General features: G+C 59.0%; 54 protein-coding genes and 1 pseudogene (1 of these 55 only partly in view). 13 read left to right on the plus strand and 42 right to left on the minus strand.

Translation table 11 applies throughout. The features are described from left to right. Positions 1 to 2,836, minus strand: partial view of an efflux RND transporter permease subunit gene (locus JQ848_RS17655; RefSeq protein WP_202210987.1) — the 5' portion only. Its footprint begins 224 nt before the window's first position; 2,836 of the gene's 3,060 nt are visible here — the first part of the coding sequence; the start codon lies at positions 2,834 to 2,836; its stop codon lies off the left edge, out of view. 5 nt (positions 2,837 to 2,841) lie between these two features. Further along, complete coding sequence (locus tag JQ848_RS17660; RefSeq protein ID WP_003440361.1) at positions 2,842 to 3,942, minus strand: efflux RND transporter periplasmic adaptor subunit; 1,101 nt, start codon at positions 3,940 to 3,942, stop codon at positions 2,842 to 2,844. A gap of 90 nt (positions 3,943 to 4,032) precedes the next feature. On the opposite strand from JQ848_RS17660, the gene JQ848_RS17665 reads away from it, so the two are divergent. Next, positions 4,033 to 4,671: a TetR/AcrR family transcriptional regulator gene (locus JQ848_RS17665; RefSeq protein WP_037001390.1), complete on the plus strand. Its 639-nt coding sequence runs from the start codon at positions 4,033 to 4,035 to the stop codon at positions 4,669 to 4,671. Between the two features lie 89 nt (positions 4,672 to 4,760). Here the strand turns inward: JQ848_RS17665 and JQ848_RS17670 are convergent, their stop codons facing one another. After that, positions 4,761 to 5,543, minus strand: coding sequence for a class I SAM-dependent methyltransferase (locus tag JQ848_RS17670; protein ID WP_003440357.1), 783 nt, complete (start codon positions 5,541 to 5,543; stop codon positions 4,761 to 4,763). Between the two features lie 93 nt (positions 5,544 to 5,636). Between JQ848_RS17670 and JQ848_RS17675 the strand changes: the two genes are divergently transcribed. Beyond that, the gene (locus JQ848_RS17675; RefSeq protein ID WP_202210988.1) at positions 5,637 to 6,257 is read left to right on the plus strand and encodes an energy transducer TonB; all 621 of its coding nucleotides are present in this window, start codon (positions 5,637 to 5,639) and stop codon (positions 6,255 to 6,257) included. Here JQ848_RS17675 and JQ848_RS17680 read toward each other — a convergent pair. From JQ848_RS17680 to ppc, 5 genes are all read right to left on the minus strand, one after another. Next, complete coding sequence (locus JQ848_RS17680) at positions 6,254 to 7,117, minus strand: DUF72 domain-containing protein (protein ID WP_003440353.1); 864 nt, start codon at positions 7,115 to 7,117, stop codon at positions 6,254 to 6,256. The genes JQ848_RS17675 and JQ848_RS17680 overlap by 4 nt on opposite strands. Positions 7,118 to 7,121: 4 nt before the next feature. Continuing rightward, entirely contained in the window at positions 7,122 to 7,418 is a 297-nt protein-coding gene (locus JQ848_RS17685) for a hypothetical protein (protein WP_003440351.1), read from the minus strand. A gap of 144 nt (positions 7,419 to 7,562) precedes the next feature. Beyond that, positions 7,563 to 8,240: a tRNA (adenosine(37)-N6)-threonylcarbamoyltransferase complex dimerization subunit type 1 TsaB gene (gene tsaB, locus JQ848_RS17690; protein ID WP_010655973.1), complete on the minus strand. Its 678-nt coding sequence runs from the start codon at positions 8,238 to 8,240 to the stop codon at positions 7,563 to 7,565. Positions 8,241 to 8,334: 94 nt separating this feature from the next. Continuing rightward, a complete protein-coding gene (gene adk / locus JQ848_RS17695) occupies positions 8,335 to 8,982 on the minus strand; it encodes an adenylate kinase (RefSeq protein WP_003440349.1) in 648 nt (215 codons plus the stop codon). A gap of 285 nt (positions 8,983 to 9,267) precedes the next feature. Further along, positions 9,268 to 11,898 (minus strand): phosphoenolpyruvate carboxylase, encoded by a 2,631-nt coding sequence (gene ppc / locus JQ848_RS17700; RefSeq protein ID WP_010655974.1) that lies wholly within the window; start codon positions 11,896 to 11,898, stop codon positions 9,268 to 9,270. Between the two features lie 271 nt (positions 11,899 to 12,169). Here ppc and JQ848_RS17705 point away from each other — a divergent pair, with 271 nt between their 5' ends. Continuing rightward, positions 12,170 to 12,583, plus strand: coding sequence for a DUF4398 domain-containing protein (locus JQ848_RS17705; protein WP_003440344.1), 414 nt, complete (start codon positions 12,170 to 12,172; stop codon positions 12,581 to 12,583). A 64-nt stretch (positions 12,584 to 12,647) separates the two neighbouring features. Then, positions 12,648 to 13,427 carry a lipotoxin F family OmpA-related protein LptF gene (locus tag JQ848_RS17710; RefSeq protein WP_003440342.1) on the plus strand — a complete coding sequence of 260 codons (780 nt, stop codon included), beginning with the start codon at positions 12,648 to 12,650 and terminating at the stop codon, positions 13,425 to 13,427. A 101-nt stretch (positions 13,428 to 13,528) separates the two neighbouring features. Here the strand turns inward: JQ848_RS17710 and JQ848_RS17715 are convergent, their stop codons facing one another. The 18 genes from JQ848_RS17715 to JQ848_RS17800 all read right to left on the minus strand — a co-directional run bounded on the left by JQ848_RS17715 (position 13,529) and on the right by JQ848_RS17800 (position 33,626). Then, positions 13,529 to 13,849, minus strand: coding sequence for a hypothetical protein (locus tag JQ848_RS17715; RefSeq protein WP_010655975.1), 321 nt, complete (start codon positions 13,847 to 13,849; stop codon positions 13,529 to 13,531). Next, positions 13,846 to 14,757, minus strand: coding sequence for an alpha/beta hydrolase (locus JQ848_RS17720; protein WP_127196019.1), 912 nt, complete (start codon positions 14,755 to 14,757; stop codon positions 13,846 to 13,848). Before JQ848_RS17720 ends, JQ848_RS17715 begins: the two co-directional genes overlap by 4 nt. Positions 14,758 to 14,883: 126 nt before the next feature. Next, the gene (locus JQ848_RS17725) at positions 14,884 to 16,161 is read right to left on the minus strand and encodes a flavohemoglobin expression-modulating QEGLA motif protein (protein ID WP_003440336.1); all 1,278 of its coding nucleotides are present in this window, start codon (positions 16,159 to 16,161) and stop codon (positions 14,884 to 14,886) included. A 31-nt stretch (positions 16,162 to 16,192) separates the two neighbouring features. After that, positions 16,193 to 16,741 carry a hypothetical protein gene (locus JQ848_RS17730; protein ID WP_003440333.1) on the minus strand — a complete coding sequence of 183 codons (549 nt, stop codon included), beginning with the start codon at positions 16,739 to 16,741 and terminating at the stop codon, positions 16,193 to 16,195. A gap of 12 nt (positions 16,742 to 16,753) precedes the next feature. After that, the gene (locus tag JQ848_RS17735) at positions 16,754 to 17,470 is read right to left on the minus strand and encodes a TetR/AcrR family transcriptional regulator (RefSeq protein ID WP_003440331.1); all 717 of its coding nucleotides are present in this window, start codon (positions 17,468 to 17,470) and stop codon (positions 16,754 to 16,756) included. Positions 17,471 to 17,664: 194 nt separating this feature from the next. Beyond that, positions 17,665 to 19,167 (minus strand): lysine--tRNA ligase, encoded by a 1,503-nt coding sequence (gene lysS, locus JQ848_RS17740; protein WP_003440329.1) that lies wholly within the window; start codon positions 19,165 to 19,167, stop codon positions 17,665 to 17,667. Positions 19,168 to 19,283: 116 nt separating this feature from the next. Then, a protein-coding gene (gene prfB / locus JQ848_RS17745) for a peptide chain release factor 2 (protein ID WP_100917176.1) occupies positions 19,284 to 20,379 on the minus strand; the annotation gives its coding sequence in 2 pieces (ribosomal slippage) (positions 19,284 to 20,306 and positions 20,308 to 20,379; 1,095 coding nt in all). 200 nt (positions 20,380 to 20,579) lie between these two features. Next, on the minus strand, positions 20,580 to 21,581 hold the full coding sequence (locus JQ848_RS17750) for a response regulator (RefSeq protein WP_127196020.1): 1,002 nt from the start codon (positions 21,579 to 21,581) through the stop codon (positions 20,580 to 20,582). Positions 21,582 to 21,633: 52 nt separating this feature from the next. Further along, a complete protein-coding gene (gene cheB, locus JQ848_RS17755) occupies positions 21,634 to 22,644 on the minus strand; it encodes a chemotaxis response regulator protein-glutamate methylesterase (protein ID WP_003440321.1) in 1,011 nt (336 codons plus the stop codon). Continuing rightward, entirely contained in the window at positions 22,641 to 24,929 is a 2,289-nt protein-coding gene (locus JQ848_RS17760) for a hybrid sensor histidine kinase/response regulator (protein WP_202210989.1), read from the minus strand. The genes cheB and JQ848_RS17760 overlap by 4 nt, the downstream gene beginning before the upstream one ends. Beyond that, positions 24,926 to 25,612 (minus strand): chemotaxis protein CheW, encoded by a 687-nt coding sequence (locus tag JQ848_RS17765; protein ID WP_003440318.1) that lies wholly within the window; start codon positions 25,610 to 25,612, stop codon positions 24,926 to 24,928. Before JQ848_RS17765 ends, JQ848_RS17760 begins: the two co-directional genes overlap by 4 nt. Further along, complete coding sequence (locus JQ848_RS17770) at positions 25,609 to 26,877, minus strand: CheR family methyltransferase (protein WP_127196022.1); 1,269 nt, start codon at positions 26,875 to 26,877, stop codon at positions 25,609 to 25,611. Before JQ848_RS17770 ends, JQ848_RS17765 begins: the two co-directional genes overlap by 4 nt. After that, on the minus strand, positions 26,874 to 27,389 hold the full coding sequence (locus JQ848_RS17775; RefSeq protein WP_003440313.1) for a chemotaxis protein CheW: 516 nt from the start codon (positions 27,387 to 27,389) through the stop codon (positions 26,874 to 26,876). The genes JQ848_RS17770 and JQ848_RS17775 overlap by 4 nt, the downstream gene beginning before the upstream one ends. Beyond that, positions 27,389 to 29,011 (minus strand): methyl-accepting chemotaxis protein, encoded by a 1,623-nt coding sequence (locus tag JQ848_RS17780; protein ID WP_202210990.1) that lies wholly within the window; start codon positions 29,009 to 29,011, stop codon positions 27,389 to 27,391. The genes JQ848_RS17775 and JQ848_RS17780 overlap by 1 nt, the downstream gene beginning before the upstream one ends. 177 nt (positions 29,012 to 29,188) lie before the next feature. Then, on the minus strand, positions 29,189 to 29,908 hold the full coding sequence (locus JQ848_RS17785; RefSeq protein ID WP_010655980.1) for a tellurite resistance TerB family protein: 720 nt from the start codon (positions 29,906 to 29,908) through the stop codon (positions 29,189 to 29,191). A 36-nt stretch (positions 29,909 to 29,944) separates the two neighbouring features. Then, positions 29,945 to 31,051 carry an NADH:flavin oxidoreductase/NADH oxidase gene (locus tag JQ848_RS17790; RefSeq protein WP_003440303.1) on the minus strand — a complete coding sequence of 369 codons (1,107 nt, stop codon included), beginning with the start codon at positions 31,049 to 31,051 and terminating at the stop codon, positions 29,945 to 29,947. A 144-nt stretch (positions 31,052 to 31,195) separates the two neighbouring features. Beyond that, the gene (gene recJ / locus JQ848_RS17795; RefSeq protein ID WP_003440300.1) at positions 31,196 to 32,905 is read right to left on the minus strand and encodes a single-stranded-DNA-specific exonuclease RecJ; all 1,710 of its coding nucleotides are present in this window, start codon (positions 32,903 to 32,905) and stop codon (positions 31,196 to 31,198) included. 178 nt (positions 32,906 to 33,083) lie between these two features. Next, positions 33,084 to 33,626, minus strand: coding sequence for a YaeQ family protein (locus JQ848_RS17800; RefSeq protein ID WP_003440298.1), 543 nt, complete (start codon positions 33,624 to 33,626; stop codon positions 33,084 to 33,086). 172 nt (positions 33,627 to 33,798) lie between these two features. Here JQ848_RS17800 and JQ848_RS17805 point away from each other — a divergent pair, with 172 nt between their 5' ends. Beyond that, positions 33,799 to 34,998: a CaiB/BaiF CoA transferase family protein gene (locus tag JQ848_RS17805; protein WP_003440296.1), complete on the plus strand. Its 1,200-nt coding sequence runs from the start codon at positions 33,799 to 33,801 to the stop codon at positions 34,996 to 34,998. Between the two features lie 38 nt (positions 34,999 to 35,036). Next, on the plus strand, positions 35,037 to 35,819 hold the full coding sequence (locus JQ848_RS17810) for a TIGR02285 family protein (RefSeq protein WP_161717984.1): 783 nt from the start codon (positions 35,037 to 35,039) through the stop codon (positions 35,817 to 35,819). Between the two features lie 262 nt (positions 35,820 to 36,081). Here JQ848_RS17810 and JQ848_RS17815 read toward each other — a convergent pair whose 3' ends face one another. The 5 genes from JQ848_RS17815 to xerD form a co-directional block, all read right to left on the minus strand. Next, entirely contained in the window at positions 36,082 to 36,504 is a 423-nt protein-coding gene (locus JQ848_RS17815) for a response regulator (protein WP_232286842.1), read from the minus strand. A 171-nt stretch (positions 36,505 to 36,675) separates the two neighbouring features. Beyond that, positions 36,676 to 38,085, minus strand: coding sequence for a threonine synthase (gene thrC, locus JQ848_RS17820; protein ID WP_202210991.1), 1,410 nt, complete (start codon positions 38,083 to 38,085; stop codon positions 36,676 to 36,678). Between the two features lie 106 nt (positions 38,086 to 38,191). Beyond that, positions 38,192 to 39,496, minus strand: coding sequence for a homoserine dehydrogenase (locus tag JQ848_RS17825; protein WP_003440289.1), 1,305 nt, complete (start codon positions 39,494 to 39,496; stop codon positions 38,192 to 38,194). Positions 39,497 to 39,632: 136 nt separating this feature from the next. Further along, positions 39,633 to 40,364 carry a thioredoxin fold domain-containing protein gene (locus tag JQ848_RS17830; RefSeq protein ID WP_003440287.1) on the minus strand — a complete coding sequence of 244 codons (732 nt, stop codon included), beginning with the start codon at positions 40,362 to 40,364 and terminating at the stop codon, positions 39,633 to 39,635. A gap of 147 nt (positions 40,365 to 40,511) precedes the next feature. Continuing rightward, positions 40,512 to 41,408 (minus strand): site-specific tyrosine recombinase XerD, encoded by an 897-nt coding sequence (gene xerD, locus JQ848_RS17835; protein WP_003440282.1) that lies wholly within the window; start codon positions 41,406 to 41,408, stop codon positions 40,512 to 40,514. A 120-nt stretch (positions 41,409 to 41,528) separates the two neighbouring features. On the opposite strand from xerD, the gene JQ848_RS17840 reads away from it, so the two are divergent. Continuing rightward, entirely contained in the window at positions 41,529 to 43,328 is a 1,800-nt protein-coding gene (locus tag JQ848_RS17840) for a cation:proton antiporter (protein ID WP_010655981.1), read from the plus strand. Between the two features lie 38 nt (positions 43,329 to 43,366). On the opposite strand, the gene JQ848_RS17845 is transcribed toward JQ848_RS17840, so the two are convergent. The 6 genes from JQ848_RS17845 to ffh all read right to left on the minus strand — a co-directional run bounded on the left by JQ848_RS17845 (position 43,367) and on the right by ffh (position 47,457). Next, on the minus strand, positions 43,367 to 43,789 hold the full coding sequence (locus JQ848_RS17845) for an acyl-CoA thioesterase (RefSeq protein ID WP_003440275.1): 423 nt from the start codon (positions 43,787 to 43,789) through the stop codon (positions 43,367 to 43,369). 94 nt (positions 43,790 to 43,883) lie between these two features. Then, a complete protein-coding gene (gene rplS / locus JQ848_RS17850) occupies positions 43,884 to 44,234 on the minus strand; it encodes a 50S ribosomal protein L19 (RefSeq protein WP_003440273.1) in 351 nt (116 codons plus the stop codon). 45 nt (positions 44,235 to 44,279) lie between these two features. Beyond that, positions 44,280 to 45,032 carry a tRNA (guanosine(37)-N1)-methyltransferase TrmD gene (gene trmD, locus JQ848_RS17855; RefSeq protein ID WP_003440270.1) on the minus strand — a complete coding sequence of 251 codons (753 nt, stop codon included), beginning with the start codon at positions 45,030 to 45,032 and terminating at the stop codon, positions 44,280 to 44,282. A gap of 2 nt (positions 45,033 to 45,034) precedes the next feature. Continuing rightward, complete coding sequence (gene rimM, locus JQ848_RS17860; RefSeq protein ID WP_003440264.1) at positions 45,035 to 45,574, minus strand: ribosome maturation factor RimM; 540 nt, start codon at positions 45,572 to 45,574, stop codon at positions 45,035 to 45,037. A 5-nt stretch (positions 45,575 to 45,579) separates the two neighbouring features. After that, positions 45,580 to 45,831, minus strand: coding sequence for a 30S ribosomal protein S16 (gene rpsP, locus JQ848_RS17865; RefSeq protein WP_003440261.1), 252 nt, complete (start codon positions 45,829 to 45,831; stop codon positions 45,580 to 45,582). A gap of 249 nt (positions 45,832 to 46,080) precedes the next feature. Then, positions 46,081 to 47,457: a signal recognition particle protein gene (ffh, locus tag JQ848_RS17870; RefSeq protein ID WP_003440242.1), complete on the minus strand. Its 1,377-nt coding sequence runs from the start codon at positions 47,455 to 47,457 to the stop codon at positions 46,081 to 46,083. 208 nt (positions 47,458 to 47,665) lie between these two features. Between ffh and JQ848_RS17875 the strand changes: the two genes are divergently transcribed. The 3 genes and pseudogenes from JQ848_RS17875 to JQ848_RS17885 all read left to right on the plus strand — a co-directional run bounded on the left by JQ848_RS17875 (position 47,666) and on the right by JQ848_RS17885 (position 50,964). After that, a complete protein-coding gene (locus tag JQ848_RS17875; protein WP_003440240.1) occupies positions 47,666 to 48,478 on the plus strand; it encodes a cytochrome C assembly family protein in 813 nt (270 codons plus the stop codon). A gap of 201 nt (positions 48,479 to 48,679) precedes the next feature. Further along, positions 48,680 to 49,369, plus strand: a pseudogene (locus JQ848_RS17880) (transporter associated domain-containing protein); the annotation flags it as partial. Between the two features lie 278 nt (positions 49,370 to 49,647). Next, positions 49,648 to 50,964: an MFS transporter gene (locus tag JQ848_RS17885; RefSeq protein WP_003440231.1), complete on the plus strand. Its 1,317-nt coding sequence runs from the start codon at positions 49,648 to 49,650 to the stop codon at positions 50,962 to 50,964. Positions 50,965 to 51,034: 70 nt separating this feature from the next. Here the strand turns inward: JQ848_RS17885 and purT are convergent, their stop codons facing one another. From purT to JQ848_RS17910, 5 genes are all read right to left on the minus strand, one after another. Next, positions 51,035 to 52,216, minus strand: a complete 1,182-nt coding sequence (gene purT / locus JQ848_RS17890; RefSeq protein ID WP_003440230.1) for a formate-dependent phosphoribosylglycinamide formyltransferase — start codon at positions 52,214 to 52,216, stop codon at positions 51,035 to 51,037. Positions 52,217 to 52,290: 74 nt separating this feature from the next. Beyond that, positions 52,291 to 52,767, minus strand: coding sequence for a 7-cyano-7-deazaguanine/7-aminomethyl-7-deazaguanine transporter (locus tag JQ848_RS17895; RefSeq protein WP_003440227.1), 477 nt, complete (start codon positions 52,765 to 52,767; stop codon positions 52,291 to 52,293). A gap of 204 nt (positions 52,768 to 52,971) precedes the next feature. After that, positions 52,972 to 53,178, minus strand: coding sequence for a DUF1289 domain-containing protein (locus JQ848_RS17900; RefSeq protein ID WP_003440224.1), 207 nt, complete (start codon positions 53,176 to 53,178; stop codon positions 52,972 to 52,974). Then, positions 53,178 to 53,699 carry a gamma carbonic anhydrase family protein gene (locus tag JQ848_RS17905; RefSeq protein ID WP_003440222.1) on the minus strand — a complete coding sequence of 174 codons (522 nt, stop codon included), beginning with the start codon at positions 53,697 to 53,699 and terminating at the stop codon, positions 53,178 to 53,180. Before JQ848_RS17905 ends, JQ848_RS17900 begins: the two co-directional genes overlap by 1 nt. A 40-nt stretch (positions 53,700 to 53,739) precedes the next feature. After that, on the minus strand, positions 53,740 to 54,342 hold the full coding sequence (locus tag JQ848_RS17910) for a CoA pyrophosphatase (protein WP_003440220.1): 603 nt from the start codon (positions 54,340 to 54,342) through the stop codon (positions 53,740 to 53,742). A gap of 144 nt (positions 54,343 to 54,486) precedes the next feature. Here JQ848_RS17910 and JQ848_RS17915 point away from each other — a divergent pair, with 144 nt between their 5' ends. The 3 genes from JQ848_RS17915 to JQ848_RS17925 all read left to right on the plus strand — a co-directional run bounded on the left by JQ848_RS17915 (position 54,487) and on the right by JQ848_RS17925 (position 56,660). Continuing rightward, the gene (locus tag JQ848_RS17915) at positions 54,487 to 55,044 is read left to right on the plus strand and encodes an NUDIX hydrolase (protein WP_003440217.1); all 558 of its coding nucleotides are present in this window, start codon (positions 54,487 to 54,489) and stop codon (positions 55,042 to 55,044) included. A 35-nt stretch (positions 55,045 to 55,079) separates the two neighbouring features. Further along, a complete protein-coding gene (locus JQ848_RS17920; RefSeq protein ID WP_003440216.1) occupies positions 55,080 to 55,646 on the plus strand; it encodes a L,D-transpeptidase family protein in 567 nt (188 codons plus the stop codon). A gap of 282 nt (positions 55,647 to 55,928) precedes the next feature. Continuing rightward, positions 55,929 to 56,660: a GntR family transcriptional regulator gene (locus JQ848_RS17925; protein ID WP_003440215.1), complete on the plus strand. Its 732-nt coding sequence runs from the start codon at positions 55,929 to 55,931 to the stop codon at positions 56,658 to 56,660. Positions 56,661 to 56,680 lie beyond the last annotated feature (20 nt).

Consider the following 56,680-nt stretch of genomic DNA (forward strand, 5'->3'; position numbering starts at 1 on the left):
CTGCGGCTTTGTCCTGTTCGATCTGGTCCACCAGGATCACTGAATTGCGCATGATCATCCCGGACAGGGCAATGGTGCCCAGCATCGCAACAAAGCCGAAAGGTTTGCCGAACACCAGCAAGAACAGGGTCACCCCGATCAACCCCAGCGGCGCGGTCAAAAACACCATCACCATGCGCGAGAAGCTGCGCAGCTGCACCATCAACAGGGTCAGCACCACCACGATAAACAACGGTACACCGGCTTTCACCGAGTCCTGCCCACGGCTGGAGTCTTCAACCGTGCCGCCAACTTCCAGCAGGTAACCGTCCGGCAGCTCTGCCCGCACATCCTGCAATGTCGGCAGAATCTGCTGCACCAGCGTGGCCGGTTGTTCCTTGCCATAAATATCGGCGCGCACGGTCACGGTCGGCAAGCGGTTGCGGTGCCAGATAATGCCTTCTTCAAAGCCATATTCCAGGGTCGCTATTTGCGACAGGGCGACACTCTGACCATTGTCGGTCGGTACCGCCAGGCTCGGCAGCAATGACAGTTCGGTGCGCTCATGGGGGGTGCCGCGCAACAGGATTTCGATCAACTCGTTGTCTTCCCGGTACTGGCTGACGGAGGAGCCCAGCAAGGTGCTCTGCAGGAAGTGCGACAGGTTCGCCGTACTCACGCCCAAAGCCCGCGCCCGGTCCTGGTCGACATTGAGGTACACCACTTTGCTCGGTTCCTCCCAGTCCAGGTGAACATTGACCACGTGGGGATTCTCCCGAACCCTGGCCGCGACCTTGCGCGCCAGGGCCCGTACCTCTTCTATATGCTCGCCAGTCACCCGAAGCTGCACCGGGTATCCAACCGGCGGGCCTGTTTCAAGGCGGGTAACCCGCGAGCGAACCCCCGGAAACTGTTGATCAAGGGTCTCGATCAACCAGGTGCGCAGGGTTTCACGCTCCTCGATGCTCTTGGCCAGCACCACGAACTGGGCGAAGCTGGCCGCCGGCAACTGCTGATCCAGGGGCAAGTAAAAACGTGGCGAACCGGTCCCCACGTAAGCCACATAGTTGGCAATCCCGGGGTGATCCTTGAGCAAGCTTTCCAGATGTTTGACTTGCTCGTTGGTGTTGCTCAGCGAGACACCTTCTGCCTGTTTCAAATCGACCATCAATTCCAGGCGGCTCGAAGCCGGAAAAAACTGCTGCGGAACGAACCGGAACAGCACCACCGACCCTAAAAAAAACAGCACCGTCAGTACAATCACGGTCTTGCGCCGACGCACACACCACTCCACCAGCCGTCGTACCCGTTGATAAAACGGGGTGCCGTAGGGGTCGGGCGTCGCGCTGCCGTGTTTGGCCCCATGGATCTTCGCCAGATCCGGCAGCAGCAATGCCCCCAGATACGGCACGAACACCACCGCGGCAATCCAGGATGCCAGCAGCGCAATGGTCACCACCTGGAAGATCGAGCGGGTGTACTCACCGGTGCTCGACTGCGCCATGGCAATCGGCAGAAAACCCGCTGCCGTAATCAGGGTGCCGGTCAACATCGGGAACGCGGTGCTGGTCCAGGCAAAACTCGCCGCCTTGAGCCGGTCGTAGCCCTGCTCCATTTTGATCGCCATCATTTCCACGGCGATGATCGCGTCATCCACCAACAGCCCCAGCGCCAGCACCAGCGCACCCAGGGAGATTTTGTGCAGGCCTATGCCCAGGTAGTACATGGCGGCAAATGTCATCGCCAACACCAGCGGGATCGTCAGCGCCACCACCAGGCCGGTGCGCACCCCAAGCGAGAAGAAGCTCACCAGCAACACGATTGCCAGTGCTTCCACCAGCACCTGGACGAATTCACCGACGCTGCTTTTCACCGCCGCCGGTTGATCCGACACCTTGCTCAGTTGCATCCCGGCGGGGAGGTTTTTCTGGAGTCGTTCGAACTCTGTTTCCAGCGCCTTGCCCAGTACCAGAATATCGCCGCCGTCTTTCATCGCCACGGCCAGGCCAATGGCATCCTGCCCCATGAAGCGCATGCGCGGTGCCGGAGGATCATTAAAGCCGCGATGTACGTCCGCCACATCACTGATCCGCAAGGTGCGCTCCCCCACCCGGATCGGGAACCCCTCGATCTGTTCAACGGTTTTGAAATTGCCGCTCACGCGCAATTGAACACGCTCGGTCGGGGTCTCGAAAAAACCGGCGGTAGAGACTGCGTTCTGCTCCTTGAGGGCTTGTTGCACAGTCGCCAGCGGCAGGCCCAGAGTGGCGAGCTTGAGGTTGGAGAGTTCGATCCAGATTTTCTCGTCCTGCAGCCCCAGCAGCTCGACCTTGCCCACATCCTTGACCCGTTGCAGCTGGATCTGGATGCGGTCGGCGTAGTCTTTAAGCACCCCGTAGTCGAAGCCTTCGCCACTCAGGCTGTAGATATTGCCGAAAGTAGTGCCGAACTCATCGTTGAAAAATGGTCCCTGAATATCCGGCGGCAGGTTCTGGCGAATGTCGCTGATTTTTTTTCGGACCTGATACCACAGCTCCGGAATCCGCGCCGAAGGCATTGAGTCACGGGCCATGAAGGTCACTTGTGACTCGCCAGGTCGCGAGAACGAAACAATCCGCTCGTAATCCCCGGTTTCCATCAGCTTCTTTTCGATGCGCTCGGTCACCTGGCGCGAGACTTCCTCGGCGCTGGCACCCGGCCACAACGTGCGAATCACCATGGCCTTGAAGGTGAACGGCGGGTCTTCACTTTGCCCTAACTTGGTGTAGGAAAGCCCACCGACGATAGCGAGTAACAACATCAGAAACAGTACGATTTGACGATTGCGCAACGCCCAGGCGGAAAGGTTGAAACCCATCGGGATTACTCCTTCACCGCAACATTGATCGTTCGGTTGGAGCGATCAACCGGCCGCACTTGCTGCCCAGGATGCAACACGTGCACCCCGGCCGAGACAATCCAGTCGTCAGCCTTGAGACCTTCAAGCACCGGCACGTTTTTCTCGCCAAAGGGCCCGGTACGCACGGGAACCTGCTCCAGCTTGTTGCCCGGGCCGACACGCCAGACATAGGTCGCGCCATTTTCAGCGCTCAATGCCGACAGCGGCACCGACAACGGACTCACGCCTTCGCTTTGAATAAAGACCCGGGCACTTTGCCCCAGCTCGGCCGGCACCTTGCCGGAAGTGAAGGCGATACGGGCGGCAAAGGTCCGCGACCGGGGATCAGCCGCAGGCGACAGTTCGCGAATGCGCCCGCTGAAGCGTTGATCGGGCTGCGACCACAGTTCAACCGAAACCGGCAGGCCAATCTTGAAACGGCCGAAGGCTTGCTCCGGCAAGCTGATCAGCACTTCACGCTCGCCGTCGGCAGCCAGGGTAAACACCGTTTGCCCTGCGGCCACGACCTGGCCGACCTCAACCTGGCGCTGGGCGATCACCCCGTCCTGGGGCGCGCGCAACACGGCGTAGCTGGCCTGATTGCTGGCCACGTCCTGCTCGGCCTTGAGCTGCTGGAGCCGGGCTTCACCCGAGCGATAGAGGTTTTCGGCATTGTCGAACTGCGAACGGCTGACCATCTGCCGGTCGAGCAGGGTTTTGTAGCGGTCACGTTCCGCTCGCACCAGATTCAGGTTGGCCTGCCCCGCTGCAACCTGGGCCCGGGTCGCCTCCAGTTGCAAGCGCACATCTTGCGGGTCCAGCTCAGCCAGCGGCTGATTGGCCTTGACCCGCTCACCTTCATCCACCAGCCGCCGGGTCACTTTGCCACCAATGCGGAACGCCAGTTGCGGATCGAACCGGGCCCGGACTTCACCCGGATAGCTTTGGCTCGCCAGCGCAGAAGGCTGTGGCTGCTCCACCATTGCCGGGCTGATGCTGATTTGAGCAGGCTCTTCATGGCCGCACGCGGATAACAAAAACACCAGACACACAGGCACAGCGCGGGGCAAGGCATGGCGCAACATGGAGATGACCTTTCGCTAATAGGGCTTGGAATATTTATACTGGGCGGCATGTTATTAATACCAAACTCACCAGTCCAGTAATAAACGAGAATGTCTGACAATCCTTTACCCCCCAATGCACTCGGGCGTCCCAAGGACATGGCAAAACGCCAGGCGATCCTTGACGCGGCGAAAACCCTGTTTCTGACCAAGGGCTATGCCAGCACCAGCATGGACGCGGTCGCAGGCCTGGCGGGCGTGTCAAAACTCACCGTCTACAGCCATTTCACCGACAAAGAGACGCTCTTTTCTTCGGCGATCATGGCCAAGTGCACAGATCAGTTGCCGGAATTGTTTTTTGAATTGCCTGGCGGCGCACCGGTCGAGGCGGTGCTGCTGAACATTGCCCGGGGTTTCCACAGCCTGATAAACAGCCAGGAGTCACTCAACCTGCATCGGCTGATGATGACCCAAGGCAGCCAGGACCCTAAGTTGTCGCAAATTTTCTTTGAGGCGGGGCCGGAGCGAGTGGTGCTGGAGATGGAGCGTCTGCTGGGAAAAATCCACCGCACCGGTGAATTGCAGATTGATCAGCCGCACTACGCAGCGGAGCACTTCTTTTGCATGCTCAAGGGCTCACCCAATTTTCGCCTGCTCTATGGCTGCGGCGAGCCGCTGGACGATGCGGGCGCCGAGGCGCACGTGCAGGAAGTGGTGGGGGTTTTCATGCGCGCGTATCGCCCGCTCTGATCACACCGCCCCTGTAGGCGCGAGCTTGTCTCGCGATCTCTTGCGCTTGAAAGATCGTGAGCAAGTTCGCTCCTGCTGGAAGATCGGGGTCAGGGCTTTAGCGCTTTCTTCGGATAAATATCGTAACGGCTCGACTTGCCGTCCAGCGCATGGCTCGGCTTGGGCCCGGCAATGCACGGTGCCTTGCGCGGGCGCTTGACCACTACCCGGTGGCTGGCCAGCGCCAACGCCGCTTCAAGCAGGGCCGGAGCATCATTGTCATCACCCACCAATGGCCGGAACAGGCGCATTTCCTTCTTCACCAAGGCTGTTTTCTCACGGTGCGGAAACATAGGGTCGAGGTAGATGACTTGCGGCGGCTCGCCTTCCCAGTTGCGCATCACCTCAATCGAGTTGCCCTTGAGCAAGTGCATGCGTGACACGATCGGCGCCACCTCAAAGTCGTCCAGGCCGCGGGCCAGGCCATCTTCAAGTAGCGCTCCGATCAGCGGCTGACGTTCGATCAGGCTCATTTCACAACCCAGGCTCGCCAGCACGAACGCGTCTTTGCCCAAACCCGCCGTGGCGTCCAGTACCCGCGGACGCACGCCCTGCTGTACGCCGACCGCCTTGGCAATCATCTGCCCCGTACCGCCACCAAACAAACGTCGATGGGCCGCCCCTCCCTCTACAAAGTCGACCCGCACCGGGCCCGGGGCGTCCGGCCCCAGTTGTTGCAGCTGCAACCCCTGCGCGCCCACTTGCAAGGCGAACTCAGCCTCGGGCTCGGCCAGAGGCAGACCCAGACGTTCAGCCCATTGCCCGGCCAGGGCCTGATAGGCCTCGCCCAATGCTTCGACTTTGATACGACAGCCTGCTGCTTGCTCACTCATCTAAAAACACGCTCAAAAATTTAATGATCGGCAAAGGCTGCCGATAAATGAAATATCCGGCATTTTGCCAGAGCCGGGCGTCGACCGAGAGCTATGTCAGACATTCATTGCACATCCATCGGCTTTATCGCCCCAATTGGCGACTTTGGCCGGCACAATTCGCAGATCACGGGTAGCGTCAACCACCTGTGGAAGGACTTTTACGCCCAGGCATTGGCCGAACAATGCGCGACGTCAGAGTTCCCTGCGATTGAAGCAACCCCGCAGGCCGTGGAGGAGCAGGTTGAGCCCCGGGGTGGCAGCGACCTGCTGGGCAATATCGTGACCCAGCGACATTGCCAGGTGCTGGACACCGAACTGCAGCCCCCTGAAGCGTTGTTTTTACCGATTGCCGAGTTCGATCCGGATTTGCTGCCACCGCCCGCCACACCCTTTGCCGCAGAACAAGTGAGTGCACAGCAGCATCAACAGGACTTCGAAACCACCTGGGTACGCCCGAGGGTTATGGCTTTCGGCCATCCGCTGCCTGATCCGGGCCCGGGGCCTGAACCACGGCCGTTGCATCTGCCGATTGCCGAGTTTGAAATGGACTTGCTCGACAAGCCTGCCGAGCCGTTCGACCCCCTGACCCTGATCGAGCAACAACGCGCCATGGACTTCGATCTTGGCTGGGCCAGACCATTGGTCATCAACAATATGCGCCTGGCGGCTTAAAGCAGTCCCAGTTGTTCTGTCGCCTGGGGTTGGTGCAACTCGGGTAATGCGGGCAACCCCGGTAACCTTTCGCTCAACTGTTGATGAAAGCGCCGCGCCAGTTCCGGAGCGCGGTGATTGTCCGGCGTATGAAGAAACACGTAAGGCGTGCGCCCTTCCTCGATCCAGCCCGCGACTTTGTCAATCCAGGGCACTAAATACGGGTCGTTGGCTTGCAGCTCCGGCCGGCCAATAAAACGCACTTGCGGGAATTGAGTGAAGGCTGCCGGACGGGGCGGCACCCTGGGCTTTTTCGCCTGGGCGTGGAGCACCGCCGGATCGGTCGAAGTGCAGCTGAACAGCGCCCGCGGATCCAGGCAAATACGCTCAACCCCGCGATCTTTGAGCAAGCGATTGAGCAAGCGTTCGCTATCCCCTTTGGCGAAGAACTCAGGGTGGCGCACTTCCACCGCTAACGGGCGCTCCAGAGCGTCCATGAAGCTCGCCAGCTCTGCCAGACGCTGAGGCCCGAAGCTGGCCGGCAGTTGTAGCCAAAGTGGCGCTACGCGCGCCCCAAGAGGTCGCAACAACTGCAGGAAATCTTCGGCCGCATGATTTTGTTCACGCAGATCACCGCCGTGGCTGATATCCCTGGGGAACTTGGCAGTAAAGCGAAAATGTCCGGGCAGGCTTTGTGCCCAGCGCTCGACAGTGGCTGGCGCGGGACGGGCATAGAAAGTGGTATTGCCTTCGACAGCGTTGAAGACCTGAGCGTACAGGCCCAGAAATTCCGCTGGCCGGGCATTCTGCGGGTACAGCCCTTCGCGCCAGGCGCTTTCGCTCCAGGACGGGCAACCCAGGTAGTAAGGAAGATCTTTCATGGGCTCAAATGTACAGGTCCAGCACCTGCTCTTCTATTTCCCAATCGACGAAGCCGGCAGTCGTCAAATAGCTGGCCAGGGCGCTGGCCGCACTTTTGCTCATGGAGCGCTGGAAGATCATGTCTTGAGAACGGACGGGGAACGAGTTGATACGCTCACCGGAGGGTGGCGTGCGAGCAGTTTGGGGGGCGCTTTCAAACGTGGTTTCGCTGTCCTCCACCGACTCATCAACCAGCGCCTGATCTTTACGCTGCTTGCGCTTGACGGGGTAGGACCGGGAGGAAAAGCCGTCTATGCGCATGGCTGCTTGCTCGGTAGCGATAAAGGCAATTTAGCGACGTTGGGCCAAGTAAGCAAATCCCCGCCGCCCTGCCTGATAAACCGCGTTGCCTGTATCGCTGGCAAGCCAGCGCCTACAGAGAATGGGCTGTGCTGCCTGTCCCGATCAACGCTCTGCTTTTGGAGTGGCTACCTTGTCACGCAGGTACACCGGCTGCGCCAGGTCGGCGGCGATGGCTTCACCGCGCTCCCAGGCAAAGCGGGCCAGGGTCAGCAGGTCTTCAGCATGGGGCAACATGCCCGCATCCATCGCGTAGGGTTTGACGTTCAAACGCTCGGCATAACCCCAGCCGGTCCCCGCGCCAAACCAGTCACCGCCGGCACCGGCAGGCAAGGCGGCCACTTCCGGTGGCAATACGGCTTCAGCACCCTCCAGACGCATTTCACCCGCCTGCTCGCGGTAGCAACCCCAATACACTTCGTCCATGCGCGCATCAATGGCCGACGCCACCTGGGTCGCGCCATGCTCGCGATGGGCACGCTGGGCCAATACCGCCAGGTTGGAGATCGGCAACACCGGGCGCTCCAGGGCAAAGGCCAGACCTTGCACCACGCCAATGGCAATCCGCACCCCGGTAAAGGCTCCCGGCCCGCGCCCGAAAGCAATGGCTTCGACGGCTGACAGTTCAACCCCGGCCTCAGCCAGCAGGTCTTTAATCATCGGCAACAACTTTTGCGCATGCAGGCGCGGGATCACCTCGTAGTGGCTCGTGACCTTGCCATCATGCAGCAAGGCAACAGAGCAAGCTTCAGTCGCGGTATCCAGGGCCAGCAAGGTGCTCATCGGTGTTCCCGTCAGAATTGAGAATTGAAAAAAGTGCAGCAGTATAAACAACAACAGCCCGCAAGCGGGCTGTTGTATCAGAGCAATTCGACGATCAGCTCAGCGCTTCAAGTACCTTGCCGGTGATGGCTTCAACCGAGCCTACACCTTCGATGTGGCTGTACTTCGGCTTGCCTTGAGTCTCAGCCAGGTTCTGGTAGAAGGCTACCAGCGGCTTGGTTTGCGAATGGTAAACCGACAGGCGATGACGAACTGTTTCTTCAGTGTCGTCCTTGCGCTGGATCAGCTCTTCGCCAGTTACGTCGTCCTTGCCTTCAACCTTTGGCGGGTTGTAGATGGTGTGGTAAACCCGGCCAGAGGCTTCGTGAACACGACGACCGGCAATGCGCTGAACGATTTCTTCATCGTCAACCGCGATTTCAATCACGTGATCCAGCTCGACGCCGTTTTTAACCAGTGCTTCGGCTTGCGGAATGGTGCGCGGGAAACCGTCGAACAGGAAACCGTTTTTGCAGTCTTGCTGGCTGATACGCTCTTTAACCAGATTGATGATCAGGTCATCAGATACCAGACCACCGCTGTCCATCACGCTTTTAGCGATCAGGCCCAGTTCGGTGCCGGCCTTTACCGCTGCACGCAACATGTCGCCGGTGGAGATTTGCGGGATGCCAAATTTTTCAGTGATGAACTTTGCCTGAGTACCTTTACCGGCCCCGGGAGCTCCCAGCAGAATTACGCGCATCGATATGCTCCTCAAATTTTTATTTAAATGACAACAGACTCGCCTCTTTGGGCCAATCTCAAAATCGGGTTATGGCCGTCAAAACGGCCAAGGGCTGATCAAGATACACAGCAGGCCCGGCCCACACAAGCAGGCCAAACCAGGAATAATCTCTAGCAAACGCGCACTTGCGGCCAGGTGTCGCAGCTCGCAACCCCGCAATAAAGTGTTGTTCGAGCCCGGGGATCCGCAGCAAATCTTCAGCGCTCCCGGGCCCGTTGCACGACAACCCGTCTTGCTTTTGGCTTAACCGGTGTTACGCAAGCCGGCAGCAATCCCGGCCACAGTTACCAGCAACGCTTGTTCCAGAGGGCTGTCCTGGGCCGCTTGCTGGCGCCTTGAACGGGCCAGAAGTTCTGCCTGCAATAGATGAAGGGGATCCAGGTAGGTGTTGCGCAAACGGATGAACTCCAGAGTGTCCGGGCTGTGCGCCATCAATTGCGATTGACCGGTCAAACCTAGCACCACCGAACACGCCTGCGACAATAAGTCGCGCAAATGCGCACCCAATGGCAGTAGTTCCTGATCTACCAGACGCTCGTCATAGAGCCGTGCGATGTCGGCATCGGCCTTGGCCAGGACCATTTCCAGCATGTCGATACGGGTCCGAAAGAACGGCCACTGCTCGCGCATTTGTGCCAGCTGTTCGCCCTCCCCCCGTTCCAGCGCCCGGCTCAATGCGGTCTCCCAACCCAGCCATGCGGGCAACATCAGACGGGTCTGGGTCCAGCCAAAAATCCACGGAATGGCACGCAGGCTTTCAATCCCCCCTGCCCGGCGCTTGGCCGGACGACTGCCCAGCGGCAAGCGGCCCAGCTCCTGCTCGGGGGTGGACTGGCGGAAGTATTCGACGAACTGCGGATTGTCCCGCACCACTGCGCGGTAAGCCTCGACCCCATCGCCAGCCAGCTCGTCCATCAGCACCCGCCAGCCCGGCTCGGGCAACGGCGGCGGCAGTAAAGTGGCTTCCAGCACTGCGGCCAGATAGAGGTTGAGATTTTGCTCGGCGATGTCCGGCAAACCGAACTTGAAGCGAATCATTTCGCCCTGCTCGGTGGTGCGGAATCGCCCCGCCACAGAGCCCGGCGGCTGCGACAGAATCGCCGCATGGGCAGGACCGCCGCCACGGCCCACGGTGCCACCGCGACCATGGAACAACAACAGTTCAACCTCTTGCTCGCGGCAGATATTGACCAGTTTTTCCTGGGCCCGATATTGCGCCCAGGCCGCTGCGGTGGTGCCCGCATCCTTGGCCGAATCGGAATAACCGATCATCACTTCCTGCGGGCCATGCAGGCGTGCGCGGTACCCCGGCAACAGCAGCAGGCGTTCGATCACCGGCCCTGCATTGTCGAGGTCGGCCAGGGTTTCGAACAACGGCACCACGCGCATCGGGCGCTCCAGCCCAGCTTCTTTAAGCAGCAGTTGCACCGCCAGCACGTCAGAGGCAGCCCCCGCCATCGAGATTACATAGGAGCCCAGCGAAGCCTGCGGTGCTGCAGCCACTTCGCGACAGGTGGCCAGCACTTCGGCAGTGTCGGCCCCGGGTTTGAAGTAACCCGGCAACAGCGGTCGACGGTTGGCCAGTTCGCGGTTGAGGAAGGTCAGACGTGCATCTTCGTCCCAGTCTTCATAGCGGCCCAGGCCCAGATAATCGGTGATTTCAGTCATAGCCGAGGCGTGGCGGGCCGCATCCTGGCGTACATCGAGGCGCACCAGAAACAAGCCAAACGTCACCGCACGACGCAGGCAATCAAGTAGCGGCCCGTCGGCAATTACCCCCATGCCGCAGGCATGCAACGACTGGTAGCACAGTTGCAACGGTGCCAGCAGATCGCGGTTGTCCTGCAACACCCCGTCCGGTGCAGGCTGGGCGCTGCTCAAGGCGTTATGCGCCCAGTTGCGGGTCGCCCGCAGCCGCTCACGCAACTGCTTGAGGACCGCGCGATACGGTTCGGCGCCATCCCCGGCTACCGCCAGCAGTTCGGCAGTGGCTTGCTGCATCGACAGATCGGCGGCCAGTTTGTCGATATCACGCAGGTACAGGTCAGCCGCCATCCAGCGCGCCAGCAACAGCACTTCGCGAGTCACACTGGCGGTGACATTGGGGTTGCCGTCACGGTCGCCGCCCATCCAGGAAGCAAAACGCACAGGCGCCGCTTCCAAAGGCAAATGCAGGCCAGTGGCCGCGTGCAGCGCCTGATCGGCGTTGCGCAGCATATGCGGCACGGCTTGCCACAAGGAGTGCTCAATGACCGCGAAGCCCCACTTGGCCTCGTCCACCGGGGTGGGTCGGGTACGGCGGATTTCTTCGGTGTGCCAGGCCTCGGCTATCAAGCGTTGCAGACGCTGCTCGATCCGGGACTTTTCGGCCTGGGTCAGGTCGCGATGGTCCTGGGCTGCGAGTTGTTCGGCAATGGCATCGTACTTCTGGATCAGGGTACGGCGCGTGACTTCAGTGGGATGGGCCGTGAGCACCAGCTCGATGTCGAGACGGCCGATTTGCCGCGCCAGGGTGTCAGGGTCATGCCCTTCGTCCAGCAGCCGGGTCAGCAAGGTGGGCAGCACCAGCGACTCGAACGGTTGCGGCTGGCCTTCTTCGCGACGGTGAATCAGCTGGTATTGCTCGGCGATGTTCGCCAGGTTCAGAAACTGGTTGAACGCCCGCGCAACGGGGAGAACTTCATCGTCACCCAGGGCATCCAGAATGGCACTCAGCTCCTCGCCCGTGGTGCCGCGCCGGTCATCCTTGGCCCCTTGGCGGATACGCTCGATCTTGGCGAGAAATGCTTCGCCGTACTGGTCACGAATGGTATTTCCCAACAGTTCACCCAGCAGGTGAACATCATCGCGCAAGCGTGCATCAATATCGGTCATCAGCAATTTCTCCAGCAGATTCCGGGGACCAGCTCCTGCCCAAGAGTGCGTTGCGAGGACTGCTTTTGACAAGAGATCCCGCGCCAAAGCCTGCAAAAAACGCCTGACCAAACGGTCAGAATTTTTTAGGCAATGCGCCACCATTTAATTTGAACTATTCAAAAATCGTTCGGGTCACAGCCAATAACCATCACCTCTTGCACCTGTGTTCCAACACTCCCGTGTGACGCCTTAGTCGTGATGGAACTTGATTTTTATAAGGAGCTTCCCAATGGAGTCGAAGACCATGATGACCCGCACTGTCAAAACCAACTCGCCTCGCCTGCGCGGGCTAAAACTGGCCGCGCTGGCACTCGGTGCCAGCTTCGTTCTGGCCGGTTGCGCTGGCAATCCTCCGTCGGAGCAGTACGCAGTGACCCAGGCAGCGGTCAACAACGCCGTAAGCGCTGGTGGCACTGAATACGCTCCGGTAGAAATGAAGTCGGCACAGGACAAGCTCAAGCAGGCCGAGATGGCCATGCATGACAAGAACTACAAAGACGCCCGTCGTCTGTCTGAACAAGCGGAATGGGATGCCCGCGTAGCAGAGCGCAAAGCCCAGGCCGCAAAAGCCGAGAAGGCCGTACAGGATGCTCAGAAAGCCGTCCAGGAACTGCGTCAGGAAGGTATGCGCAGCGTTCAATAAGCGCTGCCCCTTTTTGCCTCTGGCCCAGACACAGCATTCCTAATCGATATAAAGGACAAACATTATGCGTAATCAAGTACTGATCCCCGCCCTGCTGGCTCTAAGCGTTGGCCTGGCTGCATGCTCCCACCAGCCGAACGTCAACCTGGAAAATGCCCAGACCAATTTCTCGGCCCTGCAGGCCAACCCGCAAGCCACCAAGGTAGCCGCGCTGGAAACCAAGGATGCCAGCGAATGGCTGGACAAGGCGCAAAAGGCCTACATGGACAAAGAGGATGACAGCAAAGTGGACCAGCTGGCCTACCTGACCAACCAGCGGGTTGAAGTGGCCAAGCAGACCATCGCGTTGCGTACTGCTGAAAACCAGTTGAACAACTCCGCAGCGGCCCGTTCTCAAGCACTGCTGGACGCCCGTGATGCGCAGATCAAGCAACTGCAAGGCATGAACGCCAAGCAGACCGAACGCGGCACTCTGGTGACCTTCGGTGACGTGCTGTTTGATTTCGACAAGGCAAGCCTCAAGCCCAACAGCCGTGACAGCATTACCACACTGTCCAACTACCTGATCAAAAACCCGGACCGCAAGGTGATTGTTGAAGGTTATACCGACAGCAAGGGTTCGGCTTCGTACAACCAGAACCTGTCTGAACGTCGTGCCAACGCCGTCAAGGCGGCGCTGGTGCGTGCCGGGGTAGATCCTACGCGCATCGTCGCCCAGGGCTACGGCAAGGAATATCCGGTGGCTGACAACAACAGCAACTCGGGCCGTGCCCAGAACCGCCGGGTTGAAGTGACCATCTCCAACGACAACCAGCCGGTAGCTCCGCGCTCGTCGATGAAGTAAGTCTGTAAGCGCGCAATAAAAAGCCCCGCCTGAGCAATCAGGCGGGGCTTTTTTGTGAGCAACTGCAATCCTGCAGGCGCGGGCTGTTCCTGCGTTCGCTCTTAGGGTTGCGGGGCCTTCTGGACCAGACAGTGCACCGCTTGTTTCTTGTTGTTGACCAGCACCCCGGTCAGACCTTTTTGCTCGGTGTCGAACAGTACGACGATGCCATCGATGCACTGCGCCACCTGATTGGCCGGCGTCAGGGACACCTTGTAGTCCTCCCCGGGGATAGTCTTGAGCATGGTGAAGTCGCTGAGCAGCAGTGCGTCTTCTGGTTTGGCAAAGTGCAGGTAACCGTAGTACCACAGGGCTCCCACGGTGCCGATGATGGTGCAAATACCGGTAATGATCAGGGGGATGGCGTTGCGTTCTTCACTCATTGCGGGCTCTCTGCAGCATTAATCGAATCGGGTGAGGCGGGGTAATTGGGGATTTCGCCCAAGCGCCGTACGCCATTGAAGTGTTGCGGGTCATCCAGGTAACGCAGCATCACTTGACGCCAGGTCGGGTCGGCAAACGTCTGTACATGGCCGCCGCGCGTCAGTTGCAACACCTTGGGCGGGGGCGCAGCTTGATACAGTCGCAGACCATTGGAAAGCGGCACGATCGGGTCGTCCATGCTGTGGAAGATCAGCATCGGTACCCCGCCCATTTCCGGCATGGCATACACGGCGCTGTCTGCGTCGGGCACCAGCCATGACAAAGGGACTTGCAGGGGCCAGGTCAGCCACGAAGTGCTCAAGGCAAATTGCCCCACTTCACGATAGCTGGCCGGTACGCCATCGAGCACCATGGCCTTGATCCGGGCCCGCTGCTCAGGGTGCCGGCTCAGGTAATGCACACCCATCGCCCCGCCCAGGCTTTGCCCCAGCACGATCAGTGGCTGATCCCGGGTTTCGGGTTGTTGCTGCAACCACTCGAAAGCGGCGTCGATGTCCTGATAGATCGCAGGCAAACCGGGCTCGCCCGCGGACAGGCCGTAGCCACGATAATCGAGCATCAACACCTGATAACCCTGCTCGGGCATCCAGGCAGTGGCGCCCAGGTGATAGGCCAAGTTGCCGCCATTTCCATGCAGATGCAGCACCGTCCCCTTTAGCGGCACCCCGGCTTTGGCGGGCAGCCACCAGCCATGCAGGCGCGTGCCATCGGCGGCGGTGAGGGTTACATCACGATATTTCAAACCCGCGGCAGTTGGCGTAATCGGCTGGCCGGGTTCGGGGTAGAACAGCAATGAGCTGCATCCGCTGAGGGTCAACAGCAGGCAGAGGGCAGCCAGGATTTTCATCTAACAAGTCACCATTTGTAGTCGCTGCCCAAGGCTGCGATGAGGTCCGTGCGTATGGTTTTCAGAGTAACGGATTGCTTCGCACTCCTTCGCAGCCTGGGTCAGCGACTACCGGCTGTTCAAGGGTTACAGAATGTTGGAGTAATCCGCTTCAATCCGGTCCAGGCTCAGATGGTTGAGGAAGTTGGAGAAGCACATCCAGGCCGCCAGTGCGTTCATGTCACGGAACTGTTCGGGCAGGTACTTGGGCGCTACCACCAGGCCTTCATCCACCAGTTGGCGCAGGGTTCGCATGTCTTCCAGGGTGGTCTTGCCACAGAATAACAACGGTACTTGCTCCAGCTTGCCTTTACGCACGGCCAGCTGAATGTAGTTGTAAACCATGATGAAGCCCTTGAGGTAGGACAAGTCTTTGGTAAATGGCAGGCCATTTGGCACCGAGCCGCGAAAAACCCGACTGGCATTGCCATAGCTTTGCGACATTTCAAAGCCTTGCTCACGGAAGAACTCGTAAACCTGCATGAAGTCGGCGCCCTCTTCCACCATATGGATAGCGCGGGTGCGATTGGTCAGTTTGCGCAGGCGGCTCGGGTAGGAGGCAAAGGTGATGATTTCCATCAAGATCGCCAGGCCTTCCTGGGTCACCGTCGAGGATGGCGGGCCTTTGGCGAGGAAGGTGCATATCGGCTGGTTCTGCCCGTTGAGTGTAGTGCCCACATGCACCAGCCCCTCATGCACCTCCAGCGCCCGCACGTCGCGCTCGTTGAACATCGCGTCGGCGCGAATCTTGATGTAATCCGCCCCCGCCGCAGCGTCCGCAACAATACCGTCGGACTCAAATACCCGGATCGTTTCCTCGGCCTCGCCAAACACCTTGTTCAAGCGACTTTGCAGCAGGCCCACGGCATCTTTGGCGGTCAGGGTCTTGGCTTCGTCCTTGAGGTCGCCGCGCCCGTCGATGTTGTCCAGGTAATCGGACATCATCAGCCCCAGATCGGCCAGCGTCGGGTCGCCGGCATGGAAGGCGTCGGACGCAGCCCCGTACAGTTCCTGGGAAATCAGCCCGAAGTCTTCAGTGCCACGGGCTTCGAGCATGCGCACCACCATGCGGTACTCTTTGCACATGCGGCGCATGATCTGCCCGACCGGGTTGAATTGCCCCAGCTGGCGGGTGATATCGCGCTCGATGTTCTGGAACTCCAGCTTTACCGCCCCGGAATCAAAGGACAGCGGCCGCCCCAGGTAATAGTCGCGATTGACCGCCGGCATTTCCTTGCCCTTGGCCTTGAAGAAACCCTGACGGATGCTGTCGTCCCACTTCACCGCATCCAGTACGCGGATCGGTGTTTGCGCCAGTACGATACGGTCTGACAATGTGCGAATCGTGCGCTGGTAGTCGTCCACCCGGTGCTCCTTGAATGGGCTGAATGTTGGGTTACTTGACCACACGTTGATAGCGGGCAGCTTCCACGAATACGTCGGAGTTGGCCGGATCATCCAGGTAGGCAAAGACCTTGGCCGACGGGCTGTTGATCAATGCGCCGGGGCCCTCGGCAGTTTCGATGGCGTCACCGCTCAACGCCGACTGGCCAATGGCCTGTTTGATCTGGTCCAGATCAAGATCGTAGACCACCAGTTCATTGCTGTCGGTCAGTTCAAAACCGCTCAGTGTGTAGTGGCCACCCAGCTTTGCCGGCAGCGCGGCCGATGCGTACCAGCGGCTGCCATGACGAGCGACGATGAACCTGTAGCGTTCCTGGGCCTTGGGCTCACCCGCGGGGTAGACCACTGCCTGATAGTGTTGTTTGTCGATGGCGCTGATCAACAGGTTGCGCGCCTGCCCCCAGGCATCCTTGCTGACCCATTTTCCCAGCAGCTGCCGGGGCGCTGTCTCGGCCACCAGCGGTGCCTCGTTAAAGGTCACCAGACAACCGTTCAACATTAAAAACGACAGTGCCATAAGCATTACGCGCCAAGCTTTCATGCCTGCATCCTTCTATAGAGCGGCCAGTACCAAGTGCATGTAACGCGTGAGAGTAGCGAGTCGGCCAGCATCGGCCTCTGGCTGCGCACCGTTAAGCAGGTCCTGATATTCCATCCGACCGATTATCGCCGTCAAGACATTGGCGTCCTGCTGCGGTTGTTTCGAGCCCAGTACCTGTAATATCTGGCACGTACCCTGCCATAAAATCTGTTGATGAGCCCTGACCAGAACCGCCAGGCGCGGGTTGAGCAACGCCGCCTGGAGGAAAGCCTGTTCCGCCATGAGGTGCTCGCGACGGGTAAGCAACTGGTGCTGGATATAGTGGGCGGCCATGCGGGCGATTTCATCGGCCAGTTGCGCGCGCGATTGCGGGCTGCCATCGCCATAGGCCACCAGTTCACGCAGTTGGCCTTCAGTGCTCAGCCACAGCTTGGCCATAAAGGCTGCGCTGCGTTCGACATATTGGGCGAAGGTGTCATTAAGCAGGTCATCGATGTCTTTGAAGTAATAGGTGGTCGCCGACAACGGCACCCCTGCTTCAGCCGCAACCGCCCGGTGCCGCACGCCACGCACGCCGTCACGCACAACAATGCGCATGGCCGCATCGAGAATCTGCTGGCGGCGCTGCTCACTGCCGTGGCGACTGGCCTTGCGCCCTTGATACTGAACACTTTCGGCTACCGCCGTAGCGACATGCGCCGCCCCTTCTTGAGCCCTGGCTAGGTTCACGAAAGACTCCTTGTGTTGAAGACAATGGTGCCACTGACGAGACTGGATGGCTGTGGAGGCCGGTTTGCCGGCGATTACATCAACTAAACACCATGTTCCCTGCATCGCTGGCAAGCCAGCTCCCAGAATCGGCGCATCACCGGGTGTCAGGCAATAAAAAGCCGCCTCAGTCGGCGGCTTTTTATTTTCTAGCGTTACGCCTGTGGCCGCATGTGCGGGAACAGGATGACATCGCGAATCGACGGTGAGTTGGTCAACAGCATCACCAGACGGTCAATGCCGATACCTTCACCGGCAGTCGGCGGCATGCCGTATTCCAGTGCGCGTACGAAGTCGGCGTCGTAGTGCATGGCTTCGTCATCGCCCGCGTCCTTGTCAGCTACCTGGGCCATGAAGCGCTCGGCCTGGTCTTCTGCATCGTTGAGCTCGGAGTAAGCGTTGGCGATTTCACGGCCACCGATAAACAGTTCAAAACGGTCAGTCACGTTCGGGTTGTCGTCGTTACGACGGGCCAGCGGCGACACTTCGAACGGGTACTGGGTAATGAAGTGCGGCTGTTCCAGCTTGTGCTCGACCAGCTCTTCGAAAATCATTACCTGCAGCTTGCCCAGACCTTCAAAGCCCAGCACCTTGGCCCCGGCTTTCTTGGCAATGGCGCGAGCCTTGTCGATGTCGTTCAGGTCATCGGCGGTCAGCTCGGGGTTGTACTTGAGAATCGAGTCGAACACCGACAGACGCACGAACGGCTCGCCGAAGTGGAACACCTTGTCGCCGTACGGCACGTCGGTAGTCCCGAGAACCAGCTGAGCCAGTTCACGGAACAGCTCTTCGGTCAGGTCCATGTTGTCTTCGTAATCGGCGTAAGCCTGGTAGAACTCCAGCATGGTGAATTCTGGGTTGTGACGAGTCGAGACACCTTCGTTACGGAAGTTGCGGTTGATCTCGAACACTTTTTCAAAACCGCCAACCACCAGACGCTTGAGGAACAGTTCAGGCGCGATGCGCAGGAACATGTCCATGTCCAGAGCGTTGTGATGGGTCTCGAACGGCTTGGCCGCTGCACCACCCGGGATGGTTTGCAGCATCGGCGTTTCCACTTCAAGGAAGTCGCGCTGCATCAGGAAGCTGCGAATGTGCGCAATCACCTGGGAACGCACACGGAAGGTGTGGCGCACTTCTTCGTTGACGATCAGGTCAACGTAACGCTGGCGGTAGCGCTGCTCGGTGTCGGTCAGACCGTGGTGCTTGTCCGGCAGCGGGCGCAGGGATTTGGTCAGCAGGCGCACATTGGTCATTTCAACGTACAGGTCGCCTTTGCCGGAACGGGCCAGGGTGCCTTCGGCGGCAATGATGTCGCCCAGGTCCCAGGTCTTCACGGCGGCCAGGGTTTCTTCCGGCAGGGTCTTGCGGTTGACGTAGACCTGGATGCGCCCGGTCATGTCCTGGATCACCATGAACGAGCCACGGTTAAGCATGATGCGACCGGCAACCTTGACCGGAATACCGGCTTCAGCCAGCTCTTCCTTGGTCTTGTCGGCGTACTTCTTCTGCAGATCGGCGCAGTAGTTGTCGCGACGGAAGTCATTCGGGAAGGCATTGCCCTTGGCGCGCTCGGCTGCAAGTTTTTCCTTGCGCAGGGCGATCAGGGTATTTTCTTCCTGTTGCAGGTCTTGCGGGTCGAGTTGTTGGTCGCTCATGTCTTAAAAAATTCCATCACAGGTTCGTTGCCCCCGCCTTGCGACAGGGGGAAGCGGGCTTTGGCGCGCCTTGAAGGCATCGCACCGGCTGCGCACTTTACGTGTTGTTGCGCGACTTACAGCCCTTGTTTCAGGCTGGCAATCAGGTATTCGTCGATATCGCCGTCGAGTACCTTGTCGCAATCGCTGCGCTCGATGTTGGTACGCAAATCCTTGATCCGCGAGGCGTCGAGTACGTACGAGCGGATCTGGTGTCCCCAGCCGATATCCGACTTGGTATCTTCCAGGGCCTGGGAGGCAGCATTACGCTTCTGCACTTCCTGCTCGTAAAGACGCGCCCGCAACATTTTCATCGCGGTGTCTTTGTTCGCATGCTGGGATCGTTCGTTCTGGCAGCACACCACGGTGTTGCTCGGAACGTGGGTAATACGAACGGCCGAGTCGGTGGTGTTTACGTGCTGACCACCGGCACCGGAGGAACGATAGGTATCGATCCGCAGGTCTGACGGGTTGATGTCGATTTCGATGTTGTCGTCGATTTCCGGCGATACGAATACGGCCGAGAACGAGGTATGACGACGGTTGCCCGAATCGTAGGGGCTTTTACGGACCAGACGATGGACGCCAATCTCGGTGCGCAACCAACCAAATGCGTATTCGCCCTTGATGTGTACAGTTGCGCCTTTGATCCCGGCCACTTCACCGGCAGACAGTTCCATGATGGTGGCATCGAAGCCGCGCTTGTCGGCCCAGCGCAAATACATCCGCAACAGGATATTGGCCCAGTCTTGCGCTTCGGTACCGCCAGAGCCTGCCTGAATGTCCAGGTAAGCGTTGTTGGCGTCCATCTCACCACTGAACATGCGGCGGAATTCGAGTTTTTCAAGGGCTTCGCGCAGACGCTCGACTTCTGCGGCAACGTCATCGACAGCGGCCTGATCTTCTTCCTCGGCGGACATCAGCAGCAAGTCTTTGGCATCGGCCAGACCTGTGTGCATCTCATCGAGGGTTTCAACGATCTGCGCCAGCAGGGAGCGCTCGCGCCCCAGCTCCTGGGCGTACGAAGGGTTGTTCCAGACACTCGGATCTTCAAGCTCGCGATTGACTTCGGTCAGACGCTCATGCTTTTGATCGTAGTCAAAGATACCCCCGAATAGTTTCGGAGCGCTCTGACAGGTCCTTGATGCTGTTAAGGATCGGGTTGATTTCCATGGCTGGCGGCACTCGTAGGCGATTTTTACAAAGCCGGGGAGTATACCGGAAACAGCCCGTATCAGCAGCCCGTCTGGCGGGGTTAAGGCTCGATGAATTCAGCTCTGGATCATCTGTAGTCGCTGTCGGGCTGCGACGAGGCCGCGGGGGGCCTCAAGGAAACGGGTTGCTACGCAACCCTTGGCAGCCTGCGGCAGCGGCTACGAGATTCCTACCTGGTTACGACCGTTGTTCTTGGCCAGGTACAGCCCTTTGTCCGCTGCGGAAATCAGCTCACGGCAGGTGCCGCCCTGCTGCGGGGTAAGGGTCGCCAGACCAATGCTGATGGTCAGGCTGCTGCCGGGAGCAGGCGATATATGCGGGATTTTTAGCCCCTGCACCGCCTGGCGCAGTTTTTCCGCCACCAGCCGGGCACCGCCCTGGGAGGTGTTGGGCAACACAATGGCAAACTCTTCACCCCCATAGCGGGCCGGCAAGTCGGAAGGACGGCTACTGGCATCGCGAATGGCCGCGGCCACTTTGCGCAATGCTTCGTCGCCATCCAGATGACCGAAGCTATCGTTATAGGACTTGAAATAGTCGACGTCGATCATCAACAAGGACAGCTGGGTCTGCTCACGCAAGGCGCGGCGCCACTCCAGCTCCAGGTATTCATCGAAATGCCGGCGATTGGACAGCCCGGTCAGGCCGTCGGAGTTCATCAGCCGCTGCAATACCAGATTGGTATCCAGCAATTGCTGCTGACTGACCCGCAACGCCCGGTATGCAGCATCACGTTGCAACAACGTCATGTAAGAGCGCGAGTGGTAGCGAATACGGGCCACCAGCTCAATGTTATCGGGCAGTTTCACCAGATAGTCATTGGCCCCGGCCGCGAAGGCCGCACTTTTGATCAACGGGTCTTCTTTGGTGGAAAGCACGATAATCGGGATATTCTGCGTGGCCGGGTGGTTGCGGTATTCGCGCACCAGGGTCAAGCCATCAAGCCCCGGCATGACCAGATCCTGCAGGATCACCGTCGGCTTGATGCGGATCGCCTGGGCAATGGCCTGATGGGGATCGGCACAGAAATGGAAATCTATGTTCTGCTCCAGCGCCAGCCCGCGACGTACGGCTTCGCCGATCATCGCCTGATCGTCTACCAACAACACCATGGCTGAGTTTTCGTCAGTTTTAACGTCGTCCAACTGCAAGTCACTCATGCGCGTTCACCTGAATTACCACCTTCAAGCCAGTCCAGCGGGGTTTTACCAGTCATTTGGCAAATATCTCCAGCAAGCGTGGCGCAATCATGTCCAAGGGGCGAATTTCAACCGCGGCATCGATGGCGGCTGCCGCTTTGGGCATGCCATACACCGAACTGCTCAGTTGATCCTGGGCGATGGTGAGAAAACCTTGCTGGCGCATGAGTTTGAGCCCTTGAGCCCCGTCACGCCCCATGCCGGTCAACAAAACACCCACCGCATCACCATGCCAGTGCCTGGCAACACTTTCAAAAAATACATCGATCGAGGGCCGATAAATCTCGTTTACCGGCTCGGCGGTATAGGCCAGGGTGCCGTTCTTCAACAACCGGATGTGGTGGTTGGTCCCGGCCAGCAGAGCCGTCCCCGCCTGTGGCGTCTCACCGTGTCGCGCCAGGCGCACGTCCAGACCGCACGAGCTGCTCAACCACTCGGCCATCCCGGCCGCAAAGACTTGATCAACATGCTGGACCAGCACAATGGCCGCCGCAAAGTTCCTCGGTAGCCCCTTGAGCAGGCTTTCGAGGGCGGCCGGGCCGCCTGCCGACGAACCGATAGCCACCAGCCCGCCCCGAAAACCCGAGATCCGGGGCTGGGCAGAAACCGGGGTGACGCTTTTTTCACTTTGCCCGATCAACCAGCCAATATTGAGGATCTTGCGCAGCAAGGGCGCGGCCGCTTCCCTGGGGTTACTTCCTCCCAGCACGGGAGTGTCCACTACATCCATCGCGCCAAAGCCCATGGCCTCGAACACGCGATGGACATTCTGTTCACGGTCAACCGTCACTATGACGATGGCGCACGGGGTTTCAGCCATGATCCGCCGCGTAGCCTCGACGCCGTCCATCACCGGCATGATCAGGTCCATCAGGATCAGGTCCGGGGTGTTCTCGGCACAGCGTTGCACGGCTTCCAGGCCGTTGGCGGCCACCCAGAGCACTTGATGGGCAGGCTCGTAAGCCAGCGCCCGGCGCAAGGCTTCAACTGCCATGGGCATGTCGTTAACGATGGCAATTTTCATGGTTGAGCTCCTCCAATGAGCTCAACCACTGCATCAAGCAGAGCATCGTCATGGAAACTGGCTTTCGCTAGATAATAGTCGGCCCCGGCATCCAGTCCGCGCCGGCGGTCCTCTTCCCGATCTTTATACGAAACCACCATCACCGGCATTGATTGCAAACGGTTGTCACGTCGTAACAGCGTGACCAGTTCGATGCCATCCATGCGCGGCATATCGATGTCGGTGATCAATAAATCGAAGTGCTCGGCCCGCAAGGCGTTCCAGCCGTCCATGCCATCAACGGCCACGGCCACTTCGTAGCCCCGGTTGATCAGCAGTTTGCGCTGCAACTCGCGTACCGTCAGCGAGTCATCCACCACCAGAATGCGTTTGCGGGTCAGTTGCGCGGCGTGGCGGTTACGCCGGTCAATTCGCTCCAGACGCCCGGTATTGAGCAGTTTGTCCACAGATCGCAGCATGTCTTCGACATCCACAATCAGTACCGCAGACCCGTCGTCGAGCAAGGCTCCGGCCGAAATATCCTGCACCTTGCCCAGGCGCGGATCGAGGGGCAGTACCACCAGCGTGCGCTCACCGATAAAACGCTCGACGGCCACGCCATACACCACATCACGCTCGCGAATGACCACCACCTTGAGGGTTTCATCCTCGCTCTGGCTTGGAGGGCGCTGCAACAGCTGGCTGGCAGCCACCAGCCCCACGTGCTGCCCTTCGTGCCAGAAATGCTGGCGACCTTCGAGCTGCACGATTTCATCGGGCATCAAGTCGCGCATGCGCTCGATGTGCGCCAGTGGAAAGGCATAGGCTTCGTCGGCCACTTCAACCACCAGGCTGCGTACCACGGACAGGGTCAGCGGCACTTCCAGACTGAAACGACTGCCCTGCCCCGAAGTCTGCTCCAGGACGATTGCGCCCCGCAGCAGGCGCACCATGTGTTGCACCGCATCCAGCCCGACGCCGCGTCCGGAGACTTCGGTCACGGTGTCGCGCAGGCTGAAGCCCGGCAGAAAGAGAAAGGCCAGCAGTTCCTCTTCGCTCAGCTGTGCCACGGTGGAAGCCGTCGACAACTGGCGCTCGACGATGGTCTGGCGTAAACGTTCAAGATCAACACCCGCGCCGTCATCACTCAACTGCAGCGCCAGCAAACCCGCCTGATGGGAGATGCGCAAACGAATCAGGCCTTCGGCAGGTTTGCCGGCCAGCAGCCGCTGTTCCGGCGTTTCAATCCCGTGATCGACGGCATTGCGCAGCAAATGGATGAGCGGCGCTTCGAGTTTTTCCAGTACATCACGGTCGACCTGGGTTTTCTCGCCATCGATTTCAAGGCGGATCTGTTTGCCCAGGGCGCGCCCCAAATCACGGACCATGCGCTCCTGACCGACCAGCACATCGGCAAATGGCCGCATGCGGCACGCCAGCGCGGTGTCGTACAGCGATTGCGCGCGCTGGCCGGCCTGCCAGCCAAATTCGTCGAGTTCGGCAGTCTGTTCACTCAGCAAATGCTGGGACTCAGCCAGTATCCGCCGCGCATCAGTCAAGGCCTCTTGCGCTTCATGGCTCAGATCCAGCACTTTGAGCTGGTCGCGCAGGTAGTCCAATGCTTTCAGACCGCTGTTTTGCATGCGTTTGAGGCGCTGCAACGTCACCAGATAGGGCTTGAGCCGCTGGGTTTCGACCAATGACTTGCTGGACAGATCGAGCAAACTGTTGAGCCGCTCGGCGGTGACCCGCAACACCCGTTCGCCAGTATCAGTACGGCGCCGGGACCGAAGACCAGGCTCCGGAGCGGTGTCAGCCTCCAGCGCCAGCTCAACCACAGGCACGGCCGGCTCCGGGGGCAGCAACAGCTGCGACACGTCGAACGCCGGGGGCGCCACCGAGACATGGCTGTCGCCGCCATCAAGCAAGCGGTTCATCAGCCCGACATAGGCATCAATGTCGGCCGGGCCGACATTGGCACTGCCTGGTGTGGCAATACGCATCAACAAGTCAGTGCCCTGCAACAAGGCATCAATATGCTCGGGCTGCAGGTACAGACGGCCTTCCTGGGCACTGACCAGGCAATCCTCCATGACATGGGAAACGCTGACCCCGGCATCCACGCCGACAATTCTCGCCGCCCCCTTGAGGGAGTGGGCCGCGCGCATGCAGGCTTCGAGCTGGTCGGCCTGAGTCGGGTTACGCTCCAGCGCCAACAGGCCGGCATTCAGGACCTGGGTCTGGGCCTCGGCCTCAAGACTGAACAACTCAAGCAACGAGGCGTCACGCATTTGCTCGGGGGTCATGTCAGGCTCCGGGCGATCGCGCCCAGTAATTGCTCTTCGTCCAGCAAGCGCAGGCTGCGGGTTTTCCATAGCAATACGCCACGGGTGTACTTGGCACTGGCCTGCTCGCCCGAGAGTGACGCGCCATTCAAAACAGACTCTTCAATGTTGTGGATGCCATCCACTTCATCCACTGGCAATACCACTGCCCCGCCTTGTGCGGCCAGGATCAGCATGCGCGGCATGATCCGCAGCGATGCCGGCCCCGCCAATGTCGGGTCCAGGCCCAGTAGCTCGACCAGGGACAAACAGGGCACCAGGGCGCCGCGCACATTGGCGACCCCCAACAGCGCACGTGAACGCTGGTGCGGCAGTGAATGGATCGACTGCAGCGGGGCCACTTCATCCAGATAGCGCGTCGCCAGTCCCAGCCATTCATCCCCCAGACGAAAGATCATCAGCGAGCGGGTCGCCACTTTTCGCTCAAGCTCCCGGGGGGAGTATTGGGCCACATGTTCCTGCTCAAACGAGTAGCGGTCCAGCAAGCGGGTGGCCGCAGCCGAATACACCGAGCAGTTACGACAATGGATATGTTCAGCCAGCAGCGCACAGGATTTATCGCCGAAGATGCCGATACGGTTCCAGCAGTCATCAATGTCCTGCGCTTCGGAGTGGATCAAGTTCTGGGCTGTTAAACCGCTCATTGTTTACGCTCACTGTGAACGGATCGCTCATTACGGGCCGCGCGCTCCTGCAAGCGTTGAGCGCCTGTTACATCACCCTGTGAGGCCAGCAAGGCCGCCAGGTGTGCCAGGGCTTCTGCATGCTGGGGCTCCAGGTACAACGCCTTGCGATAAAACCCCTGGGCCTGGGCCGTCTGGCCCTGGACGTCACTGAGCAAACCCAGCCAGTAATAGCCCTGGGCCTGCGGGCCATGCAATTGCAGTAATTGCTCGCAGGCAGCACGGGCCTCGCTGCTCTTGCCGGCATTGGCCAGCAGCGCAATTTGTTCAAGCAGGGCCTTGGGCTCAGCAGCCTGCGAGTCCGTTTGGCGCGGGGCCAAGGACTGGGGGCGCGGGGCAAATGGCCGGATGACCGGTGGCGCCGCTGGCGGTTGCGGACGGACCAGCGGCTTGAATTCGGCCAGCACCGGGCGGGCCGCGGGTAATGGCTCGTGGCTATGGCAAAAAGCAAACGACTGCGGCGCACCGATCGAGCGCATGCCCATCCGGCCCAGCAGGCTGCCCTCGGCCGGACCGATAAACAGCACGCCATCGGTACGGGTCAATTGCTTGAGCACATCCAGTGCCTGCTGCTGGGTTTTAAGGTCGAAATAGATCAGCAGGTTGCGACAAAACACAAAATCATAGGGTGGGTAACTGGCCAGCAGGGCCGGGTCCAGCAAGTTACCGACGTGAAAACTGACCTGCTCGCAGACCCTGCTCGACAGTTGATAAGCGTCGTCCACAAGGCTGAAATAGCGCTCACGGAAATCCGTTTGCTGCCCGCGAAATGAGTTTTTTCCGTACCGCGCAGACTGAGCCCGCTGCACCGAAAGCGGGCTGACATCCAGCGCGTCCACCTTGAATTGATACGCGGCAAAACCGGCATCAAACAGCGCCATTGCAATCGAATAGGGCTCTTCACCGGTTGAACAGGGCAGGCTCAAGATACGCAGGGTCCGGCGACTGCCGATTTCGGCCAGGCGCTTTCTGGCCAGGCGCCCCAGGGTGGAAAATGATTCGGGGTAACGGAAGAACCAGGTTTCGGGCACGATCACCGATTCGATCAGGGCTTGCTGTTCATCCTGGGAGCTGATCAAACGCTGCCAGTAATCATCATGGTCAAGCATGTTCAACGCCATGCAGCGCTGACGAACAGCACGTTCGATGATGGCCGGACCTACTGAAGCCACATCCAGACCGATGCATTTCTTCAAAAAATCGAAAAACCGCTGATCGGCATTCATGGGTACACCTGTGGGCCGGTGTCATCCGGGTGCGCGGCGAAGATCAGCGCAGAAACCGCCGGGCTCAGCAGTTCATCGATACTGATCCATTGCACAAGCCCATGCTGGTCACTGCGCACGGGGCCCAGATACGGCGCATCGCGGTTATCCAGGCCATAGGGCTGAAAGTCCGCGGGGTTGCAGCGCAACGTGTCGCTGGCCTGCTCAAGCATCAAACCCAGTACTTGCCCGCGATAGTTGACCAGCACCAGCCGGGTGCTGGTGCGGGCCACAGCGGCCTGGCCGAACGTCATGGCGCTGATATCGATCACCGGCACCACCTGCCCGCGATGGGTAAACACGCCAGCCACCCATGCCGGGGCATGGGCAATAGGTTTTAGCGGGAGAAGCGGCAGCACTTCGACCACATCGGTGGCCGGCAAGGCATAACGTTCATCGCCGATATGAAACACCAGGAACAGGCGATTGTTCGGCGCTCCCCCACCGCTGGATTTGGCCCGAGGATCGCTCATCAGACTTTAAAACGCGAAACGCCGCTGCGCAGCCCGACGGCAACCTGGCTGAGCTCATCGATCGCAAAGCTGGCCTGACGCAGAGACTCGACGGTCTGGCTGCTGGCATCCCCCAGTTGTACCAGTGCAAGGTTGATCTGCTCCGCGCCTGTGGCCTGGGCCTGCATGCCCTCATTGACCATCAGCACCCGCGGGGCCAACGCTTGAACCTGATGGATGATCTGCGATAGCTGCTCACCCACCTGGGTCACTTCGAACATGCCGCGGCGGACTTCTTCCGAAAATTTGTCCATGCCCATTACGCCAGCCGAGACCGCTGACTGAATCTCGCGCACCATCTGTTCGATATCGTAAGTGGCCACGGCGGTCTGATCGGCCAAGCGGCGGACTTCAGTGGCGACCACGGCGAAGCCACGGCCATACTCACCGGCCTTCTCTGCTTCGATGGCAGCGTTCAGAGACAACAGGTTGGTCTGGTCGGCCACTTTAACGATGGTCACTACCACCTGGTTAATGTTGCCGGCCTTCTCGTTAAGGATCGCCAGTTTGGCGTTGACCAGATCGGCGGCGCCCATGACCTGATGCATGGTTTCTTCCATGCGCGCCAGACCCTGCTGCCCGGAGCCGGCCAGGATCGACGCCTGATCGGCAGCCGAGGTGACTTCGGTCATGGTGCGTACCAGATCACGGGAAGTGGCTGCGATTTCGCGGGAAGTCGCGCCAATTTCCGTGGTGGTGGCCGCAGTTTCAGTCGCGGTGGCTTGTTGCTGCTTGGAGGTCGCGGCAATTTCGGTGACCGAGGTGGTGACCTGTACCGAGGAGCGCTGGGCTTGTGACACCAAAGAGGTCAGCTCGGTCATCATGTCGTTGAAGCCGGTTTCTACCGCGCCGAACTCGTCTTTACGCTCCAGGTTCAGGCGCGAACTCAGGTCACCGGAACGCATCACTTCCAGAATCGAAACAATACGTTTCATGGGCGACATGATCGCTTGTAGCAACAGATAGCCGCAGAGGGCGGCGGCGAGTACGGCAATCAGCAGCGAGACCAGCATGCTGACTTTGGCGGTCATGACTGAATGAGCAATGTTTTCGGTGGCTTCGGAAGCCGAGGAGCGATTGGCGTCAATTACGCTGTTGAGCTGTTTGCGTCCAGCCATCCAGGCCGGCGCCAATTGCTCGGTGACCATGGTATGGGCCTGGGCGAATTGCTTGGCCTGGTACAGCTCAAGCACGTTCGCCAGAATCTGCGCGTATTGCTGATGCAGCCGCTCAAACTCATCGAACGCGGCGCGATCGTTTTTATCGAAAATGGTGCCGCGATAGTTCTCCAGCTCAAGCTTCAGGCGTTCTTCGTAGCTGGCGTACAGTTTGCGGTCTTCATTGTTCAGGTCGCGCTGGTCGGACGAGCCCACCAGTTGCAGGGTCAAGACGTAACTGTCCACCCAGGCACTGCGAATCATCGAGCTGTAATAGACCCCGGGAATCGAGTCGGCCCGGACTGTCTCTTCGCTGCTTTCGATTGAAAGCAGGCGAGAATAAGCCGCGACGACCATCAACAACATGATGGCGATGATTACCGCAAAGCTCGCCAAAATGCGTTGGCGCAACGTCCAGTTCTTCACAGTCAATCCTCGGGGAGCCATTCAAATGATGGGGAGTATAGCCGAGGGTACGCGAGGATTCGTATGGGCGCTGAGACTGATCTCACAGCAATCTGCAAAAATATTCATAAAGCTGCAGGAGCGAGCTTGATCGCGAGCTGTCCGGCATTTGAAAATGCCCGCTCCTGCAGTAAAGGGTTACTCCGCCGCCTGTTTAACCTGGGACTCCAGCTCAGCCTTCAGGCCCGGATCGAGCTTGAGTTGCTTGGCCAGTTCTTGCAGATAGGCCTTTTCCATAAAGCTCTCTTCATCCACCAGCAGCAGGCTGGCGATGTACATTTCGGCAGCGATTTCCGGGGTGCTGGCAGCACTCGCCACTTCAGCCGGGTCCAGTGGCTTGTCAATTTCGGTTTTCAGCCATTGCTGCAGGGCCGGGTCACCGTCCAGCTTGCTGAACTCGCCATCAATCAGCTGGCGCTCACGTTCGTCGATATGACCATCAGCTTTGGCCGCTGCAACCAGCGCCTTGAGAATCGCCTGGCTGTGTTGCTCTACCTGCTGGGGCGCTACCCGGTCGATCGTCTGCGGTTCTGTTTGCGGCGCTGTACCCTGGTTGGCCTGCCAGTTGCCGTAGGCTTTGTAGGCCAGTACCCCCAACGCGGCCAGACCGCCATAGCTCAGGGCCTGCCCGCCATATTTGCGGGCACTCTTGTTGCCCAGCAACATCCCCAGCACGCCTGCCGCCAGCGCACCGCCACCGGCACCTGAAAGCAACCCGCCCAACCCGCCGGAGCCTCCCAGCAGGCCGCCCAGTCCACCTTTGTCTGAGCCGGAGGGGGTGCTTTGCCCCGCGGTTTTATTCTGCAACATCTGTTGACCGGACTTGAGCAACTGATCGAGCAATCCACGCGTATTCATTAAACACCTCTCGTAAATGGGTGGCAGGGGAGAATCTCAGTCGCGCAGATCCGACTCGTGTATCGGTTGGTCGCGGTGAGTGGCACGCTGGTACTGGGCTGGCCAAATCGCCTTCTGGCCGCCCAGATCATCGTCGGCGTGCAGCGGCCAGTAGGGGTCACGCAATAGCTCGCGGGCCAGCAGGATCAAATCGGCCTGACCGGTACGCAGAATATGTTCTGCCTGAGCCGGCTCGGTAATCATGCCTACAGTGCCGGTGGCGATGCCTGCCTCTTTGCGTACACGCTCGGCAAAACGGGTTTGATACCCCGGCCCGACCGGAATCTCGGCATTGGCGGCGGTGCCCCCCGAAGACACATCCACCAGATCGACCCCCAGCGCTTTGAGGCGCAGCGCCAGCTCCACGGTTTCGTCCGGGTTCCAGCCATCTTCCACCCAGTCGGTCGCCGATACCCGGACAAACAGCGGCAGCTCTTCAGGCCAGATGTCACGTACGGCCTTGGTGACTTGCAGCACCAGGCGAATACGGTTGTCGAAGGAGCCACCGTACTGGTCGCGCCGTTGATTGCTCAGCGGGGACAGGAATTGATGCAGCAGGTAGCCATGGGCAGCGTGAATTTCAACCACCGAGAAACCAGCCACAAGTGCCCGCCTGGCGGCATCGACAAAGGCTTGAATCAGGTCGTTGATCTGGGCTTCGTCGAGCTGGGTCGGGGCAGTGTGCCGCGGGTCAAAGGCTATGGGCGAAGGACCGACCGGCACCCAGCCGCCCTCTTCCACTTTGACGCTGCCCTGCTTGCCCAGCCAGGGACGATAGGTGCTGGCCTTGCGCCCGGCATGGGCCAGCTGAATACCGGCCACGGCACCCTGGGCCCGGATAAAGCGGGTAATGCGCTGCAGGGGCTCGATCTGTTCGTCGTTCCACAAGCCAAGGTCCTGCGCGGTGATACGCCCGTCAGGGGTTACCGCCACAGCTTCAGTAAAAACCAGACCGGCGCCGCCAACAGCACGGCTGCCCAGATGCACCAGATGCCAGTCATTGGCCAGCCCGTCAACGCTGGAGTATTGACACATTGGCGAGACCGCAATGCGGTTGAGAAGGGTCAGTTGACGCAGGGTATAGGGCTCTAGCAGCAGACTCATGGGTCACCTCTAATGACAGTGGGCAGGCTCCAGGGAACAAGCGTACCTAGAGCCTAGTCGACAACCCTGCAAGAGGTGGGGTTCATCTTTTGTACAGATTGCGGGAGCTGGCTTGCCAGCTCCCGCAAGGGTTGAGCGCCGGGGTTAACGCGGTTCGATGTGGGCAATCATCAGTTGTACGGTTTCGTTGCCGCGAAATTCGTTGAGGTCGAGTTTATAGGCCAGTTCAACCCAGCGAATGGTCGGATTCGGCCACACTTCGCGGTCAACTCCGAAGGCAATGCCGTCCAGCTTGACGCTGCCGCACTCGGTTTTGAGCACCACTTTCAAGTGGCGCTCCCCGACAATTCGCTGCTCCACCAACTGAAACACCCCATGAAACAGCGGCTCGGGGAAGTGCTGCCCCCATGGCCCGGCATTGCGCAGGGCCCGCGCCAGTTCCAGATGGAACTCTTCTACCGCCAGACTGCCGTCCGACATCAATCGCCCCGTCAGGTCTTCTTCACGCAGTTGACGCCGCACTTCGGCATCGAACGCACGGGAAAACACCGCGAAGTTCGCTTCGGGCAGGGTCAGGCCTGCGGCCATAGCGTGGCCGCCGTATTTACTGATCAGGTCCGGGTGCTGGGCAGCCACCACGCTGAGCGCATCGCGGATATGAAAGCCCGCCACCGAACGACCGGAGCCCTTGAGCATGCCGTCACCCGCATCGGCAAACGCGAACGTCGGGCGGAAGTAACGCTCCTTGAGGCGCGAAGCCAGAATCCCGATCACCCCCTGGTGCCACTCCGGATCGAACAGGCACAAACCAAACGGCATGCTTTCAACCGGCAGCTCCTTGAGTTGGGCCAGCGCTTCACGCTGCATGCCTTGCTCAATGGACTTGCGATCCTGGTTCATTTCGTCGAGCTGCGCGGCCATTTCCCGCGCGGCATTGGCGTCGTCGGTGAGCAGGCATTCGATACCCAGGCTCATGTCGTCCAGACGACCGGCGGCATTCAGGCGCGGCCCAAGAATAAATCCAAGATCGGTGGAGGTAATACGCGAGTGGTCACGCTTGGCCACTTCAAGAATGGCCTTGAGCCCCGGCCGCGCACGCCCGGCCCGAATGCGTTCGAGCCCCTGATGCACCAGAATCCGGTTGTTGGCGTCCAGCGGCACCACGTCCGCCACGCTGCCCAGGGCCACCAGGTCCAGCAGCTCGGCAATGTTTGGCGCCTTGCTGTTTTGATACCAGCCCAGACTGTTCAGGCGAGCACGCAAAGCGATCAGCACATAGAAGATCACCCCGACACCCGCCAGTGCCTTGCTCGGAAACTCGCAGCCCGGCTGGTTGGGATTGACGATGGCATCAGCCGCCGGCAGCTCGTTGCCCGGCAAGTGGTGGTCGGTGACCAGAACGCTCAACCCGGCCTCTTTCGCCGCTGCCACACCCTCGATACTGGAGATGCCGTTGTCGACGGTGATCAGCAACTGTGGCGTGCGGGTCAATGCGACTTTGACGATTTCCGGGGTCAGGCCGTAGCCATATTCGAAACGGTTAGGCACCAGGTAATCGACATGGGCCGCGCCCAGCAGACGCAAACCGAGCATGCCGACGGTACTGGCCGTGGCGCCGTCGGCGTCAAAGTCTCCGACTATCAGGATGCGCTGGCGCTGTTCAAGGGCCACCACCAGCAAATCCACGGCGGCATCGATGCCCTTGAGCTGCTGATACGGAATCAGCCGCGCCAGGCTCTTGTCCAGTTCCGCTTGCGACTGCACGCCACGGGCGGCGTAAAGACGCGTCAGCAATGTCGGCATTTCGCCCAGAAAAGGCAGGATTTCGGGCAGTGGACGAGGTTCGATGCGCATAAGCTGGATGGAGGCTCTTATTGAAAAATGTACTTGTACAGGTCGCTTGAAAACGTCGCGAGCGAAGGCAAGACAAGGCAAAAGCAGGCGAGGACGCGCAGTTTACGGGGTGAAAATGAGCAGTCCGGGCCTGCCTTTAACGCAGTATTGTCGAGCGCAGCAGTTTTCATGTGCTCTGTTAACCGCGATCGCCCTGCAGCCACTGCAACTGGACTTCGTGCTGGCCGCGATCGTCGGTCACGAAAATCGTGCCTTCGCTGATCATCACGTCCCACTTGATAACGCGCGGCATGTCTTTGGCCAGGACTTCAAGAATCTCTTGCGGAACGGCCGCGATATTGACGTTCTTCAGGTTCTTGATGGCCGGGATCACTTTGCCTTCCCAAACGCGCAGGCTGCCATAGGCCAGCAGACTGGTGCGTTCAGTACGGCGCGAACACCAGGTCAGACGATCGGCATCGGGCTGGCCGACTTCGATCCAGTGCAGAACGCGGTCGTCCAGGCTTTTTTCCCACAGTGCCGGCTCGTCGACATCCGAAAGACCACGACCAAAAGCCAGCTGCTCGTTGTACCAGAAGGCATACGCCAGAAGACGCACGGTCATGCGTTCTTCAGTTTCAGACGGGTGACGGGCGATGGTCTGCTTGACGCTTTCATACACCCCGCGATCGAGATCGGTGAGATTCAGTTCAAACTTGTAAGTCGTGGACGGCTGGGCCATGAACGGGCTTCTTGATACGGAGAAAGGCGCCAAGTCTAACCGATACACCCCCTCCTGCGCTCAATTCAACTGTAAGGGCACGCTTGTGCAAGAGGGCTAAACGCACAGATAAGACAGGTGCTGCCACCTATGTTAAAAGGCTCTACTCGCTCGCCCTGGACAAGGACTACCCATGCCACTCGCCACCAAACCCCTTTCAGGCCTCAAAGTCGTCGAACTGGGTACCCTGATAGCGGGGCCTTTTGCGTCGCGCATCTGCGCCGAATTTGGCGCCCAGGTGATCAAGGTTGAATCCCCCGACGGCGGTGATCCGCTGCGCAAATGGCGCAAGCTGTACGAAGGTACCTCGTTGTGGTGGTTCGTCCAGGCCCGCAACAAAAAATCCCTGACCTTGAACCTCAAGCATCCTGACGGCCTCAACGTGCTCAAGGCATTGCTGGCAGACGCCGATATCCTGATCGAGAACTTCCGCCCCGGGGTTCTGGAAAAACTCGGCCTGGGCTGGGATGTACTGCATGCCCTGAACCCGAAGCTGGTGATGGTGCGCCTCTCGGGCTTTGGCCAGACAGGGCCGATGAAAGACCAGCCGGGGTTTGGTGCCGTCGGTGAATCCATGGGCGGGCTGCGGTATATCACCGGCTTTGAGGATCGCCCTCCGGTACGTACCGGCATTTCCATTGGTGACTCGATTGCCGCGCTGTGGGGTGTGATTGGCGCCCTGATGGCGTTGCGTCATCGCGAGGTTAACGGCGGCCAGGGGCAAGTGGTTGACGTCGCACTGTACGAGGCGATTTTCGCAATGATGGAAAGCATGGTGCCCGAGTTCGATGTGTTCGGTTTTATTCGCGAGCGCACCGGCAATATCATGCCCGGCATTACCCCCTCCTCGATCCACACCAGCCAGGACGGCAAGCACGTACAAATTGGCGCCAACGGCGATGCCATCTTCAAACGGTTCATGCTCATCATCGGCCGGGATGACCTGGCCAATGACCCTGAACTTGCCGGCAACGACGGACGCGACGCCCGCCGTGACGAGCTGTACGGCGTGATTGATCGCTGGGTGGCCTCATTGCCGCTGCAGACCGTGCTCGAACAACTGAGCTCTGCCCAGGTCCCGGCCAGTCGCATTTTTTCGGCAGAAGACATGTTCACCGACCCGCAATTTCTGGCCCGTGAAATGTTTCTGCAAGCCAAACTGCCTGACGGTAAAGACTTCAAGATGCCGGGGATCGTACCGCGGCTATCCGAGACCCCGGGTTCCGCCGACTGGGTGGGCCCGGAGCTGGGTGCACACAATCATGAAGTGCTGAGCGGTTTGGGCTACGACGCTGCAGCCATCGCTGAGCTCAAGCTGGCAGGTGCCATTTGACCGGTGATTGTTAGTTGCTACGGGAAAAGATCAGCACCATGACCCGGCACTCAGAGTGGCGCGGCATTTGCGCAGGTCTGGTCACGCTGGCATTGCTTGCCTGGCCCCCAGAGACTCTGGCGGCACCAAAGCTCATCTGGTTGATGCGCGATCTGCCGCCATTGACGGTGCGCGATGGCCCGCAAAAAGGTCAGGGGCTCATTGACCAGCTGATGCCCGCATTGATGACAGGCATGCCGCAATATCAGCACGTCATCTTGCCGGTCAATCGGGCCCGGGCCATTCGGATGCTCGAAGAAGCTTCGCTGGCCTGCGACCCGGCACTGGTATGGAACCCCAGGCGCGCCCACTCAATTGTCTATTCCAGCCCGGTCATCGGCTTGCATGGCAATGGCCTGGTGATTCGACGCGAAGATCAAAAACTGATTGAGCCCTTTGTCCGCGACAAGGCGGTAGACCTGACGGCCATGCTCGACGCTCAAACCTTGAAGCTCGGCGTCATCGCCAAGCGCAGCTACGGACCATGGATTGATGCTCAAGTGTCACAGGGCCGCAAACACCAGCTCTTCATCCACTACGGCAACGATCCCCTGGGCAGTTTGCTGCACATGCAGAGTGCCGGCCGGGTTCAGGCACTGCTGGGCTATTGGCCGGAGATTCAATCCAAGGCAAGACAACAAGGGCTCAATCCTGAGTCGCTGATTTTCTACCGCATCCTCGGTGCCCCCGCCTACCAGCCCATTTACATCGGCTGTACCAATACCCCTGAAGGGCGCGAAGTCATTCGCAGAGTCAACGCCATACTGGCTGATCGGCCATGAGGGACTGCCCGCCCCGGCGGGGATATGCCCCGGGGCCGGCCACACCGGCGACTGCCAGAACCCCGGGACGGCCAGGGGCAATGACAAAAAAAGCACAAAAAAAATCCCGGGCAGTGGGGAGACAACCCGGGATTTAACAAGGTCATGAAGACCCACTCAACAGGCTACAAGCATCGGAGCAATAAGCTTGATCCTGTTGATGCTGAATCTGACATAGCACCTGCGGGAAAGGTTCCCCGGCATATGCAATCAATTCGCACTATCAAGCCCCGGCCACTGCGCGGCTCTGCTGATAGGAGTCCAGCAAAAGCCCCAAGCCGGTTACAGTCACCGGCTTGGGCAAATATCCCAACACCCTGAGACCATCCTTGCGGGCTGTGCTTACCGCACTTTCCAGGACATGGGACTCGGCCCCGCCGACAAAAATCAGTGCCGGCGCCTCAGGTTTGGCGGACATTTCATGGATCAGCTGCAGTGCGTCGGCGGCTTCCAGATACAAATCACAAATGGCCACATCGATGGCCCCGCGCCTGGCCAGCGAGCCCCGGGCAGACTCTAGGTTGTCAGCCGCCAGGACATCGAATATGTGATAGGCATTCAACATCTGATGCAACGACATCAGCTGGAAAGGGTTGTCGTCAACAATCAAAACTTTCAGGGAGCGCATCATGGGCCTTTGGAGCATAACGCGTACTTGGCGCAGGGGAGTCGACTCTAGAGCGGATGGCCAGCAATAAACATCGGATGATTCCTAAATACCGACAGGAAACTTCTTGGTGGCAGACCGGGCCGGCAGCACGTTATCGGCCACAAATAAAAAAGCCCGTCAAATGACGGGCTTCAACATACGCAAGACTTAGAGTGGCTTGCCGCGATTGCCATGCTGGCTGACAAAAGCTTGTACGGCTTTCAAGTCATTGGTCAGAACGGTGTAGCGCTCTTCCCGCGCAAACAGATCAGCAAGATGCGCTGGTAGCTCAAGCGCCTTCCCGACACCGGCCTTTTCTACCGCATCAGGAAACTTGACCGGATGCGCAGTGCCCAGAATAACCATCGGAATATCCAGGCTGCGACGGCACTCACGGGCGGCCTTGACCCCGATAGCGGTATGCGGGTCCAGCACTTCGCCAGTTTCGGCAAACACCTGGGCGATGGTTTCGCAGGTTTGCTCATCATCGACTGCCAGCGAATCGAACAAACGACGCGCTTCGGTCCAGCGATCATCTTCAACGCTGAAGTTGCCGGTTTGCTTGAAGGCTTCCATCAGACCCGCAACTGCCGCGCCATTACGGCCGTGCAGATCGAACAGCAGGCGTTCGAAGTTGGAGGACACCATGATGTCCATCGACGGCGACAGGGTCGCGTGCAGGGTGTCCTTGGCGTACTGATTGCCGCTCATGAAGCGGTGCAGAATGTCGTTACGGTTGGTGGCAACGATCAACTGATTGATCGGCAAACCCATGTTGCGCGCCAGGTAGCCGGCAAAAATATCGCCGAAGTTACCGGTAGGCACCGAGAACGAAACCGAGCGATGCGGGCCGCCCAGTTGCAGGGCTGCGTGGAAGTAGTAAACGATCTGGGCCATGATCCGCGCCCAGTTGATCGAGTTCACTGCCACCAGGCGTGTGCCCTTGAGGAAGTCCTGATCGGCAAAGCTGGCCTTAACCATCTCCTGGCAGTCATCGAAGTTGCCTTCGATGGCGATGTTGTGGATGTTGTCGCCGAACAGCGTGGTCATCTGGCGACGCTGTACCTCGGACACCCGGTTGTTGGGGTGCAGGATAAAGATGTCGACGTTTTCGCAGTGCTTGCAGCCTTCAATGGCCGCAGACCCGGTGTCTCCGGAAGTAGCGCCGACAATAACCACGCGCTCGCCACGTTTTTCCAGCACATAGTCGAGCAAGCGTCCGAGCAGTTGCAGGGCAAAGTCCTTGAACGCCAGCGTAGGACCATGGAACAGCTCCAGGACCCACTCGTTGCCATTGAGCTGGCGCAGTGGTGCTACAGCTGCGTGGGAAAACGCGCCGTAGGTCTCTTCGAGAATCTTTTTGAAATCGGCGTCAGGAATGCTGCCGGTGACAAACGGGCGCATGACCCGAAAAGCCAGTTCGTGATACGGCAGGCCGGCCCAGGAAGCGATTTCTTCCTGGGTAAAGCGCGGCAGGTTTTCCGGTACGTACAAACCGCCGTCGCTGGCCAGACCGGCCAGCAGGACATCTTCAAAGTTCAGGGCCGGTGCCTGGCCACGGGTGCTGATATAGCGCATGGTTTCAAACCTTCGGTTTGAGCGGCAAGCCGTCTGGCGACAAGCTGCAAGTAAAAGCGCATTGGCTTGACTTGCAGCCTGCAGCCTGGCGCTTGCCGCTGCTTAATTAAATAAGATGCTCAACGCGGATGCGAACCACCGGACCCACAACGCCCTGCAGTGCTTCAAGCGCTGCGATCGCATCGTTCATGTGCTGCTCGAGCACACGGTGGGTCAGCAGAATCATCGGCACCAGACCGTCATGTTCTTCAACTTCTTTCTGCATGATCGATTCGATGTTGATCCCGCGCTCCGACAAGATGCTGGCCACCTGGGCCAGTACGCCCGGATGGTCCTTGGCCTGAATGCGCAGGTAATAAGCGCTTTCGCAGGCTTCGATTGGCAGAATCGGGTGATCGGACAGCGAATCCGGCTGGAAGGCCAGGTGCGGGACGCGATTCTCGGGATCGGAGGTCATCGCACGCACCACGTCCACCAGGTCTGCCACCACCGACGAAGCGGTTGGCTCCATGCCGGCTCCGGCGCCGTAGAACAGGGTTGAGCCTGCTGCGTCACCATTGACCATGACTGCGTTCATTACACCGTTGACGTTGGCAAGCAAACGGTCAGCCGGGATCAGTGTCGGGTGCACCCGCAACTCGATACCGCTGGCAGTACTGCGTGCCACACCCAGGTGCTTGATGCGATAGCCCAGCGCCTCGGCGTAATTCACGTCAGCCGTGGTCAGCTTGGTGATGCCTTCGGTGTAGGCCTTGTCGAATTGCAGCGGGATGCCGAACGCAATCGAAGCCAGAATCGTCAATTTGTGTGCGGCGTCGATGCCTTCGACGTCAAACGTCGGATCGGCTTCGGCGTAACCCAGGGCCTGGGCTTCAGTCAGCACGTCTTCAAAGGTGCGACCCTTCTCACGCATCTCGGTGAGGATAAAGTTGCCCGTACCGTTGATGATGCCCGCAACCCAGTTGATGCGGTTGGCCGACAGGCCTTCACGGATGGCCTTGATCACCGGAATCCCGCCAGCAACTGCCGCTTCGAACGCAACGATCACGCCCTTCTCTTGTGCCCGGGCAAAAATTTCGTTGCCGTGAACCGCAATCAGCGCCTTGTTGGCAGTAACCACGTGCTTGCCGTTTTCGATGGCCAGGAGTACGAGTTCGCGAGCGATGGTGTAACCACCAATCAGCTCGATAACGATGTCGATCTCAGGGTTGGTCGCAACAGCGAATACATCGTTGGTAATGGGGGTACCGGTAATGTCGCACTGAGGGTTTGGCGTACGCATGGCAATTTGCGCAACCTGGATACCACGCCCGGCACGGCGGGCAATCTCCTCGGCGTTACGCTTTAGTACGTTGAAGGTGCCGCCACCGACGGTCCCGAGCCCACAGATACCTACTTTGACCGGATTCACGCTGAACTCCCCATAAAACGGCCGACTCAAGGTCGGCCGTGGAAAACAACCGTGGACTGCCACGGTTCTCTATTAATAGCCGGGCCACTGAACCGCCCCGCCATGATCGTCAAAGGCTTACCGTGACGATGCAGGATTATTTAACACTGAGTGCCAGCTTGCCAACCTGCGCAGCAGGCTGATAGCCCGGAATGACCTGGCCATCTGCCAAAACAATCGCCGGCGTACCATTTACACCAATGGACTGGCCCATGGCGAACTGTTTGGCAACCGGATTGGCACATTTAGGCGCCTCTACCGTCTTGCCATCCGTCATCTTGTCCATGGCAGCTTTCTTGTCCGTGGAACACCAGACCGCCTGCAGTTGCTTGTCACCCGGCGAGCCAAGGCCCTGACGCGGGAAAGCAACATAGCGCACTTCAATCCCCATTTTGTTCAGTTCAGGGATTTCGGCGTGCAATTTGTGGCAGTACGGACAAGTGGTGTCGGTAAAGACCGTGATATGCGACTTGGTTTCACCGATTGCCGGGTAAACCACGGTTTCTGCCACCGGGATACCATTGATCAACTTGGCGACGCCAATGCGTTCGGCCTGCTCGGTCAGATTGACCGGCTTGCCGTCCTTGAGCTGAAACATATAGCCCTGGACGATGAACTGTCCATCGGCACTGGCATACAGCACGCGACTGCCCTTGAGTTTGACTTCGTACAGGCCGGCCATTGGGCTGGCGCTGATGCTCTCGACCGGAACATCCAGTTGCAGCGTTTCCAGGCTCTTGCGAATCGCTTGTTCGGCACCGCTATCGGCAAAAGAAAAGGTACTGACCAACGCAATGGCTGCGGCGGCAAAAATTCGGGTCACGCGCATGGGAACTCCTGAGGGCGGACAAGCGGCCAAACCGGAAAATCACGATCTGAAAAAAAGGATTCCGGCGGCGCGCTTTATTAACCGGCAAAGCCTACCACAGTTGGCTTGCGTGGCCGACTCCAGCCGACGCAAGCATCTATAAACAGCTCAGCCACGGGGGTGATGAAGGGCATGCATTTCTTGCAGGCGGGCACGCGCCACATGGGTGTAAATCTGGGTGGTGGACAGATCACTATGGCCCAGCAGCATCTGCACCACCCGCAAATCGGCACCATGGTTGAGCAAGTGGGTCGCGAAGGCGTGACGCAAGGTGTGGGGCGACAGGGATTTGTCGATCCCGGCCACTTGAGCCTGATGCTTGATACGGTGCCAGAAGGTCTGACGGGTCATTTGCTCACCGCGCTGACTGGGGAACATGACATCGCTGGGGCGGCCGTTAAGCAGCTCATGGCGGGCATCGCGCATGTAGCGCTCAACCCAGACAATCGCCTCCTCCCCCATTGGCACCAGCCGCTCCTTGCTGCCCTTGCCCATTACCCGCAACACCCCTTGACGCAGGTTGACCTGTTCCAGAGTCAGGCTGATCAACTCGGTAACCCGCAGGCCGCAGGCATAAAGCACCTCGAGCATCGCCCGGTCACGCTGACCAATGGCTTCTGCCAGATCCGGGGCGGCGAGCAACGCCTCGACATCCGCCTCTGACAGGGACTTGGGCAGCGGCCTGCCCAACTGCGGCATATCGACCTGCAAGGTCGGATCGACTGCAATCAGCTTTTCGCGCAATAAATAGCGATAGAAGCCACGGGCTCCGGAAAGAAAACGCGCTGTGGAGCGAGGCTTGTAACCCTGCTCCAGGCGCCATGCCAAGTGATCCAGAATCAGCTCGCGGCCGGCACCGGCCAGCTCAAGACCGCGCTCCTGCAACCAGCCATTGAATAACGCCAAATCGCTGCGATAAGCGTCACGGGTGTTGTCCGACAGCCCCTTTTCCAGCCAAAGGGCATCCAGGAAACGGTCGATAAGTGGATTGTCTATAGCAGGCATTGGCGCTCGAAAAGCGCAGCCCGCAGGCCGCGCATAAATAAAAGGTGAACTACAAAAGTGGCCGCTAGTCTTTCATGGCTGGCTGATGCCATAAACCACAGGTTCTCACAGGAGCCCCTTATGAATGAACAACAGATTCTGCTGGCGTTGGGAGGAATCGGCATCGCCGCCCTGGGCTCTCAGTGGCTGGCCTGGCGCCTGAAACTGCCAGCCATCCTGTTTTTGCTCCTGACCGGGATTCTCGTAGGGCCCGTTCTGGGCTGGCTTGATCCGCAAGAGCTGTTCGGCCCTCTGCTGATGCCTCTGGTTTCGCTGTCAGTGGCGCTGATCCTGTTTGAAGGCAGCCTGACCCTGCACCTGTCCGAATGGGGCGAAATAGGCAGCGTAGTGCGCCGCCTGGTTACCATCGGGGCCCTCTCGACCTGGGCGGTGATTACCCTGGCCACGCATTGGCTGCTGGGCTTTGACTGGCTGCTGGCGCTGCTGTTCGGCACCCTGACACTGGTTACCGGGCCAACGGTGATTGTGCCCATGCTGCGCGTGGTGCGACCCAAGGCATCGATCGCCAATATCCTGCGCTGGGAAGGCATTGTCATCGACCCCATTGGCGCGTTACTGGCAGTGGTGGTGTACAGCTTCATCATTACCCGCGCTTCAGGCGAAGGCCTGAGCCACAGCCTGCTGACCTTTGGCGGAGTGATTGTGTGCGGCAGCCTGTTTGGCATCGTGGGCGGCTGGGTCATGGGGCATATCCTGCGCCGGCAATGGCTGCCCGAATACCTGCACAGCCTGGCCACACTGGCGACAGTGCTGGCCATATTCATTGCCTCCAATACGGTGATGCATGAGTCAGGACTGATGGCCGTCACGCTGATGGGCATATGGATGGCCAATATGAAGGGCGTTGATGTACGCAACATTCTGCACTTCAAGGAAAACCTGAGTATTTTCCTGATTTCGGGCCTGTTCATTTTGCTGGCGGCACGCCTGGATCTGCATGCCATGATCGCGCTGGGGCCCGTGGTGCTGGTGTTGCTGCTGATCATTCAATTCATTGCTCGCCCGCTGAACGTACTGCTATCGACTTTCGGCTCAAAACTCAACTGGCGTGAGCGCACGCTACTGGCCTGGATCGCACCGCGGGGCATTGTTGCGGCGGCGGTGTCGGCCATTTTTGCAATTCGCCTGGATCAGGCCGGACATGAAGGGGCGCTGTTGCTGGTGCCACTGACGTTTGCCGTGATCATTGGCACCGTTGTGCTGCAGAGTGCTACCGCTCGCCCCCTGGCACGCCTGCTCAAGGTCGCCGAGCCAGCCCCCAGCGGCTTTCTGATCGTCGGCGCCAACGGTCCGGCCCGGGCCATTGGCAAAGCCCTGCAACAACTGGGCAGTCGCGTATTGCTGACCGACTCCAACTGGGAAAATATCCGCGCAGCGCGCATGGAGAACCTGCCGACCTACTTTGGCAACCCGGCCTCGCAACACGCCGAGGTGCATCTGGACCTGGTGGGCCTCGGGCACCTGCTTGCGCTGTCGCCATCGGGTGAGCTCAATACCCTGGCCGCAATCCGCTTTCGCCATGAATTTGGCCCCAGGCGCCTGTATACATTGGCCAGTGGTCAGGAAATCCGCCGCACCGACAAACATCGCGCCAGTCATGAGCATCGCGGGCAATCACTGGGCAACCCGGTCCTGACCTATACCCAACTGGCCAGTGAACTGCACAACGGTGCCGAGATATACAGCACTCAGCTGACTGAAAACTTCACTTGGGAGGATTACCAGGCCCTGCATGGCGAGCGCGCCACACTGCTGTTTGCCCGCGACCACAACAGTTGGGTGCATGTGGTGACGCCAGACAGCGATTTGAAGCCGGGAGCCGGCTGGACGCTATTGGCCTTGATCAGGCAGGACGCCTAGCCTGTTGGAGCCAGGCTGGCTCCAACCTGTGTTGGTTATTACTCGCCTTGCCGGGCAAAGCCTGGCAATACCGGTACCGGGCGCTTGTCATCATCAATGGCAACAAAGCTGAACAGGCCCTGGATCGCCAGCTCGCGACCATCACAGCTCATGCTTTCGACATACACCTCAACCTCAACCTTGAGGCTGGTATTGCCGACTTTAACCACACGCCCGATCAGCTCGACTATGCAGCCGGCCGCAATCGGGTGGTTGAAGTCGATCCGGTCGGTGGACACAGTCACCAGCGGCAAACGGCAGAAACGGGTCGCGGCGATAAACGAGACCTCGTCCATCCAGGCCAGTGCAGTGCCGCCGAACAAGGTGTTGTGATGATTGGTGGTGGACGGGAATACCGCTTTAGTAATACGGGTTACGGACAATTCGGTACGACGTTGAATCTCTTGCTCACGCGAAGCCATGATTTTACTACCTGCAACCAAACAAAAAACTGACAAATTTCAGGCACAAAAAAGCAGCCCGAAGGCTGCTTTTTTCTGCATCGGGAAGCTGGACTTAAGCCAGTTTTTCCTTGATGCGAGCTGCTTTACCGGACAGGTCACGCAGGTAGTACAGCTTGGCTTTACGAACGTCACCGCGACGCTTGACTGCCATGCTGTCGATTTGCGGGCTGTAGGTCTGGAAAGTACGCTCTACGCCAACACCGTTGGAGATTTTACGAACAGTGAAAGCACTGTTCACGCCACGGTTACGCTTGGCAATCACTACACCTTCGAAAGCTTGCAGACGCGAACGATCGCCTTCCTTCACTTTCACCTGAACGACAATGGTGTCGCCCGGGGCAAAAGGAGGGATCTCTTTAGTCATCTGCTCTGCTTCGAGTGCAAGGATGATTTTGTTAGTCATGCTGTGCTCCTAAGGTAGATCGTCTGATCTACCATCGATACGTTGTTAACTATCGTCCCGCTCGCGGATATATTCCTCGAGCAGCTTCTTCTCTTCTCCAGAAAGCGAGCGGCTTTCCAGAAGATCGGCGCGTCGTTCAAAGGTCCGCCCAAGGGACTGCTGTAAACGCCAACGCCGGATATGTGCATGATTGCCACTAAGCAATACGTCGGGAACACGCTGATCCGCATACACCTCCGGTCGGGTGTAGTGCGGGCAATCCAGCAAACCATCCGTGAAGGAATCTTCCTCCGCGGAGTCCGCATGCCCTAAAGCTCCAGGCAGCAGTCGTGTAACCGCATCAATCAGAACCATCGCCGGCAGCTCGCCACCGGAAAGTACATAGTCACCAATCGACCACTCTTCATCGACATAAGCATCTATAAAACGCTCGTCAATGCCTTCATAGCGACCTGCAATGAGGATTAATGCTTCCTCATTCGCCAGTTCGCGTACCGCCGACTGATTCAGTTGACGGCCTTGGGGCGACAGGTAAATTACCTTCGCCGCCTCTCCGGCTGCTTCTCTGGCCTGAACCAGTGCATCTTCCAGAGGCTTGATCTTCATCACCATGCCCGGACCACCGCCAAATGGGCGATCGTCCACAGTGTGATGCCGGTCCGTTGTGTAGTCACGCGGGTTCCAACAGGTGAGCTGCAACAGCCCTTGTTTCACCGCACGACTAGTGATGCCGTAGTCGCTGATGGCGGAAAACATTTCGGGAAACAAACTGATCACTTCTACGCGCAATTTAGCCACGCTTAGAAGTCCGCATCCCAATCCACCTTCATCTCGCCAGCTTCCAGGTCGATGCTCAACACACATTGCTCTGTATAGGGCAACAAGCGATCACGATCATCCAGGCTGCCTGGGCAAGGTTTGACTTCCATGACATCGTTCGAGCCAGTTTCCATCAGATCAACAACCTTGCCGAGCAATTGCCCTTCGAGGTTGGTCACTTTAAGACCCTGCAGCTGGTACCAGTAGTACTCGCCATCGGTCAGTTCAGGAAACAGGTTGCGTGGCACGCAGATCTCGAATTCGCGCAGAAGACCAGCTTCGTCACGATCATCAAGACCTTTGAGCTTCACGACCAGAAACTTGCCGTTATGAGAACGGCCACTGACCAGCTCTGCCTGTCGTACTTCATTACCGCGCCGAAGCGTCAGCTTTTTGTAGTCCAACAGGTTATCAATTGGATCCGTAAAGGAATAAACCTTCACTTCGCCGCGAACGCCATGAATTGAATAAATTTTGCCGATAACGATCAAATCATCAGCAAGATCAGGCGTCACGCTCATATTGCTCAGGCCGCAGCCTTAGCGTTTTCTTTCACAAGCTGAGCAACGCGCTCAGACATTTGTGCACCAACACCCAACCAGTAGGCGAGGCGGTCTTCTTTAATGGAGAAACGAACTTCCTGACCACGGGCAACCGGGTTGAAGAAGCCAATTTGTTCCTTGTGGGAACCGTCACGTGGGTTACGGCTATCGGTAACGGTCAAGTGGTAAAACGGGCGCTTTTTGGAGCCGCCAAGGGCAAGACGGATTGTTAGCATGTGAACATCGTTCCTGTAGTCGGTGCTGCAAATCTAAATGCACAGCGGGCATAGGTGCCCGAAAGGCCGCATATTCTAAGGAATATCCGGACTTTTGCAAATGTCTTTTTCTGGCGCCTAGTCGACATGCCATAAAGATTTGCTATAAGGCCGCCACGAATGGCGACAGGTCGGCTCCCGCACGTGCGGGTTTGCCGGGTATCTCGCATCACTGCGAGTCGCCCAAGCGCGAGCGCTCAGGCAGGTAATTTACATTTTCGGCATGCCACCACCAGGCATCATGGAGCCCATGCCGCGCATCATTTTGGCCATTCCGCCTTTTGCGGAGAACTTCTTCATCATTTTCTGCATCTGCTTGTGCTGCTTGATCAAGCGACCGATGTCCTGCACCTGGGTGCCGGAACCCATGGCAATACGACGTTTGCGCGAACCACTGATCAGGTCAGGGTCACGGCGCTCGGCCGGAGTCATGGAGTTGATGATGGCTTCCATTTGCTTGAACTGCTTTTCTGCCGCGCCCTGGGCGTTGCCCATTTGCGCCAGATTCACGCCACCCATGTTCGGCAGCTTGTCCATGAGGCCGCCAAGGCCGCCCATGTTCTTCATCTGTTGCAGCTGATCGCGGAAGTCTTCGAGATCGAAGCCCTTACCTTTCTTGAGTTTCTTCGCCAGTTTGTCGGCTTTGTCTTTATCGAGGGTCTGTTCGGCCTGTTCGATAAGGCTGAGCACGTCGCCCATGCCCAGAATGCGCGAAGCGATACGATCCGGGTGGAACGGTTCCAGAGCGTCGCTCTTCTCGCCCATACCGATGAACTTGATCGGCTTGCCGGTGATCGAGCGCACGGACAATGCCGCACCGCCACGGGCATCGCCGTCAACCTTGGTCAGGATCACACCGGTCAGCGGCAGCGCATCGCCAAAGGCCTTGGCCGTATTGGCGGCATCCTGGCCGGTCATGGCGTCGACCACAAACAGGGTTTCTGCCGGCTTGACGGCGCCGTGCAGTTCCTGGATTTCGGTCATCATCTCGGCGTCGATATGCAAACGACCCGCGGTATCGACAATGACTACATCAATGAACTTGAGCTTGGCTTCAGCAATGGCCGCCAGCGCGATGGCCACCGGCTTCTGGCTGATATCGGACGGGAAGAACGTAACCCCCACTTCCGCCGCCAGGGTTTCCAGCTGCTTGATTGCCGCAGGACGATAAACGTCGACCGAGACCACCATCACTGTTTTCTTTTTGCGCTCTTTAAGGAAGCGCGCCAGCTTGCCGGCGGTGGTGGTTTTACCCGCACCTTGCAAACCGGCCATCAAAACTACTGCAGGCGGCGTGACATTGAGGACCAGGTCCTCGTTGGCAGCACCCATCAGGCTTTCAAGCTCGGCCTGGACGATCTTCACAAACGCCTGGCCCGGCGTCAGGCTGCGCGACACTTCAGTGCCGACAGCGCGCTCTTTGACCGCGTTGACGAAGTCCTTGACCACTGGCAAAGCCACGTCGGCTTCCAGCAACGCCATGCGCACTTCACGCAGGGTGTCTTTGATGTTGTCCTCGGTCAGCTTGGCCTTGCCGGTAACATGGCGCAGCGTCTGCGAGAGACGATCGGTTAAATTTTCAAACATGCGCGATCCTTTCAGGCCCAAAGTAGACCGGGGTTATTGCGGCCCAGCCCGTGTAAAACTGATGCTCGGCGAGCCTGCGGCGTGGGCAGGTCGCGGATTATAGCGAAGACTGGCCGCATACGACACCTTGCCGTCGGCTTATGTAGTCTTTCGTGCATGGGCGGTTGTATGCCAAACTCAGCCCTTTCGGGCTTGCCTAACAGGATTTATGCTCCCCTTGTCACCGAGTTTGCTACCCAGCCTCGCCGCCGCCTGTTTATATGCCGCTGCGACCCTCTATCAAGGCACTTGCCTGCGCCAAGGCGCAAAGGCGAACAAACGCCTGTTGGTGACACTCGGCATTCTCGCCGTAATCGCCCACGCCATGAGCCTGTTCACCCACCTGATGACCCCGGCGGGTCTTGAACTGGACTTCTTCAGTGCTGCCAGCCTGATTGCCGCAGCAGTCATTGGCGTAACGCTGGTGGCATGTGTCCGGATCCCCGTCGAGAACCTGTTGCTGCTTCTATACCCGCTGGGAATGCTCACGGTGCTGCTGTCGCAGTTCGCCCCGCCCGGTACGGTTCAGGTAATAGATGAAGAACCCGGCATCCTCGCCCACATCCTGTTATCGCTCCTGGCCTATGGCATGTTCACCATCGCGGTGTTTCAGGCGTTGCTGCTGACCCTGCAGAACTACCAGCTCAAGAACAAGCACCCCAAAGGCCTGATCAAGAACTTCCCGCCCCTGCAAACCATGGAAAGCCTGCTGTTCGGCTTCCTGTGGGCCGGCTGGTCGCTGCTGTCACTGTCATTGATCTCCGGCTGGATGTTTTTGGGCAATCTATTTGCCCAGCATCTGGTCCATAAAACCTTGCTGGCCTGCCTGGCATGGATCGTATTCAGCGTACTTCTGCTGGGGCGTCACCACCTCGGCTGGCGCGGACACAAAGCCATACGCTGGACGTTTGCCGGTTTCTGCCTGCTGATGCTGGCCTACTTTGGCAGCAAGCTGGTTCGTGAATACATTCTGCATATCTGACGGGCGATGATTATGGATAGCTTGCCCCCCGGGCCGATGCTGGCAGTTCTGGCATTTTTGATCGCAGCAGCCGGGCTGTTCGCCGGTTTTCTATGGGGCACAAACAACAGGAAGGTCCTTCGTGCCGAGGTGCCGCAGACGCGCCACACACCTGCCCAGCAAGACGACGAACTCTCCGCCAGCCGGCCGCAACTGCTCTCCGGCATCCATGCGCTGGACAACATCACGGTCAACGACATCCTGATCCCGCGCAGCGAAGTCGAAGGCCTGAACCTCGACGACTCCATCGAAGATCTGATCGAGCAACTGCGCCAGACCAAGCGCACACGCCTGCCGGTGTTTCATAACGACATCAACCAGGTCGAAGCCATCCTCAATACCCGCCACGTCCAGCACCTGCTGACGGATGCCAGCCTCACCAAGGAAGCGCTGCTGGCCGTCTGCACCGAGCCCTACTTCGTTCCTGAAAGCACGCCCCTGCAACTGCAGCTGCTCAACTTCCACAAGCAACAACGCCGACTGGGCGTCGTGGTCGATGAGTACGGAGAAGTACTGGGAATCGTGACCCTGGAAGACATCCTCGAAGAGATTGTCAGTGAGTTCGAGGACGAGCAAAACATCGATAACCCGCTGATCGATCCCCTGCCCGACGGACGCTTTGTGGTTGATGGCGCAGTCTCGGTCCGCGAACTGAACAAGGCCCTGGGCTGGCACCTGCCTTGCGACGGTCCGAAAACCCTTAACGGGCTGGTCACCGAAGCACTGGAAACCATTCCCGAAACCACTGTTTGCCTGAAGATCGGCCGCTATCGCCTGGAAATTCTCGAAACCGAAGAAAACCGCGTCAGCCGCGTACTGATCTGGCACAACAGCGTCAAACCCGCGGTTTAATCGCCGCGTAAGGTCTTGTTACATTCGAACAGGCCTCCCTATAATCATTTCCGCTTACACCCCGCTTGCGGGGTAAAGCCAGTCGATTAAAACACCGCATATCTTCAGTGGGAGCTGGCTGAGCAGTTCCCACCGGTTTATCTCCCCGCTTGAGACTGCGCTCGCCTGACTGACTGGCATTTGCCCCCACTGGCCAAACGACCATAAAAAACGCTCTGCCCTGTCCGCCGCCAAGGCTGATAAAGGTCAACGAGCTTATAACTGTCAGGGATATGCGCATGACCACCAGCACCACCTACAGCGAAGCCTCGCCCGAGAAGCCGGCCAACTCCACAGCCCGTGTCGCTACAGCCAGCTTTATTGGCACCGCCATCGAGTTCTACGACTTTTATGTGTATGCCACCGCCGCCGCGCTGGTTATCGGCCCGGTCTTTTTCCCGCAGACATCCGGCACAGCACAGATGCTGTCGGCGTTCCTGACCTTCGGCATAGCCTTTCTCGCACGCCCGCTGGGTTCATTTCTGTTTGGCCATTTCGGTGACCGGGTAGGACGCAAGTCCACCCTCGTCGCTTCCCTGCTGTTGATGGGGGTGTGTACCACCCTGATCGGCGTTTTGCCGGGCTACGCCACCATTGGCGCCTGGGCACCGATCCTGCTCTGCGTGCTGCGCTTTGGCCAAGGGCTTGGGCTCGGCGGGGAATGGGGCGGCGCAGCTTTGCTGGCCACCGAAAACGCCCCCAAAGGCAAGCGCGCCTGGTTCGGCATGTTTCCGCAACTGGGTCCGTCGATTGGTTTTCTCGCAGCCAACGGCCTGTTTCTGGCACTGGCCTTGACCCTGAGTGATGAACAGTTCCGCTCCTGGGGCTGGCGCATCCCGTTCCTGCTGAGTGCCGCCCTGGTGATGGTCGGCCTGTATGTGCGTCTCAAACTGGAAGAAACACCGGTCTTCGCCAAGGCCGTAGCCCAGCACGAACGGGTGAAGATGCCGATCGTCGAGCTCTTCAGCCAGTACTGGGCACCCATGCTGCTGGGCGCTGCGTCGATGGTGGTGTGTTATGCACTGTTCTACATCTCGACCGTATTTTCACTCAGCTATGGCGTTTCGACATTGGGCTACACCCGAGAAACGTTCCTCGGCCTGCTGTGCTTTGCCGTGCTGTTCATGGCCGCGGCCACCCCACTGTCAGCCCTGGCCAGCGACCGTTACGGACGTAAACCGGTATTGATTGTCGGCGGCATACTGGCAGTTTTGTCCGGGTTTCTGATGGAGCCATTGCTCACCCATGGCACGACCTGGGGGGTGGCACTGTTTCTGTGCATCGAGCTGTTCTTGATGGGGGTGACCTTTGCTCCGATGGGAGCCCTGCTGCCTGAACTGTTTCCCACCCGCGTGCGCTATACCGGCGCATCGGCGGCCTACAACCTGGGGGGCATTGTCGGCGCCTCGGCCGCACCGTTCTTCGCCCAGAAACTGGTGAGCATGGGCGGTCTGAGCTGGGTTGGCGGCTATGTATCAGGCGCAGCGGTGCTCAGCCTGATCGCTGTACTGTGCTTGAAGGAAACCAGAGAGGCAGACCTGAACAAGGTCATCTAAACCTGTAGGAGCGAGCTTGCTCGCGAGCTGTACAACAAGCTCGCTCCTACAACAGGTTGTTGCGGGGGGGTTATAGCTCTACGACAACCGCCTTGGACGAACGGGTCGCTTTGGCCCGTGCCGCTTCAATCGACTCATCCCGGGCCAGTGCCACGCCCATGCGGCGCTGGCCATTGACCTCGGGCTTGCCGAACAGACGCAAGGCGGTATCCGGCTCGCTCAGGGCCGCTCCCAGGTTGGAGAACGCGGTGCGGGTCGACTGCCCTTCCACCAGAATCACTGCCGATGCCGAGGGTCCGAACTGACGGATCAACGGGATCGGCAACCCCAGAATCGCCCGCGCATGCAGCGCGAACTGCGACAAATCCTGCGAAATCAGGGTCACCAGACCTGTGTCATGGGGGCGCGGCGAAACTTCGCTGAACCACACTTGATCGCCCTTGATGAACAGCTCGACTCCAAACAGACCACGGCCACCCAGCGCCTCGGTAACGGCCTTGGCCACACGCTCAGACTCAGCCAGTGCAATCGGGCTCATGGCCTGGGGCTGCCAGGACTCCTGGTAATCGCCCTTCTCCTGGCGGTGACCAACCGGAGCGCAGAACGTGGTGCCGCCGATATGGCGTACGGTGAGCAAGGTGATTTCGTAATCGAAGTCGATAAAGCCCTCGATGATGACCCGGCCCTTGCCCGCCCGTCCGCCTTCCTGAGCGTAGTCCCAGGCGGTTTTCACATCGTCGGCACTGCGCAGCAGGCTCTGGCCTTTACCCGACGAGCTCATGACCGGCTTGACCACACACGGGAAACCGAGATCCTGCACCGCTTTGCTGTAATCCTCGAAGGTGTCGGCAAAGTGGTACGGCGAAGTTGGCAGGTCCAGCTCTTCAGCCGCCAGACGGCGAATGCCTTCGCGGTTCATGGTCAGCGAGGTCGCACGGGCCGTAGGGATCACGGTAAAGCCTTCAGCTTCCAGCTCGACCAGGGTCGCAGTGGCGATGGCTTCGATTTCCGGAACGATAAAATGCGGCTTTTCCAGCTCGATCACGGCACGCAGGGCAGCACCGTCCAGCATGTTGATCACGTGGCTACGGTGCGCCACCTGCATGGCCGGGGCGTTGGCGTAGCGATCGACAGCGATGACTTCGACCCCCAGACGCTGCAATTCGATGACGACTTCCTTGCCTAGCTCGCCGCAGCCACACAACATTACGCGGGTCGCGGTAGGCGACAGTGGAGTTCCGATACGGGTCATTTCAGGTCCTCAAGGAAGCAAATCATCGAAGGCGCTCGCAACGCTTGCGCCTGCTGGGAAGAAAGGCCGGCATTTTACATGATCCGCGAGCGCTCAGCGGCTTTGCGCAGACGCCAGGCCATGGCCAGCCATACGCAGGTGACACCGGCGAACTTGGAGGCCATGGCAGTGAGGATCACGCCCGGGGTAAAGGCGTCGATCATGCCGAAAAAGATAAAGGTATCAAGGGGGATGCTCAGCGCAGAGCTGATCCACAACCGGTCATGCAACGGGCGCTTGGTGATGGAGAACACCAGCCAGTCAATACACTCCGATACAGCGAACGCGGTAGCGCTGGCCAGGGCAATAGAGGGATCAGAGGTGACGTACGACAGCACCAGCGCCGCCAGCATGGCCAGAATGGCGCCGTGGCCGAAGCGGATTTGCACCATGTCCCGCAGCACGAACACCAGCCCGCCCCAGGCCGACCAGATGATATCGAGGTGCGGCGCCGTCGAAAACGCGTAGTTGATCAGCACGACGCTGGCGATATAAGCGATTAGAAACAACATGGGACCTGGTGATACCTCTGAATAAGGCGCACAGGGTACTTGAGTCATGCCTGATTTTGTAGCGTGTACACCGAGGCTGGACAGTTCGACCGCGGGAGCCGGCTTGCCGGGGATTTACAGCCCCGCAGTCAGCCTCGAAGTGCCCATTGCCTGCATCCCGGGCAAGCCAGCGCCCACAGGGTATATCGCAGCCTGCGGCAGGGACTACAGGCTGCCCACCGTCCACACCATGCCACTGGATTTCGCGCGTTCATGACACAACGCCAGCACCTCACGGCGCTCAGGATTGGTCATGCGGCTCCAACGGGTAATTTCGGCCACCGAACGCTGGCAGCCGGTGCACAGATCATCGTCGTCCAGCGCGCAAATATTCACGCAGGGTGAGGCCACCGGGCGTTCTGTATCACTCATTATTCTTGCACCTGCAAGTCACGGGCATAACGCTGGCCGTTGTGCACATAGTGCGCCGCACTGGCTTCCAGCAGTTTTTTCTGCTCGTCGGTGAGGTCGCGCACCACTTTGCCGGGCGAGCCCATGACCAGCGAACCATCGGGGATTTCCTTGCCCTCACCGATCAGCGAATTGGCGCCGATGATGCAATGCTTGCCGATTTTTGCGCCATTGAGGATCACCGCGTTGATACCGATCAGGCTGTAGTCACCCACAGTGCAGCCATGCAGCATGGCGTTATGGCCAATGGTCACGCCGGTGCCCAGGGTCAATGGGTAGCCCATGTCGGTGTGCATGACGGCGCCATCCTGCACGTTGCTGTTTTTACCGATCAGGATCAGTTCGTTGTCGCCACGCAACACAGCGTTAAACCAGACGCTGGCACCCTCTTGCAGCCGTACCTTGCCGATCAGGGTGGCGTTGGGGGCCGTCCAGCTGTCGGGATGGGTTTCGACGAGCGAGTCGCCCAAGCGATATTTCATGGGAGTGTCCTCAAGGCTGAGCGGCTGTCTGCTGACAGCTCTAAATATTGATAAAGCGTTCAGGCGGAGTATGCAGGCTGATATTGACGTCGTCGTAGAGCAGGTTCATCAGCTCGACGATCATGATCGCCGTCAGCCCCCAGATCTTGTACACGCCAAAACGGTAACTCGGCACATACCAGCTGCGGCCCTGGTAATCGATGCGGTGGGTATGCTCGCGCGGGTCCTGGCGGAAGAACTCCAGCGGCACGCTGAACACCGCAGCGATCTCGGCATCGTTGGCCAGATACTCAACGTAGTCAGGTACCAGTCCGACATAGGGGGTTACGCGAATACCGTGCAACGAGATCAAGGGGCTGAGGGGACCGATCACCTCCACCAGGCCCGGCGGCAGGCCGATCTCTTCTTCGGCCTCACGCAGAGCGGTAAAGATCAGATCCGGGTCTTCAGGATCGCGCCGCCCGCCTGGGAAAGCCACCTCACCACCATGGGTCGACAGCCCGCTGGCACGCAGGGTCAGAATCAGTTCGGGTTCAGCACTGCGCGTCACCGGCAGCAATACTGCCGCCTCGGGAAAATGCCGATCTGTTTCCAGAGTCCGTGGGGTATAGCGGCTCACACGGCCAAGCAGCTCGTCCAGCATAGGTCATCTCGATCCGTCACTTATCGGGCATCATGCACCAAATCGCACCGGGCACCCAAGCCCCGCAGTGTCGCAGCAACCACCGCGGCACTTGCCGCCAGCCCGACTCAGCCTCAAGATAAGCGCCTTATCAGAGAACCCAGCATGAAATTTTGCAGCCAGTGCGGTCATTCTGTCAGCCAGCATATCCCACAAGGCGATTCGCGCCTGCGCTATGTCTGCGACCACTGCCAGACCATTCATTATCAGAACCCCAATATTGTTGCCGGGTGCCTGCCCACCTGGGGCACTCAGGTGCTTCTGTGCCGACGCGCCATCGAGCCGCGCAAAGGGTACTGGACACTGCCTGCCGGCTTTATGGAAAACGGCGAGACCGTTGAACAGGCCGCTCGCCGCGAAACCCTCGAGGAAGCCTGTGCCAAGGTCGAAAACCTGGCTATCTATACCCTGATCGATGTACCCCACATCAACCAGGTACATGTGTTCTACCGCGCCGAACTGCTGACACCGGACTTTGCCGCAGGTGAAGAAAGCCTTGAAGTGCGGCTTTTCGATGAAGCCGACATCCCTTGGTCAGAGCTGGCTTTTCGCACGGTCAGCCGTACCTTAGAATGCTTTTTCGCCGACCGCCCGGGTAACCTCTACCCCGTACGCAGCGAGGCCGTGGCGCCTCTGGCCGGCCTGACCAAACCCCAACAATAATGTTGTTTGCCGTGTAATTCAGGAATATCCCTCTAATGCGTTGGTTGCTCGCTGCCCTCTGCCTGTCGTTTGCTGTTACTTGCCAAGCTTCCGTTGTCATTACCGTGAATGGCAAACCCGTCGATAAAAATCAGGTCCTCAAACCGGCCCAGTCAACACAGACGATCAAAGCCGGGCAAAAAATCGAAAAAATCCTGGTGCTCAAGTCGGCCCGCAAGCTGCAGCTGATCAGCGATGGCAAACCGATCAAGAGCTACCGCATTTCATTGGGCAAACAACCCAAGGGGCCAAAACTGCAGGAGGGCGACAAACGCACCCCGGAGGGCCTTTACTGGGTCGACTGGCGCAAAAAAAGCGACAAGTTCAACCTGGCGATGCATATCAACTACCCCAACGTCAGTGACGCGGCCCAAGCCCGGCGCCAAGGCCTGAACCCCGGGTCGATGATCATGATCCACGGTACGCCGGACTCCGAAGAGAATCCCGAAGAGCTGTTCCATACCCTGGACTGGACCGATGGCTGTATCGCGATGAAAAACTACGAAATGCGTGAAGTCTGGAGCCTGGTCAAGGACGGCACTCTGGTTGAAATCCGGCCTTAAGCAAAAATAAATTACCTTTTGTCCCCGTTACGCCCTCCCGCCTACTCCTAATACCTTTACCTGTCGCCGGGCCCGAACGGGCCCGCAGCATCTCGGCGCCTTCAGCGCACTCCTAATACCACTTAAACACCAAATAAAATCTCAACGGCCAAACACCCTGTTTTCGGCGGGAAACGCGCCTGAGCATGCGTTGACTTGGTATTGAAGTGGTATTACTTTCGCGCCATTACCGGGCGACAAAACTCCAATAACCGCATCGGATCCACCACCATGAACAGCCCTATGACCACCCTCGCCGACCTGCGCCCGGATGACCGTCTGGCCACGCCGTTGTACCTGCAACTGGCCCGCAACCTGGAGTCCGCGATCCATGCCGGGGTCTGGAAAGCCGAGCAGGCGCTGCCTTCGGAGCGCAGCCTGAGCGAACAACTGGGCCTGTCTCGCGTCACGGCCCGCAAAGCCCTGGAAATTCTCTTCGAACAAGGCCTGATCCGCCGCAGCCAGGGCTCCGGAACCTTCATCACCCCGCGCCTTGAGCAACCCTTGTCGCGGCTGTCCAGTTTCAGCGAAATGCTCCGGCTCAAGGGCTTCGTACCTGGCTCTCAGTGGTTACAGCGGGAAATCACCCAGCCGACCCATGAAGAGCTGATCCGCCTGGCGCTGTCCCCCACGGATAAAGTCGCGCGCCTCAAGCGCCTGCGCAAAGCCGATGACACGGTCATGGCCATCGAAATGAGCGCCCTGCCCGCTTCCCTGATCCCGCAGCCGCAGGTGCTTGGCGACTCGCTGTACGAGTATCTGGACAGCATCGGCAAACCGGTGGTCCGCGCCCTGCAACATATTCAGGCGATCAACGCCAGCGCAGAGTTTGCCGCCCTGGTGGGGATCGAACCCGGGGCCGCCATGCTGCTGATGACCCGGGTCGGCTACCTCGAAGACAACACCCCCATCGAAGTCACCGATACCTACTGCCGTAACGATTTCTACGATTTTGTGGCCGAACTGCGCCGCTGACCCGACAACACGCCCGGAGG

Origin of the sequence: Pseudomonas paraversuta, assembly GCF_904067025.1 — a bacterium.
GTDB classification, from domain to species: domain Bacteria; phylum Pseudomonadota; class Gammaproteobacteria; order Pseudomonadales; family Pseudomonadaceae; genus Aquipseudomonas; species Aquipseudomonas paraversuta.

Bases quoted from the DNA above. Each gene is read 5' to 3' on its own strand.
- rplS (WP_003440273.1), bottom strand. From the start codon at position 44,234: ATGACTAACAAAATCATCCTTGCACTCGAAGCAGAGCAGATGACTAAA.
- JQ848_RS17665 (WP_037001390.1), top strand. From the start codon at position 4,033: ATGTCTGACAATCCTTTACCCCCCAATGCACTCGGGCGTCCCAAGGAC.
- JQ848_RS17680 (WP_003440353.1), bottom strand. From the start codon at position 7,117: ATGAAAGATCTTCCTTACTACCTGGGTTGCCCGTCCTGGAGCGAAAGC.
- JQ848_RS17815 (WP_232286842.1), bottom strand. From the start codon at position 36,504: ATGCTCCAAAGGCCCATGATGCGCTCCCTGAAAGTTTTGATTGTTGAC.
- JQ848_RS17920 (WP_003440216.1), top strand. From the start codon at position 55,080: ATGCGTTGGTTGCTCGCTGCCCTCTGCCTGTCGTTTGCTGTTACTTGC.
- JQ848_RS17800 (WP_003440298.1), bottom strand. From the start codon at position 33,626: ATGGCCCAGCCGTCCACGACTTACAAGTTTGAACTGAATCTCACCGAT.
- JQ848_RS17705 (WP_003440344.1), top strand. From the start codon at position 12,170: ATGGAGTCGAAGACCATGATGACCCGCACTGTCAAAACCAACTCGCCT.
- rimM (WP_003440264.1), bottom strand. From the start codon at position 45,574: ATGAGCGTGACGCCTGATCTTGCTGATGATTTGATCGTTATCGGCAAA.
- JQ848_RS17715 (WP_010655975.1), bottom strand. From the start codon at position 13,849: ATGAGTGAAGAACGCAACGCCATCCCCCTGATCATTACCGGTATTTGC.
- JQ848_RS17845 (WP_003440275.1), bottom strand. From the start codon at position 43,789: ATGGCTTCGCGTGAGCAAGAGATTCAACGTCGTACCGAATTGTCCGTA.
- tsaB (WP_010655973.1), bottom strand. From the start codon at position 8,240: ATGAGCACCTTGCTGGCCCTGGATACCGCGACTGAAGCTTGCTCTGTT.
- lysS (WP_003440329.1), bottom strand. From the start codon at position 19,167: ATGAGCGACCAACAACTCGACCCGCAAGACCTGCAACAGGAAGAAAAT.
- JQ848_RS17730 (WP_003440333.1), bottom strand. From the start codon at position 16,741: ATGAAAGCTTGGCGCGTAATGCTTATGGCACTGTCGTTTTTAATGTTG.
- JQ848_RS17875 (WP_003440240.1), top strand. From the start codon at position 47,666: ATGCTCCCCTTGTCACCGAGTTTGCTACCCAGCCTCGCCGCCGCCTGT.
- cheB (WP_003440321.1), bottom strand. From the start codon at position 22,644: ATGAAAATTGCCATCGTTAACGACATGCCCATGGCAGTTGAAGCCTTG.
- JQ848_RS17910 (WP_003440220.1), bottom strand. From the start codon at position 54,342: ATGCTGGACGAGCTGCTTGGCCGTGTGAGCCGCTATACCCCACGGACT.
- thrC (WP_202210991.1), bottom strand. From the start codon at position 38,085: ATGCGCTATATCAGCACCCGTGGCCAGGCACCGGCCCTGAACTTTGAA.
- adk (WP_003440349.1), bottom strand. From the start codon at position 8,982: ATGCGCGTAATTCTGCTGGGAGCTCCCGGGGCCGGTAAAGGTACTCAG.
- JQ848_RS17775 (WP_003440313.1), bottom strand. From the start codon at position 27,389: ATGAGCGATCCTCGGGCCAAATCCAGCGGTGGGGGAGCGCCGAACAAT.
- JQ848_RS17900 (WP_003440224.1), bottom strand. From the start codon at position 53,178: ATGAGTGATACAGAACGCCCGGTGGCCTCACCCTGCGTGAATATTTGC.
- JQ848_RS17710 (WP_003440342.1), top strand. From the start codon at position 12,648: ATGCGTAATCAAGTACTGATCCCCGCCCTGCTGGCTCTAAGCGTTGGC.
- JQ848_RS17765 (WP_003440318.1), bottom strand. From the start codon at position 25,612: ATGAGCGGTTTAACAGCCCAGAACTTGATCCACTCCGAAGCGCAGGAC.
- ppc (WP_010655974.1), bottom strand. From the start codon at position 11,898: ATGACCGATATTGATGCACGCTTGCGCGATGATGTTCACCTGCTGGGT.
- JQ848_RS17685 (WP_003440351.1), bottom strand. From the start codon at position 7,418: ATGCGCATAGACGGCTTTTCCTCCCGGTCCTACCCCGTCAAGCGCAAG.
- JQ848_RS17885 (WP_003440231.1), top strand. From the start codon at position 49,648: ATGACCACCAGCACCACCTACAGCGAAGCCTCGCCCGAGAAGCCGGCC.
- JQ848_RS17660 (WP_003440361.1), bottom strand. From the start codon at position 3,942: ATGTTGCGCCATGCCTTGCCCCGCGCTGTGCCTGTGTGTCTGGTGTTT.
- JQ848_RS17915 (WP_003440217.1), top strand. From the start codon at position 54,487: ATGAAATTTTGCAGCCAGTGCGGTCATTCTGTCAGCCAGCATATCCCA.
- recJ (WP_003440300.1), bottom strand. From the start codon at position 32,905: ATGCGCATCGAACCTCGTCCACTGCCCGAAATCCTGCCTTTTCTGGGC.
- JQ848_RS17750 (WP_127196020.1), bottom strand. From the start codon at position 21,581: ATGAGTGACTTGCAGTTGGACGACGTTAAAACTGACGAAAACTCAGCC.
- JQ848_RS17790 (WP_003440303.1), bottom strand. From the start codon at position 31,051: ATGAGTCTGCTGCTAGAGCCCTATACCCTGCGTCAACTGACCCTTCTC.
- JQ848_RS17830 (WP_003440287.1), bottom strand. From the start codon at position 40,364: ATGCGCGTGACCCGAATTTTTGCCGCCGCAGCCATTGCGTTGGTCAGT.
- JQ848_RS17905 (WP_003440222.1), bottom strand. From the start codon at position 53,699: ATGAAATATCGCTTGGGCGACTCGCTCGTCGAAACCCATCCCGACAGC.
- JQ848_RS17720 (WP_127196019.1), bottom strand. From the start codon at position 14,757: ATGAAAATCCTGGCTGCCCTCTGCCTGCTGTTGACCCTCAGCGGATGC.
- JQ848_RS17895 (WP_003440227.1), bottom strand. From the start codon at position 52,767: ATGTTGTTTCTAATCGCTTATATCGCCAGCGTCGTGCTGATCAACTAC.
- rpsP (WP_003440261.1), bottom strand. From the start codon at position 45,831: ATGCTAACAATCCGTCTTGCCCTTGGCGGCTCCAAAAAGCGCCCGTTT.
- purT (WP_003440230.1), bottom strand. From the start codon at position 52,216: ATGACCCGTATCGGAACTCCACTGTCGCCTACCGCGACCCGCGTAATG.
- JQ848_RS17805 (WP_003440296.1), top strand. From the start codon at position 33,799: ATGCCACTCGCCACCAAACCCCTTTCAGGCCTCAAAGTCGTCGAACTG.
- JQ848_RS17770 (WP_127196022.1), bottom strand. From the start codon at position 26,877: ATGAATGCCGATCAGCGGTTTTTCGATTTTTTGAAGAAATGCATCGGT.
- JQ848_RS17810 (WP_161717984.1), top strand. From the start codon at position 35,037: ATGACCCGGCACTCAGAGTGGCGCGGCATTTGCGCAGGTCTGGTCACG.
- JQ848_RS17925 (WP_003440215.1), top strand. From the start codon at position 55,929: ATGACCACCCTCGCCGACCTGCGCCCGGATGACCGTCTGGCCACGCCG.
- JQ848_RS17840 (WP_010655981.1), top strand. From the start codon at position 41,529: ATGAATGAACAACAGATTCTGCTGGCGTTGGGAGGAATCGGCATCGCC.
- JQ848_RS17675 (WP_202210988.1), top strand. From the start codon at position 5,637: ATGTCAGACATTCATTGCACATCCATCGGCTTTATCGCCCCAATTGGC.
- JQ848_RS17760 (WP_202210989.1), bottom strand. From the start codon at position 24,929: ATGACCCCCGAGCAAATGCGTGACGCCTCGTTGCTTGAGTTGTTCAGT.
- ffh (WP_003440242.1), bottom strand. From the start codon at position 47,457: ATGTTTGAAAATTTAACCGATCGTCTCTCGCAGACGCTGCGCCATGTT.
- JQ848_RS17785 (WP_010655980.1), bottom strand. From the start codon at position 29,908: ATGAATACGCGTGGATTGCTCGATCAGTTGCTCAAGTCCGGTCAACAG.
- xerD (WP_003440282.1), bottom strand. From the start codon at position 41,408: ATGCCTGCTATAGACAATCCACTTATCGACCGTTTCCTGGATGCCCTT.
- JQ848_RS17670 (WP_003440357.1), bottom strand. From the start codon at position 5,543: ATGAGTGAGCAAGCAGCAGGCTGTCGTATCAAAGTCGAAGCATTGGGC.